The 56,351-nt window shown below is 66.4% G+C and carries 55 protein-coding genes (1 of these 55 running past the window's edge); 30 read left to right on the top strand and 25 right to left on the bottom strand.

Going from position 1 to position 56,351, the window contains the following annotated elements; genetic code table 11:
- Nucleotides 1–136: 136 nt before the first annotated feature.
- The 5 genes from rodA to KF783_RS11435 are packed head-to-tail and all read right to left on the bottom strand — an operon-like array spanning nt 137 to nt 5,824.
- Nucleotides 137–1,273: a rod shape-determining protein RodA gene (gene rodA / locus KF783_RS11415; RefSeq protein WP_294079422.1), complete on the bottom strand. Its 1,137-nt coding sequence runs from the start codon at nt 1,271–1,273 to the stop codon at nt 137–139.
- Nucleotides 1,270–3,381 carry a penicillin-binding protein 2 gene (mrdA, locus tag KF783_RS11420; RefSeq protein ID WP_294079424.1) on the bottom strand — a complete coding sequence of 704 codons (2,112 nt, stop codon included), beginning with the start codon at nt 3,379–3,381 and terminating at the stop codon, nt 1,270–1,272. Before mrdA ends, rodA begins: the two co-directional genes overlap by 4 nt.
- Nucleotides 3,378–3,890, bottom strand: coding sequence for a rod shape-determining protein MreD (gene mreD, locus KF783_RS11425; RefSeq protein WP_294079426.1), 513 nt, complete (start codon nt 3,888–3,890; stop codon nt 3,378–3,380). Before mreD ends, mrdA begins: the two co-directional genes overlap by 4 nt.
- Nucleotides 3,887–4,768: a rod shape-determining protein MreC gene (gene mreC / locus KF783_RS11430; protein WP_294079428.1), complete on the bottom strand. Its 882-nt coding sequence runs from the start codon at nt 4,766–4,768 to the stop codon at nt 3,887–3,889. The genes mreD and mreC overlap by 4 nt, the downstream gene beginning before the upstream one ends.
- 15 nt (nt 4,769–4,783) lie before the next feature.
- Nucleotides 4,784–5,824 (bottom strand): rod shape-determining protein, encoded by a 1,041-nt coding sequence (locus KF783_RS11435; protein ID WP_294079430.1) that lies wholly within the window; start codon nt 5,822–5,824, stop codon nt 4,784–4,786.
- Between the two features lie 148 nt (nt 5,825–5,972).
- On the opposite strand from KF783_RS11435, the gene mutL reads away from it, so the two are divergent.
- The 3 genes from mutL (at nt 5,973) to KF783_RS11450 (ending at nt 9,278) form a co-directional block, all read left to right on the top strand.
- Nucleotides 5,973–7,769: a DNA mismatch repair endonuclease MutL gene (mutL, locus tag KF783_RS11440; protein WP_294079433.1), complete on the top strand. Its 1,797-nt coding sequence runs from the start codon at nt 5,973–5,975 to the stop codon at nt 7,767–7,769.
- A gap of 123 nt (nt 7,770–7,892) precedes the next feature.
- A complete protein-coding gene (locus tag KF783_RS11445) occupies nt 7,893–8,366 on the top strand; it encodes a YcxB family protein (RefSeq protein WP_294079435.1) in 474 nt (157 codons plus the stop codon).
- A gap of 492 nt (nt 8,367–8,858) precedes the next feature.
- Nucleotides 8,859–9,278 (top strand): DUF1573 domain-containing protein, encoded by a 420-nt coding sequence (locus KF783_RS11450; RefSeq protein WP_294079437.1) that lies wholly within the window; start codon nt 8,859–8,861, stop codon nt 9,276–9,278.
- Between the two features lie 163 nt (nt 9,279–9,441).
- Here the strand turns inward: KF783_RS11450 and rplI are convergent, their stop codons facing one another.
- The 4 genes from rplI to KF783_RS11470 form a co-directional block, all read right to left on the bottom strand.
- Nucleotides 9,442–10,038 carry a 50S ribosomal protein L9 gene (gene rplI, locus KF783_RS11455; RefSeq protein WP_294079438.1) on the bottom strand — a complete coding sequence of 199 codons (597 nt, stop codon included), beginning with the start codon at nt 10,036–10,038 and terminating at the stop codon, nt 9,442–9,444.
- Nucleotides 10,039–10,050: 12 nt separating this feature from the next.
- Entirely contained in the window at nt 10,051–10,275 is a 225-nt protein-coding gene (gene rpsR / locus KF783_RS11460) for a 30S ribosomal protein S18 (RefSeq protein WP_069321915.1), read from the bottom strand.
- Between the two features lie 14 nt (nt 10,276–10,289).
- Nucleotides 10,290–10,664 (bottom strand): 30S ribosomal protein S6, encoded by a 375-nt coding sequence (gene rpsF, locus KF783_RS11465; RefSeq protein WP_294079444.1) that lies wholly within the window; start codon nt 10,662–10,664, stop codon nt 10,290–10,292.
- Nucleotides 10,665–10,872: 208 nt separating this feature from the next.
- A complete protein-coding gene (locus tag KF783_RS11470) occupies nt 10,873–11,241 on the bottom strand; it encodes an RcnB family protein (RefSeq protein WP_294079446.1) in 369 nt (122 codons plus the stop codon).
- A 158-nt stretch (nt 11,242–11,399) separates the two neighbouring features.
- Between KF783_RS11470 and KF783_RS11475 the strand changes: the two genes are divergently transcribed.
- The 7 genes from KF783_RS11475 (at nt 11,400) to KF783_RS11505 (ending at nt 17,586) form a co-directional block, all read left to right on the top strand.
- Nucleotides 11,400–12,350 (top strand): 2OG-Fe(II) oxygenase, encoded by a 951-nt coding sequence (locus tag KF783_RS11475; RefSeq protein WP_294079448.1) that lies wholly within the window; start codon nt 11,400–11,402, stop codon nt 12,348–12,350.
- A 52-nt stretch (nt 12,351–12,402) separates the two neighbouring features.
- A complete protein-coding gene (gene fabD, locus KF783_RS11480) occupies nt 12,403–13,338 on the top strand; it encodes an ACP S-malonyltransferase (RefSeq protein WP_294079450.1) in 936 nt (311 codons plus the stop codon).
- An 11-nt stretch (nt 13,339–13,349) separates the two neighbouring features.
- A complete protein-coding gene (fabG, locus tag KF783_RS11485; RefSeq protein ID WP_294079452.1) occupies nt 13,350–14,087 on the top strand; it encodes a 3-oxoacyl-[acyl-carrier-protein] reductase in 738 nt (245 codons plus the stop codon).
- A 98-nt stretch (nt 14,088–14,185) separates the two neighbouring features.
- Nucleotides 14,186–14,422 carry an acyl carrier protein gene (locus tag KF783_RS11490; protein WP_066662604.1) on the top strand — a complete coding sequence of 79 codons (237 nt, stop codon included), beginning with the start codon at nt 14,186–14,188 and terminating at the stop codon, nt 14,420–14,422.
- Between the two features lie 110 nt (nt 14,423–14,532).
- Complete coding sequence (fabF, locus tag KF783_RS11495) at nt 14,533–15,792, top strand: beta-ketoacyl-ACP synthase II (protein WP_294079453.1); 1,260 nt, start codon at nt 14,533–14,535, stop codon at nt 15,790–15,792.
- Nucleotides 15,793–15,811: 19 nt separating this feature from the next.
- On the top strand, nt 15,812–16,780 hold the full coding sequence (gene mltG, locus KF783_RS11500) for an endolytic transglycosylase MltG (protein WP_294079745.1): 969 nt from the start codon (nt 15,812–15,814) through the stop codon (nt 16,778–16,780).
- A complete protein-coding gene (locus KF783_RS11505; RefSeq protein ID WP_294079455.1) occupies nt 16,777–17,586 on the top strand; it encodes a hypothetical protein in 810 nt (269 codons plus the stop codon). The genes mltG and KF783_RS11505 overlap by 4 nt, the downstream gene beginning before the upstream one ends.
- Before the next feature lie 7 nt (nt 17,587–17,593).
- Here KF783_RS11505 and KF783_RS11510 read toward each other — a convergent pair whose 3' ends face one another.
- From KF783_RS11510 to KF783_RS11550, 9 genes are all read right to left on the bottom strand, one after another.
- On the bottom strand, nt 17,594–18,640 hold the full coding sequence (locus tag KF783_RS11510) for a DUF5694 domain-containing protein (RefSeq protein WP_294079457.1): 1,047 nt from the start codon (nt 18,638–18,640) through the stop codon (nt 17,594–17,596).
- A 41-nt stretch (nt 18,641–18,681) separates the two neighbouring features.
- Nucleotides 18,682–19,269, bottom strand: coding sequence for a bifunctional 4-hydroxy-2-oxoglutarate aldolase/2-dehydro-3-deoxy-phosphogluconate aldolase (gene eda / locus KF783_RS11515; RefSeq protein ID WP_294079747.1), 588 nt, complete (start codon nt 19,267–19,269; stop codon nt 18,682–18,684).
- Nucleotides 19,270–19,283: 14 nt separating this feature from the next.
- A complete protein-coding gene (glk, locus tag KF783_RS11520) occupies nt 19,284–20,255 on the bottom strand; it encodes a glucokinase (protein ID WP_294079459.1) in 972 nt (323 codons plus the stop codon).
- 23 nt (nt 20,256–20,278) lie between these two features.
- Nucleotides 20,279–22,099: a phosphogluconate dehydratase gene (gene edd, locus KF783_RS11525; RefSeq protein ID WP_294079461.1), complete on the bottom strand. Its 1,821-nt coding sequence runs from the start codon at nt 22,097–22,099 to the stop codon at nt 20,279–20,281.
- A gap of 5 nt (nt 22,100–22,104) precedes the next feature.
- Nucleotides 22,105–22,812, bottom strand: coding sequence for a 6-phosphogluconolactonase (gene pgl, locus KF783_RS11530; protein ID WP_294079463.1), 708 nt, complete (start codon nt 22,810–22,812; stop codon nt 22,105–22,107).
- Between the two features lie 48 nt (nt 22,813–22,860).
- Nucleotides 22,861–24,318 carry a glucose-6-phosphate dehydrogenase gene (zwf, locus tag KF783_RS11535; RefSeq protein WP_294079465.1) on the bottom strand — a complete coding sequence of 486 codons (1,458 nt, stop codon included), beginning with the start codon at nt 24,316–24,318 and terminating at the stop codon, nt 22,861–22,863.
- Between the two features lie 74 nt (nt 24,319–24,392).
- Nucleotides 24,393–25,325 carry an N-acetyl-gamma-glutamyl-phosphate reductase gene (argC, locus tag KF783_RS11540; RefSeq protein WP_294079467.1) on the bottom strand — a complete coding sequence of 311 codons (933 nt, stop codon included), beginning with the start codon at nt 25,323–25,325 and terminating at the stop codon, nt 24,393–24,395.
- Entirely contained in the window at nt 25,322–25,606 is a 285-nt protein-coding gene (locus tag KF783_RS11545) for an SH3 domain-containing protein (protein WP_366511739.1), read from the bottom strand. The genes argC and KF783_RS11545 overlap by 4 nt, the downstream gene beginning before the upstream one ends.
- A 25-nt stretch (nt 25,607–25,631) precedes the next feature.
- Nucleotides 25,632–25,991, bottom strand: coding sequence for a MarR family transcriptional regulator (locus tag KF783_RS11550; protein WP_294079469.1), 360 nt, complete (start codon nt 25,989–25,991; stop codon nt 25,632–25,634).
- 190 nt (nt 25,992–26,181) lie between these two features.
- Here KF783_RS11550 and secG point away from each other — a divergent pair, with 190 nt between their 5' ends.
- Nucleotides 26,182–26,544: a preprotein translocase subunit SecG gene (gene secG, locus KF783_RS11555; protein ID WP_294079751.1), complete on the top strand. Its 363-nt coding sequence runs from the start codon at nt 26,182–26,184 to the stop codon at nt 26,542–26,544.
- A gap of 85 nt (nt 26,545–26,629) precedes the next feature.
- Nucleotides 26,630–28,264 carry a CTP synthase gene (locus KF783_RS11560; RefSeq protein WP_294079472.1) on the top strand — a complete coding sequence of 545 codons (1,635 nt, stop codon included), beginning with the start codon at nt 26,630–26,632 and terminating at the stop codon, nt 28,262–28,264.
- Nucleotides 28,265–28,398: 134 nt separating this feature from the next.
- Here the strand turns inward: KF783_RS11560 and KF783_RS11565 are convergent, their stop codons facing one another.
- Nucleotides 28,399–28,863, bottom strand: a complete 465-nt coding sequence (locus tag KF783_RS11565) for an Hsp20 family protein (protein WP_294079474.1) — start codon at nt 28,861–28,863, stop codon at nt 28,399–28,401.
- A gap of 251 nt (nt 28,864–29,114) precedes the next feature.
- Between KF783_RS11565 and KF783_RS11570 the strand changes: the two genes are divergently transcribed.
- The 10 genes from KF783_RS11570 to rutA all read left to right on the top strand — a co-directional run bounded on the left by KF783_RS11570 (nt 29,115) and on the right by rutA (nt 42,602).
- Nucleotides 29,115–31,529, top strand: a complete 2,415-nt coding sequence (locus tag KF783_RS11570; RefSeq protein WP_294079476.1) for a TonB-dependent receptor — start codon at nt 29,115–29,117, stop codon at nt 31,527–31,529.
- Nucleotides 31,530–31,937: 408 nt separating this feature from the next.
- Complete coding sequence (locus tag KF783_RS11575; protein WP_294079478.1) at nt 31,938–33,188, top strand: lipoprotein-releasing ABC transporter permease subunit; 1,251 nt, start codon at nt 31,938–31,940, stop codon at nt 33,186–33,188.
- On the top strand, nt 33,181–33,855 hold the full coding sequence (locus KF783_RS11580; protein ID WP_294079479.1) for an ABC transporter ATP-binding protein: 675 nt from the start codon (nt 33,181–33,183) through the stop codon (nt 33,853–33,855). Before KF783_RS11575 ends, KF783_RS11580 begins: the two co-directional genes overlap by 8 nt.
- Nucleotides 33,856–33,868: 13 nt before the next feature.
- Nucleotides 33,869–34,348 carry a glutathione peroxidase gene (locus KF783_RS11585; RefSeq protein ID WP_294079480.1) on the top strand — a complete coding sequence of 160 codons (480 nt, stop codon included), beginning with the start codon at nt 33,869–33,871 and terminating at the stop codon, nt 34,346–34,348.
- Between the two features lie 102 nt (nt 34,349–34,450).
- Nucleotides 34,451–37,933 (top strand): DNA polymerase III subunit alpha, encoded by a 3,483-nt coding sequence (gene dnaE / locus KF783_RS11590; protein ID WP_294079482.1) that lies wholly within the window; start codon nt 34,451–34,453, stop codon nt 37,931–37,933.
- An 81-nt stretch (nt 37,934–38,014) separates the two neighbouring features.
- Nucleotides 38,015–39,610 (top strand): long-chain fatty acid--CoA ligase, encoded by a 1,596-nt coding sequence (locus tag KF783_RS11595; RefSeq protein ID WP_294079484.1) that lies wholly within the window; start codon nt 38,015–38,017, stop codon nt 39,608–39,610.
- 30 nt (nt 39,611–39,640) lie between these two features.
- Nucleotides 39,641–40,363: a pyrimidine utilization protein B gene (gene rutB, locus KF783_RS11600; protein WP_294079486.1), complete on the top strand. Its 723-nt coding sequence runs from the start codon at nt 39,641–39,643 to the stop codon at nt 40,361–40,363.
- Nucleotides 40,364–40,367: 4 nt separating this feature from the next.
- Nucleotides 40,368–40,751, top strand: a complete 384-nt coding sequence (gene rutC, locus KF783_RS11605) for a pyrimidine utilization protein C (protein WP_294079488.1) — start codon at nt 40,368–40,370, stop codon at nt 40,749–40,751.
- Entirely contained in the window at nt 40,751–41,536 is a 786-nt protein-coding gene (rutD, locus tag KF783_RS11610) for a pyrimidine utilization protein D (protein ID WP_294079490.1), read from the top strand. The genes rutC and rutD overlap by 1 nt, the downstream gene beginning before the upstream one ends.
- 4 nt (nt 41,537–41,540) lie before the next feature.
- Nucleotides 41,541–42,602, top strand: a complete 1,062-nt coding sequence (gene rutA, locus KF783_RS11615; protein WP_294079492.1) for a pyrimidine utilization protein A — start codon at nt 41,541–41,543, stop codon at nt 42,600–42,602.
- On the opposite strand, the gene KF783_RS11620 is transcribed toward rutA, so the two are convergent.
- From KF783_RS11620 to KF783_RS11645, 6 genes are all read right to left on the bottom strand, one after another.
- Complete coding sequence (locus KF783_RS11620; protein WP_294079494.1) at nt 42,580–43,134, bottom strand: DUF4199 domain-containing protein; 555 nt, start codon at nt 43,132–43,134, stop codon at nt 42,580–42,582. The genes rutA and KF783_RS11620 overlap by 23 nt on opposite strands.
- A gap of 98 nt (nt 43,135–43,232) precedes the next feature.
- Nucleotides 43,233–43,676 carry a response regulator transcription factor gene (locus KF783_RS11625; RefSeq protein WP_294079496.1) on the bottom strand — a complete coding sequence of 148 codons (444 nt, stop codon included), beginning with the start codon at nt 43,674–43,676 and terminating at the stop codon, nt 43,233–43,235.
- 35 nt (nt 43,677–43,711) lie between these two features.
- Complete coding sequence (locus KF783_RS11630; RefSeq protein WP_294079498.1) at nt 43,712–44,782, bottom strand: PA0069 family radical SAM protein; 1,071 nt, start codon at nt 44,780–44,782, stop codon at nt 43,712–43,714.
- Nucleotides 44,783–44,829: 47 nt separating this feature from the next.
- Complete coding sequence (gene moaB, locus KF783_RS11635) at nt 44,830–45,357, bottom strand: molybdenum cofactor biosynthesis protein B (protein ID WP_294079500.1); 528 nt, start codon at nt 45,355–45,357, stop codon at nt 44,830–44,832.
- Nucleotides 45,347–47,125 carry a lytic transglycosylase domain-containing protein gene (locus tag KF783_RS11640; RefSeq protein ID WP_294079503.1) on the bottom strand — a complete coding sequence of 593 codons (1,779 nt, stop codon included), beginning with the start codon at nt 47,123–47,125 and terminating at the stop codon, nt 45,347–45,349. The genes moaB and KF783_RS11640 overlap by 11 nt, the downstream gene beginning before the upstream one ends.
- Nucleotides 47,122–47,850, bottom strand: a complete 729-nt coding sequence (locus tag KF783_RS11645) for a uracil-DNA glycosylase family protein (RefSeq protein WP_294079505.1) — start codon at nt 47,848–47,850, stop codon at nt 47,122–47,124. The genes KF783_RS11640 and KF783_RS11645 overlap by 4 nt, the downstream gene beginning before the upstream one ends.
- A 116-nt stretch (nt 47,851–47,966) precedes the next feature.
- Here KF783_RS11645 and KF783_RS11650 point away from each other — a divergent pair, with 116 nt between their 5' ends.
- From KF783_RS11650 to KF783_RS11685, 8 genes are all read left to right on the top strand, one after another.
- A complete protein-coding gene (locus KF783_RS11650) occupies nt 47,967–49,628 on the top strand; it encodes an electron transfer flavoprotein-ubiquinone oxidoreductase (RefSeq protein WP_294079507.1) in 1,662 nt (553 codons plus the stop codon).
- 52 nt (nt 49,629–49,680) lie between these two features.
- The gene (locus tag KF783_RS11655) at nt 49,681–51,225 is read left to right on the top strand and encodes a tetratricopeptide repeat protein (protein WP_294079509.1); all 1,545 of its coding nucleotides are present in this window, start codon (nt 49,681–49,683) and stop codon (nt 51,223–51,225) included.
- On the top strand, nt 51,222–52,052 hold the full coding sequence (locus KF783_RS11660) for a 4-(cytidine 5'-diphospho)-2-C-methyl-D-erythritol kinase (RefSeq protein WP_294079753.1): 831 nt from the start codon (nt 51,222–51,224) through the stop codon (nt 52,050–52,052). The genes KF783_RS11655 and KF783_RS11660 overlap by 4 nt, the downstream gene beginning before the upstream one ends.
- 175 nt (nt 52,053–52,227) lie before the next feature.
- Nucleotides 52,228–52,956: an enoyl-CoA hydratase/isomerase family protein gene (locus KF783_RS11665; RefSeq protein ID WP_294079511.1), complete on the top strand. Its 729-nt coding sequence runs from the start codon at nt 52,228–52,230 to the stop codon at nt 52,954–52,956.
- Entirely contained in the window at nt 52,953–53,681 is a 729-nt protein-coding gene (locus KF783_RS11670) for an N-formylglutamate amidohydrolase (protein WP_294079513.1), read from the top strand. Before KF783_RS11665 ends, KF783_RS11670 begins: the two co-directional genes overlap by 4 nt.
- 11 nt (nt 53,682–53,692) lie before the next feature.
- On the top strand, nt 53,693–55,414 hold the full coding sequence (gene ilvD, locus KF783_RS11675; RefSeq protein ID WP_294079515.1) for a dihydroxy-acid dehydratase: 1,722 nt from the start codon (nt 53,693–53,695) through the stop codon (nt 55,412–55,414).
- Nucleotides 55,401–55,802 (top strand): hypothetical protein, encoded by a 402-nt coding sequence (locus tag KF783_RS11680; RefSeq protein ID WP_294079517.1) that lies wholly within the window; start codon nt 55,401–55,403, stop codon nt 55,800–55,802. Before ilvD ends, KF783_RS11680 begins: the two co-directional genes overlap by 14 nt.
- Nucleotides 55,799–56,351 carry the start of an ADP/ATP-dependent (S)-NAD(P)H-hydrate dehydratase gene (locus KF783_RS11685; protein WP_294079519.1) on the top strand. The gene runs 920 nt beyond the window's last position, so the window shows 553 of its 1,473 coding nt (coding positions 1–553); the start codon lies at nt 55,799–55,801; its stop codon lies off the right edge, out of view. The genes KF783_RS11680 and KF783_RS11685 overlap by 4 nt, the downstream gene beginning before the upstream one ends.

A 56,351-nucleotide genomic window follows, 5' to 3' on the forward strand; every position in this document is an offset into this window, starting at 1 on the left:
GTCAGCTGCTCTACCAACTGAGCTATGCGTCCGTTCCGGGTGGCTGGAGGCGTCGTGTCTGACGCTTCCCGCTGTCGGGAGCGGCGCGCCTACCACCCGTCCGGGGGGATTGCAACACCCATGGCGCGGAAAAATGTTACCAGCGCACCGTCTTGCGATTCAGGCGGTTCTCGCGGTCGAGCGCCATCAGGATGCCGATGCAGATCAACGTCGTCATCTGGGCCGAGCCGCCGAAGCTGATGAGGGGGAGGGGGATGCCGACGACCGGCGCCAGGCCCATTACCATCGCCATGTTGATGAAGACGTAGAAGAACAGCGTGGTGGAAATCCCGGCCGCGGTCAGCCGTGCGAACCGGCTTTGTGACCGGATCGCGATCTGGATCCCCCAGCGGATGATGAGGCCCCAGACGAGGATGACGAACAGCCCGCCCATCAGCCCCCATTCCTCCATCATCGTCGCCAGCGCAAAGTCGGTATGCCCTTCCGGCAGATAGTCGAGATGGCTTTGCGTACCGTTGAGGAACCCCTTGCCGAACCAGCCGCCGGATCCGATCGCGATCTTTGACTGGCTGATATGATAGCCGGTCCCAAGCGGGTCGTTCTCGGGATTGAGGAAGGTGAGCACGCGGTTGCGCTGATAATCGTGCAGCACATAGTTGACGACGATCGGGATCGACACCGCCGCGGCCAGCGCGCCGCCGATGAACAGGCGAAGCGGAATGCCCGCCAGGAACATGACGGTGAAACCGCCGGCGGTGATCATCAGCGCGGTGCCAAGATCGGGCTGCATCATGACGAGCGCTGCGGGCATGCCGATCATCACCACGGCGGGCCAGATCGCGCCGAAGCGCCGGATCTCGCCGGCCGGCAGTATTTCGTAGAAGCGTGCGACCGCGAGGATGATCGTTACCTTCATCAGCTCGGACGGCTGGATGCGGATGATCCCGAGTTCAAGCCATCGCTGGCTGCCGCCCTTCACCGCGCCGAGCAGTTCGACGCCGACCAGCATGACCAGGAACAGCGCGTAGAGCGGCAGCGCCAGCATCGACCATATCTCCACCCGCACTCGTGAAAGGGCGAGGGCGAGGCCAAGAAAGGCAACGAAGCGGATCCCCTGCGGCATCGCCCAGCGCGGGGCGCCGCCGGCCGCCGAATAGAGGACCAGCAGGCCGAAGCCGCCGAGCAGGCAGATCAGCAGGATGATGCCCCAGGGAAGCTGGGCGACCGGTGCCGGTACGAAGCCGGGGGTGATCGAACTGCTCTGACGGCTCATTGCGGCGGCGCCGTCGATGTTGCGGGGGGTGAGGACGTCGAAGTGGCGGCCGGCGTCTGCGGTGTCGGCGCGGCGGCGGCACGATCGGGTGTGGCGGATGGCTTTGGTGTCGGGGTGGGCGCCGGCGTCTGGGCCGGGGAAGCGCGGGCCGGGGAGGGGGAGCTGGCAGCGGTGGGCGTCGGCGTCGGCACCGGCGAGGCGCCGGGTTTCGGCGTGGCCGCCGGAAGCCCCTGTTCCTGGCGATATGCCGCCTCGCGCGCGGCCATGCGCGTGCGGATGTCGCCGCCCCATCCCGCCTCGAGCGCGGCAAGCCGGGTCATCGCCTGTTCGCGATCGAACAACCAGGTCAGCACGTCCTTTGCAACCGGTGCTGCGGCGCGGGCGCCGCCCATGCCGTGTTCGATCACCACCGACGCGGCGTAGCGGGGATTATCGACCGGCGCGAAGCAGATGAACAGGCCGTGGTCGCGATATTTCCAGTCGCCGCCCTGTCCGCGGTGCCGGTCCATGATGCGGCGCACCTGCGCGGTACCGGTCTTGCCGCCCATGCGGATCCCGTCGAGCTGGAGCCGCGACGCACCGGCGGTGCCATGCCCGTTCACCACCTCGTCCATCCCGCTGCGGACGATCTCGAGATGCTCCTTGGGGAAGTCGAGGCGTAGCGGGGGCCGGGGCTTGTCGATGATGAGCGAAGGGAGCAGCGAACGCCCCGACGCCAGCCGCGCCGCGGCGAGCGCGAGCTGAAACGGGCTGACCAGCACATATCCCTGTCCGATCGCGGCGTTGAGCGTATCCGACTGGGTCCATTCCTGTTTGAAGCGGCGCTGTTTCCAGGCGCTGTCGGGGACCGTGCCATAGCGTTGGGAGGGGAGGGGAAGTTCGAATTCCTGCCCAAAGCCCAGCTTGCGCGCGGACGCGGCGATCGCCTCGATCCCGACTTCGCGCCCCATGGCGTAGAAATAGGTATTGCAGCTGCGCGCGATCGCGGTGTGCATCGTCATCGAGCCGTGATGGCCAAGACAGCCAAAGCGGCGATTGCCGAGCGTATAGCCGCCATTGCAGAAGACGGTTCGGTTGGGGTCGATCCCCGCGCCCAATACGGCCAGCGCCGTTGCCGGCTTGAACGTCGATCCGGGCGGATACAGGCCCTGAAGCGTCTTGTTCATCAGCGGAAGATGATCGTCGTCGGACAGCATCTTCCACTCGGTCCGGCTGATCCCGTCGGAAAAGGTGTTGGGATCATAGGCGGGCATCGACACCATCGCCAGGATGTCGCCATTGGTGACGTCGAACACGGTGACCGATCCGGATTCGGTGCCGAGCCGGCGCGCGGCATATTCCTGAAGCCCGGCATCGATCGTCAGGCGGACGGTCTCGCCCGGCGTATCGGGGCGGGTGGCGAGTTCGCGCACCAGCTTGCCCCGCGCCGTCACCTCGACACGCTTCGCGCCCGGCTTGCCGCGCAGGCGCGGCTCCAGCATCTTTTCCAGCCCGTCCTTGCCCAGCTTGAACCCGGGGGTGAGCAGCAGCGGGTCCTTGGTTTCCTTATATTGTTCGGCGGTCGCGGTGCCGACATAGCCGACCAGATGGCCCACCGCCGCGCCGGCCGGATAGTTGCGCGCAAAGCCACGGGTCGGCGCGACCCCGGGCAGTTCGGGCAGACGGACGCTGACCGCCGCGAACCGCTCCCAATCGAGATTTTCGGCCACCGCCACCGGCTGGAACCCGGCGGCGCGCTTCAGGTCGGATTCGATCTGCGCGATGTCTTCGGCGGACAGCGCCAGAATGTCGCGCAACTGCGCCAGGACGCGGCCCTTGTCCTCCAGCCGGTCGGGGATGATATCGACGCGGAAATCGGTGCGGTTGTTGGCGACCGGCGCGCCATTGCGATCCACCATCCAGCCCCGACGCGGAGGAATCATCGTCAGGTTGACGCGGTTGCTTTCGGCCAGGAGCTTGTACTTGTCGTTTTCATAGACGGCGAGCCAGGTCATGCGGCTCGCCAGCACGAGGCCCAGCGCGGCCTGCGCCCCGCCGATGAACAGCGCACGGCGCGAAAAGCTGTAGCTTTGCTGCGCCTCGGTGATCATCCGCACCGGACCGCTCATCGCGCCCTCCGCTTGCCGTCGAGCCGCGAAACGAGACGCGACAGGACCGGGAACAGCGCGATCGAGACGAGGATCTGGACCAGCAATACGGTATCGACATGCGCGCCGAGCGGCGTCGCGACCAGCCGGCCGCCGATCAGGCAAAAGCCGATCGCGCCCGCAGCCAGCAGCCAGTCCTGAAAGAAATCACGCCACACGATGCGCGTATCTAGCACATCGATGGCGATGAAGGACACGGTCCAGAACAGCATCGCGCTGCCGAGCGGCTGGCCGCTGACGAGGTCATCGACGAAGCCGAGCAGAAGCGGCGCCCAGGGCTTGAGCAACTCCGGGCGATGGAGCCGCCAGGCGAGCAGCATCATCAGGCCGATCGGGGGCAGAATGGGAAAGGTGGCCTTGAACGGCACCAGCGTGACCAGCGATCCCAGGACGATCGTCAGCGGTGCGAGCCAGGGGCCGCGGGCGGCGCGATCCGGCTTGCCCAGCCCCGCAAAGGGGGTGCCGGTCACCGCGGCGCCGCTTCCGGCGCGCGAACCGTGCTGGCCTCGGGGAAGAACACCTGCTGGACGAGCGCGAAATCGAGCGAATCGGGGCTGGCGAACGGCGTCGCCTCGGCAATGTCGCGGGACCGTGCGCGGACCTGGGCGACGGCGATGTTGGGCGGATAGAGGCCGCCGGCGCCGGAGGTCACGAACGCGTCGCCCGGTTCGAACTGGGTCTGTGCCGACCCGGCGGAGCGGATGTCGATCAGGCCGTCGCCGCGCCCGGCGGCGATCGCGGGCAGGCCGTCGCTGACCCGGCGTACCGGGACGCTGCTTTCCGGGTCGAGGATCAGCAGGACGCGCGCGGTGTTCGGGCTGGCCTCGACGATCCGGCCGATCAGGCCGTTGGGGCCGCGCACCGGCTGGCCCACGCGAACGCCCTGCCAGGTGCCGGCGTTGAGCGTGGCGAAGCGGCGCGTGCTCGACCCCGTGGCGAAGACGAGCCGCGCGGCGACGACCGGGTTTGCCACCCGGTCGCGCAGTTTCAGCAATCCGCGCAGCCGGCGGTTTTCGTGGGTGACCGTGCGCGCCCGCTCCATCAACGTCCGGTTCGCCTCAAGCTCGGCGCGCAGCTTCGCATTTTCGCCGCGCACGCCGAAATAGCCGCTGATCCCGCCCGGCACGCCGGAAACGGTGCGGCGTACCCAGTCCATCCCCGACGCGACCGGGGTGACCAGTTCGGAGAATGTGCCGCGCACGGCGGCGAAGGCGGGCGGGTTGAAGGTCGAGAGGAGAAGCAGGACGACCGCGATCACCGCGCCGCCCACGGCGACGACGTAACTGATGAATAGGCCATATTGCGCCCGTCGCGAAAACCCGGGGCGCCGTTTGAGCGGCGGCGCCATCTTCCCCCCGTTCGATCAGACCGCGAGCAGAACGCCGCGGAACACCGGATCTTCTAGCGCACGACCGGTGCCGAGCGCCACACAGGTCAACGGGTCCTCCGCGACCGTGACGGGCAGACCCGTCTCATCGCGAAGCACTTCGTCGATCCCTTCGAGCAGCGCGCCGCCGCCGGTCAGGACGATTCCCTGATCGACAATGTCCGCCGCCAGTTCCGGTGCGGTGTTTTCCAGCGCGATCCGGACACCCTCGACGATCGTGCCGACCGGTTCGCTCAGCGCCTCGGCGATCTGCCCCTGATTGATCTGGATTTCCTTGGGAACGCCGTTGACCAGATCGCGGCCCTTGATGTGGATCGTCTGGCCGATGCCATCCGCAGGCGGCTTGGCGACGCCGACTTCCTGCTTGATCCGCTCTGCCGTGGCTTCGCCGATCAGCAGATTGTGGTTGCGGCGGACATAGCTGACGATCGCTTCGTCCATCTTGTCGCCACCCACGCGCACGCTGGTCGAATAGGCAAGACCGCGCAGCGAGAGCACCGCAACCTCGGTGGTGCCGCCGCCGATATCGACCACCATGCTGCCGATCGGTTCGGTGACCGGCATGTCGGCGCCGATCGCAGCGGCCATCGGCTCCTCGATCAGCATCACCTGGCTCGCGCCCGCATTGGATGCGGCGTCGCGGATCGCGCGCCGTTCGACGCTGGTCGAGCCGCTGGGGACGCAGATCACGATCTGGGGAAAGCGAAAGAATTTACGCTGGCCGGTGACCTTGCGGATGAAATGCTTGATCATCTCTTCGGCCACGTCGATGTCGGCGATCACGCCGTCGCGCAGGGGGCGAATCGCCTCGATCGATCCGGGCGTCTTGCCCATCATCAGCTTGGCGTCGTCGCCGACCGCCTTCACCTTCTTGATTCCGTTCAGCGTCTCGACCGCCACGACCGACGGTTCGTTCAGGACGACGCCGCGACCGCGCAGATAGACGACGGTGTTGGCGGTTCCCAGATCGATCGCCAGATCATGGGACATCAGCTTGAAAAAGCGGGAAAAAATCATTCTGTCGCACCGTCCTGTCGCAGCCGGCCCGGGCCGCGGGTTCGCACATTCATCTAAATCACGACCCGCCCGAGCGGATCGACTCCGGCCGGGAAAATCAGGCGGATACGGGTCGCGGGATGGCGCCGCTTGGGCTACAGCAGCGTCCATGTCAATACGCCGTCTGCCGGAGCATCTTGTCAACCGGATTGCCGCCGGGGAAGTGGTGGAACGCCCCGCCAGCGCGCTCAAGGAACTGGTCGAGAACGCGATCGACTCGGGGGCGACGCGGATCGTTGTCCGGCTGGGCGGCGGCGGCGTCGATCTGATCGAGGTGACCGACGACGGGTGCGGCATGTCCCCCGCCGAAATGGCGCTGGCGCTGGAGCGGCATGCGACGTCGAAACTGCCCGAGGCTCTCTGGGACCGGGGGGCCATCGACGCGGTCACGACGCTGGGCTTTCGCGGCGAGGCGCTGCCGTCGATCGCGAGCGTGTCGCGCTTCACGGTGGAAAGCCGGCCGCGCGGCGCCGATGGCTGGTCGCGCACTGTGGATAATGGCGCGCTGGCCGGGGAGGGGCCGGCGGCGCTGCCCCCCGGGACGCGGGTGCGCGTGGAGGGCCTGTTCGAAAAGGTGCCGGCCCGACGCAAGTTCCTGCGCTCCGCCCGTGCCGAATATGCCGCCTGTCTCGACGCGGTGAAGCGGCTGGCGATGTCACGGCCAGAGATCGGCTTTTCGGTCGAGCATGACGGGCGCCGCGTGCTCCAGGTGCAGGAGGGGATGACCCGGCCCGAACGCGTGGCGGCGCTGACCGACCGTGCGCTCGCGGAAAACAGCGTCGCGGTGGATCTGGAACGTGAAGGACATGTGCTGGGCGGCGTGGCGGGGATTCCGACCTTCAACCGCGGGGTCGCCGATCACCAATATCTGTTCGTCAACGGACGGCCGGTAAAGGATCGCCTGCTGACCGGCGCGGTGCGCGGGGCCTATGCCGAAATGCTGGCGCGCGACCGGCATCCTGTTGTCGCGCTGTTCCTGGACGTGCCGCCGGATCAGGTGGATGTGAACGTGCATCCGGCCAAGACCGAGGTGCGGTTCCGCGACCCGCAGCTGGCGCGCGGCCTGATCGTCAGCGGCCTGCGCCGCGCGCTTGACGAAGCGGGGCATCGCAGCGTCCAGCGCGCCGACACGGGGGGAATGGAGATGTGGCAGCGCGAGCCGCTCGCGCCGGTGCCGGCGGCACAGGACGCGCTGTGGAATGTGGAGCGCGGCGCGGCGGTGAGCGCGCCCCGGCCCGATGCGGTGTACGAACGCCGGGCGAGCTTCATCGCTCCGCCCCAGGCACGCGCCGAACCGGCGGCGGCGCCGGTGCCGGGCGTTACCAGCTTTCCGCTCGGCGTCGCGCGCGGACAGGTGGCAAAGACCTATATCGTCGCAGAGGCGGAGGATGGGCTGGTGATCGTGGACCAGCATGCCGCGCACGAACGGCTGGTGCTGGAGCGGATGCGCCGGGCCATGGCCGGCGGCACGGTGGCGAGCCAGGCACTGCTGCTGCCCGAGGTGGTCGAACTGGACGAGCCGGCATGCGACCGGTTGGAGGCGCGGATCGCCGAATTGGGCGAGTTCGGGCTGGAACTCGAACGGTTCGGCCCGCGGGCGATGCTGGTGCGGGCGGTTCCGGCGATGCTGGGCGGTGGCGATGTCGCCGGGCTGGTCACCGACATCGCGGACGAACTGGCGGCCTTCGACGAGGCGCTGAGCCTGAAGGAGCGGCTGGATCATGTCGCCGCGACGATGGCGTGCCACGGATCGGTGCGCGCGGGGCGGGTTCTGTCCGTAGCGGAGATGAACGCGCTGCTCCGCGAGATGGAGGTGACCCCGCATTCGGGCCAGTGCAATCATGGCCGCCCGACATGGGTGAAGCTGGCGCATGGCGATATTGAAAAGCTGTTCGGCAGGAAATGAACGGCTTGGCGTCGTTCTCGACTGCTAGCCCGCTCGCAGAATTCAGCACAACCGCACCGCCGGCAGACGGCCCCCATCATGACGGACGGTGTCCGTTTCCGAAATTAGCGGCAACCAGTTCCGATGAGCCGAACCGTGAAATATGTCTCTCGCCGTAGCGAGGTCATGCGTTTGTACTGGTGCATGTGGCGTAAAGGGCTTTGGAAAATACATTTTCTGATATTTTCCGGCGTCGTGGTTATGGCGTCTGTTGCGTTTTTCGATGGCGCGCCCACTTCGTTTCCGGGATATCTGTCGGTCGCAGGCGTCGGACTGCTCCCGATCGCATTCCTTGCGCTGTTTCCGCTCTTCAAATTCAAACCTCAACAGCGAACCCTCACTATCGACGATGAGGGAATCCAGACCACCATTGGACAGCTCAGCAAGCATATTCCCTGGGAAGATGTCGCCAATGCTTCCACAGAGGACGAAAATCTGATCATTCAGGGCCGAAGCCTGAACGCACTGATCATCCCGCGCCGCGCCTTTGAATCTGTTGAGGCGCAGAACGAGTTTGCGAACGTCGTGATGAACCACATGGCAAAGAGCGGCGGCTAACCACCCCAAAACCGGAGGTTGCGATGCGCTCGCGGTCCGCCACGGCGCCGGCCTCCAATCCACTGTCGATCCGGACCTCACCCGTCGCGACGGGTCGAGAGGGTGTTCGGGCGAAAGTCGCGTGTCAGGCACTGACCGATGCAACCTTCGCCCGATCAACGCATTGTTCACCATGAACAGCGTGCTTCCGCGAGGTTGAGATGAACAAGGTCATGCCGGTCGTGTTGGCGATGGTGCCGCTGGTTGCGGTCCTCTCCGCGATCGTGGCGGTTCCCTGACCGCCAGAGTTTCGCCCCCAAGCGAAAAAATGGGGCCGTTCGGAGCGATCCGGGCGGCCCTTTTCGTCGCCCGACTGATGATTCTGCCAGTGGGACCGGCGCCGCTCCGCCCTAAACCACCGGGGCGGGCAGGGCATCGCCACCGCGGCGGCGCCACATCGGTATCGGCGTGCCGTTGTGGCGAGCCGAACCCTGTTCGGGAACGGAGACAGATATGACCGTGAAATCGACCGCCGTCGCTGTGGGGTTCGCCGCCGCACTGCTGGCGTCACCCGCAATAGCCGGACTCGGCTGGCCGGCCGGGACCGGGGCCAGGATCGTGTTCGAAAAAGAACTGCATGACTATGGCACCGTCAAATTCGGGGCGAATGGCACATCGACATTCGTGTTCGAGAACACGGGGGACGCGCCGCTCGTCATCGTCAGTGCAAAGGGAAGCTGTGGTTGTGTCGTGCCGTCATGGCCGAAGGCACCGGTGATGCCGGGCGCTTCCGGCACGATCCAGGTCAAATACGACACGAAACGGCCCGGACCGATCAACAAGAGCGTGACGATCACCAGCAATGCGGTGAACGCGCCGACGATCGTCATCCGGGTCAAGGGAACGGTCGAAGCGGCGCCCGGCGGCGGATGACCGGTTGACGAGGACCGTCTGCCGGGCCGATCGGCTTCGCGCGCTCCTGCCGTTCGCGAACCGCCCCGGGGGGCGACGATCCAAAGGTCGGACGCTTCAAAGGAAAGGGCCGCCGGATCGACTCCGACGGCCCTTTCTGGTCTTGCCGAAGCGGCGAAGGCGATCAGCCCTCGGCCTGCTCCTCGCCCGCGGTCTCTTCGCCGGCGATTTCGCCGACTTCGAGGTTGGGGTCGCGGTCTTCGGTGAAGCCGGCTTCGTCCTTTTCGAACATCGCGGCCATCACATCGACGCCCTGCGCCTGCATCTCGGCCTCTTCGGGCGAGCGGGCGACGTTGACCTTCACGGTCACCGCCACTTCGGCGTGCAGCGCGACCTTGACCTCATACAGGCCGATCGCCTTGATCGGCTTGTCGAGGACGACCTGCGACTTGTTGACCTTGTGGCCGTCGGCGTTGAGCGCCTCGACGATGTCGCGCACCGCGACCGAGCCATAGAGCTGGCCGGTGTTCGACGCCTGGCGGATCAGGGTGACCGAAACGCCCTCAAGGCCCTTCGATTCCTTTTCGGCCTCGGTGCGCTTCGCGGCGTTATCGGCCTCGATGCGTTCGCGATTGGCTTCGAAGACCTTGCGATTGGCGTCGTTGGCGCGGAGCGCCTTCTTGCGCGGAAGCAGGAAGTTGCGGGCGAACCCGTCCTTCACCTTCACGACGTCGCCGATATGGCCGAGCTTCTCGACCCGTTCGAGCAGAATGACTTCCATGGGTCTTGCTCCTTACTTCACGATGAAGGGCAGAAGGCCCAGATGACGGGCGCGCTTGATCGCCACGGCGAGTTCGCGCTGCTTCTTCGCGCTCACCGAAGTGATGCGCGAGGGGACGATCTTGCCGCGCTCGGACACGAAGCCCTGCAACAGACGAACGTCCTTGTAATCGATGCGCGGCGCGTCCTTCGCGGAGAAGGGGCAGCTCTTGCGGCGGCGGAAAAAGGGTCGTGCCATGTCGTTCTACTCCCTCATTCGCCGTCGAAATTGCCGTCGCGGTCGCGGCGGCCACGACGCTCGCGGTCGCCCTTGCGCATCATCACCGAGGGACCCTGCTCATGCTCGTCCACGCGGACGGTCATGTAGCGGATCACGTCTTCGTTGATCTGCGTCTGGCGCTCCAGCTCGGCGACCACGCCGGCCGGCGCGTCGATCTCGAGCATCACGTAATGCGCCTTGCGATTCTTCTGGATCTTGTAGGCCAGGCTGCGAAGACCCCAGGTCTCGGTCTTGACGACCTTGCCCTCATTGTCCTCGACGATCTTGGTGGCGGTTTCCGCCAGTGCGTCCACCTGCGCCTGTGCCAGATCCTGGCGCGCAAGGAACACATGCTCATACAGAGCCATGCGTCTTCCAATCTGTTGGCCGATCGCTGACGCCGCACCATGCGGACGCCCCTCCGGCTGTCGTTCAAATGCGAAAAGCGGTCAGCCGAGGCTGCCGCTCAACGGTGCGCCCCTTACGCGCGGCAATCGGGAAAAGCAAGCGGCGGAGCAACCTCGCTCCGCCGCCGCGACCACCCCCCGGGGTAAAAGGGTGGGTCAAGTTCCCGCCTTAGCGGATCAGGTTGGCGAAGATCGCCGCGACGATCCCGCTGGTCACGCCGACAAGAACGACATCGTGACCCGACTGAACGTAGCGATAGCCGCGCGGCGGCGCCTTCAGACCACGCACATGGCGATAGTCGATCTGGCGATAGTTGCGGGCGTAGCGATGATCGAACCGCTCACCCCGCTTCCACGTGCGGTACCGGACCGGGGTCGCCGTGCGGATCGTGGTCTTCTTCACCGTCACCTTGCCGTTGCCCTTGTGCGTGACGACGGTGCGGGTCTGCTTGGCCGGGGCGGCGGCCGCAGGGGCGGCGAGCATCACCGGGCTGGCGATCATCGAAGCGGCAACCGCCGCAAGCACGAACTTTTTCATGTCATGTCTCCTTGCGCTCTCTCAGCGATCGCCAACAGCGGCGACAGGGACAAATTGGGGGGGCGCTGTCGCGGAAGTTTCGCACGATCGCCCGAAAATGGTCGCCGAATGTCGCAGGCCGCTTGCGTTCGTTCAGCTTTCCGCGCCAAGGGGCGGGAATGACGTTCGAACAAGAGGTGCAGGCGGCTGCGCGGCAGGGAACCGACGCTGCGGTGGCGTTCGTGGCGACGCGTGCGGGCGAGGGCGATGCAGAGGCGATGCTGATGCTGGCCCAGTGGCGGTGCTGGGGCCATTTCGGGCCGCAGGATATCGACACCGCCTATGCGCTGACCGCCGCCGCTGCGGCGACCGGCAACCTTCAGGCGATGCTGACCCAGGCGGCGATGATCGCGACGGCGACCGGCACCCAGCGGGACGAAGCGGCGGCGCGTGCGCTGGTCGAGGGTGCTGCGCCGCGATCGCCGCTCGCCGCCCAGCACCTTGCGATCGCGGACACGATCCCGGCCGGCGCGCCGGCGGTCGAGGTGCTGAGCGAGACGCCCTATGTGGCGCGGGTGCGGGGCCTGATCTCGGCCGAGGCCTGCGCGTTCGTGATGGCGCGTGCGGCGCCGATGCTCCAGCCGTCCTTCGTGATCGATCCGGACACCCAGGCGCGGGTGCCGCACCCGATCCGCACTTCCGCCGGCGCGGCGTTCGCGCCCGTGGACGAGGATCTGGTGATCCACACGGTCAATCTGCGCGCGGCGGAGAGTTCCGGCACCGATATCGGCAATGGCGAGCCGCTGCATGTGCTGCGCTACACGCCGGGGCAGGAATATCGCACGCATCTCGACGCGCTGCCGGGCGTGGAAAATCAGCGGACGCATACGGTGCTGTTCTATCTGAACGGCGACTATGACGGCGGCGAGACCGTGTTTCCGCAGCTTGGCCTGTCGGTGCGGGGCGAGCCGGGCGACGCGCTGATCTTCCGCAATACCTATGACGACGGGCGCGCCGATCCGCGTGCCGAACATGCGGGCCTGCCGGTGCGGGCGGGCGAAAAGTGGCTGGCGACGCGCTGGATCCGCGCGCACCCCTTTCACCCGTGGAAGCCGGAAACCGAGCGATGATCGCGATCGCGCGCCGGCACGGGCCGCGCGACGCCAGATTTGGAGAGTAGAGATGCGAGCATTCATCTTCCCCGGCCAGGGTAGTCAGGCGGTCGGCATGGGCAAGGCGCTGGCGGACGCGAGCGCGGCGGCGCGCGAGGTGTTTCAGGAGGTGGACGAGGCGCTGGGCCAGCATCTGTTCCGCCTGATGACCGAGGGGCCTGAAACCGACCTGACGCTCACCGAAAATGCGCAGCCGGCGATCATGGCGAACGCGATCGCGACGCTGCGCGTGCTGGAGAAGGAGGGCGGGGTGTCGCTGGCGGACAAGGCCGATTTCGTCGCCGGACACTCGCTGGGCGAATATACCGCATTGTGCGCCGCCGGCGCGATCGACCTCAGCACCACGGCGCGCCTGCTCAAGCTGCGCGGGCAGGCGATGCAGGCCGCGGTGCCGGTGGGTGAGGGCGCGATGGCGGCGCTGCTGGGCGCGGACCTGGTCAAGGCGCAGGCGATCGCCGATGCCGCCGCCGATGGCGATGTGTGCGCGGTCGCGAACGACAATGACCCTTCTCAGGTGGTGATTTCCGGCGCGAAGGCGGCGATCGATCGCGCGATCGGGCTGGCCAAGGAACATGGTGCGAAGCGCGCGGTGCTGTTGCCCGTGTCTGCCCCCTTTCACTGCCCGATGATGCAGCCGGCGGCGGACGCGATGGAGGCGGCGCTGGCCGATGTCGGGATCCGTACGCCGCTGGTCCCGGTCTATGCGAACGTCACCGCGTCCCCGGTGCAGGACCCCGACACCATCCGCACGCTGCTGGTCGAACAGGTGACCGGCATGGTGCGCTGGCGCGAATCGGTCGCGGCGATGTTCGACGCCGGCGTGACCGATTTCGCCGAACTGGGCGGCAAGGTGCTGGGTGCGATGGTCAAGCGGATCGCGCCCGACGCGGCGGTGACGAGCGTGGTGACGATGGATGATATCGAAGCGCTGGCGAAGGCGCTCTGAGGAGGATGAACATGTTCGACCTGACAGGCATGACCGCACTGGTGACCGGCGCTTCGGGCGGGATCGGTTCGGCGATCGCGCACGCGCTGGCGGGACAGGGCGCGCGGCTGGCGGTTTCCGGATCCAATGCGGAAAAGCTGGATGCGTTTCGCGCCGATCTGGGCGGGGACCATGTCGCACTGCCGTGCAACCTGTCCGACGGCGCCGCGGTCGATGGCCTGGTGCCACGGGCGGTGGAGGCGCTCGGCAAGCTCGATATCCTGGTCAACAATGCCGGGGTGACGCGCGACAACCTGGCGATGCGGATGAAGGACGAGGAGTGGGACCAGGTGATCCGCGTCAATCTGGAGGCCGCGTTTCGCCTGGCCCGCGCCGCCGCCAAGCCGATGATGAAGGCGCGGTTCGGCCGGATCATCTCGATCACCTCGGTGGTTGGCGCGACCGGCAATCCCGGCCAGGCGAATTACGCCGCGTCGAAGGCCGGGCTGGTCGGCATGTCCAAGGCGCTGGCGCAGGAACTGGCAAGTCGCGGCATCACCGTGAACTGCGTCGCGCCCGGTTTCATCCGCTCGGCGATGACCGATGTCCTGCCCGAGGCGCAGAAGACCGCGCTGCTGGGCCGCATTCCCGCCGGCGATCTGGGCCAGGGGGAGGATATCGGCGCGGCGGTCGTCTACCTCGCCAGCCGGGAGGCGGGATATGTCACCGGCCAGACGCTGCATGTGAACGGCGGCATGGCGATGTTGTGATCGCGCACCGATCGCCGCCGCCCCCCTTGCGCGGGCGCGGGCGGCGTTCTAGGTGCGTTCAGGATAGCAGATTCAACCCAATAAGAAGGAACAGGGTAATGAGCGAGACCGCCGACCGCGTGAAGAAGATCGTCGTCGAGCATCTCGGCGTCGAAGCCGACAAGGTGACCGAGGACGCCAGCTTCATCGACGATCTGGGTGCGGACAGCCTCGACATCGTCGAGCTGGTCATGGCGTTCGAGGAAGAGTTCGGTGTGGAAATCCCGGACGACGCCGCGGAAAAGATCACGACCGTGAAGGACGCGATCACCTATATCGACGAAAATCAGGGCTAAGCGGTTTCCGCATGGCCGCCCGCATGGGCAGGATTTGACGAACGGCTTCCCGTTCCCGAAAGGGGTGGGGAGCCGTTTCGCTTTGTTGAGAAGTTTGCCGGAGAGAAGTTATGCGTCGCGTCGTCGTGACTGGCCTTGGTCTCGTGACCCCGCTGGGTGCCGATGTGGAGACCGCGTGGAAGAATATCATCGCGTCGAAATCGGGCGCGGGGACGATCACGCGGTTCGATGCCACCGATTTCCAGAGCAATTATGCCTGTGAGGTGAAGCCCGCGGACCATGAATATGGGTTCGACGCGGGCAAGCGGGTGGATCACAAGATCCAGCGCCAGGTCGATCCCTTCATCGTCTATGGCATCGACGCCGCCGGCCAGGCGCTGGAGGATGCGGGCCTGACCGACATGTCGGAAGAGGAACGGCTGCGCGCCGGCTGTTCGATCGGATCGGGGATCGGCGGCCTGCCCGGCATCGAAAGCGAATCGCTGGTGCTGGCTGAAAAGGGGCCGAAGCGCGTATCGCCGCATTTCGTCCATGGCCGGCTGATCAACCTGATCTCGGGCCAGGTATCGATCAAATACGGGCTGATGGGGCCGAATCATGCGGTCGTCACCGCGTGCTCGACCGGGGCGCATTCGATCGGCGACGCCGCGCGCATGATCGCGATGGACGATGCCGATGTGATGCTGGCCGGCGGCGCGGAAAGCGCGATCTGTCCGATCGGCATCGCCGGTTTCGGCCAGGCGCGCGCGCTGTCGACCGGCTTTCGCGACGAGCCGTGGCGCGCCAGCCGGCCCTATGACGTCGCACGCGACGGATTCGTGATGGGCGAGGGCGCGGGCGTGGTGGTGCTCGAGGAATATGAGCACGCCAAGGCGCGTGGTGCGAAAATCTATGCCGAGGTGATCGGCTATGGCCTGTCGGGCGATGCCTATCATGTGACCGCCCCGCATCCCGAAGGCTCCGGCGCGTTCCGTTCGATGCAGATGGCGATGAAGAAATCCGGCCTGGCGCTGGAGGATATCGACTATATCAACGCGCACGGCACCTCGACCCCGCTCGGCGACGAACTGGAGCTGGGCGCGGTGCGCAAGCTGTTCGGGAGCGCGATCGGATCGCTGTCGATGTCGTCCACCAAATCGGCGATCGGCCATCTGCTGGGCGGCGCCGGGGCGGTGGAGAGCATCTTCTGCATCCTGGCGATGCGCGACCAGATCGCGCCGCCGACGCTGAACCTGGACAATCCCAGCGAGAATTGCGCTGGCGTCGATCTCGTCCCGCACAAGGCGAAGGAGCGGAAGGTGAAGGCGGTGCTGAACAACTCGTTCGGCTTTGGCGGCACCAATGCCTCGCTGGTGATGAAGGCGGTCTGACGCCGGGAGAGGGGGGATGATGCGCAAGCTCGGCTGTTTCGGCTTCCTCATCGCCCTCGCGCTGATCGCGGGCGCGTTCTGGGCGGTGCATTTGTGGGGCGGCGCCGGCCCGTTGCAGAGGAACGCCAGCGTCGTCGTGCCGGAGGGGGCGACGATGACCGCCGCGTCGAACCAGCTGGCGAAGGCGGGGGCGATCCGCTCGCCCCGGTTGTTCGTGTGGCTCGCGCGCATCTTCGGTGGCGATACCCCGATCCAGGCGGGCGAATATCGCCTGCCCGCGCATATCAGCCAGGCCGATATCCTGAAGATGATGCAGGGCGGCAAGACGCTCCAGCGCTTCGTCATGATCCCTGAGGGTATGCCCTCGATCATGGTCCATGAGCGGCTGATGGCGGCGCCGCAACTCGACGGCAAGGTCGCGGTGCCGGTCGAGGGGACGGTGCTGCCCGACAGCTATGCCTATAATCGCGGCGATACGCGGCAGGCGGTGCTGGACCGGATGCAGGCGGCAATGGTGAAATATCTCGCCGCCGCCTGGACGAAGCGCAAGCCGAACATCGCCGTCAGCACCCCGCGTGAGGCGCTGATCCTGGCCTCCATCGTCGAGAAGGAAACCGGCAAGCCCGAGGAACGGCGGATGGTGGCTGCGGTCTATTCCAACCGGCTGAAACGCGGAATGCCGCTTCAGGCCGATCCGACCGTGATCTATCCGGTGACGAAGGGCAAGCCGCTCGGCCGCCGCATCCTGCGCTCCGAACTTCAGGCGGACAATGGCTACAACACCTATGCGATGACCGGCCTGCCGCTCGGCCCGATCGCCAATCCGGGACGGGCGAGCATCGATGCGGTGCTGGACCCGGCGGAATCGCAGGCGCTGTATTTCGTCGCCGACGGCACCGGCGGACATGTGTTCGCCGACACGCTGGAACAGCATAATGCGAATGTGCAGAAATGGTATGCGATCCGCCGTTCGCGCGGGGAGATGTGAGGGCGATCGCGCCGTGGCTGGCGATGCTGGCCGCCCTGGCGATGCCGATCGCACCGGCGGCGCAGGCACGCCCGCTGGTGGCCGACGCCGCGCTCGAACAGCGGCTTGAGGATCTCTATCAGCTCGCCGCGCGCATCTATGCCTATGACCGCGCGGCGTGGGTGGCGACCGACGCGCTCTTCGCCAAGGTGGGCCGTGGCGCTGAATTGAGCGGCGTGCGGGGGTGGGTGGTGACGCCTGACGGTGCCGATCTGATCGTCACCTTTTTCCAGGGTGAGGGGGCGCAACGCACCAGCTTCTTCGTGGCCCGCACCCGGGAGGGGCGCGTGGTCGAGGCCGAACGGTCGCAGGAGGCGACCGCGTTGACGCCGACCCAGCAGCGGCTGATCGGCGCGCGCGACGCGGCGGCGGACGAGGCCCGGCGACAGGGCTACACACCCTGCACGCAGGCGCCGTTCAATCCGGTGGTGCTTCCGGACGGTGGCGACGACGCGCCGATCCGGGTGTACCTGTTGTCGGCACAGACCCAAAACGGAAGCTGGCCGTTGGGAGGGCATTATCTCGTCCGCATCAATGTCGACGGGACGGTCCGCGATCACCGCCGTTATGCCAAGGGGTGCATGGACATGCAGCGGCCGGAGGGGGCGAAGCCCGCAGCGATCGTCGTCACCCATCTGCTCGATCCGCAACCGACCGAGATTCACGTCTTTTCCGCGATGACCTCCCGCCTGCCGATCTTTGTCGCGACGACCGATCGCAAGCTGTGGCGGGTCGATTCCACAGGTATCGCGCCGATCGGAGACTAGCCGCCGCCTATTTCAGGATCGTTTCCGCATCGACGATCCGGATGTCGTGCATCTGGCGCAGATAGGCCTCGAAATAGGGTTTGTGCGACGCGCCCACGATCGTCAGCAGGCGCGAGCCGGGGGCGGCCGCCAGCGTTTCGCGGATATTGGCGACCATGCGCAGATTCCGGACCTCCCACGCGCCGGTATATTGCCGGCCAAACCGCTGGGGCGAGGGATCGCGCAACGCGGCGCCGAAATCGCTGCGATAGATGAGCGGGAAGGTCGCCGGATCGTTGAAGCCACGATAGAGCGCGAGCAGGCCACCCGGCGCCGTGATGCCCGCCATCAACCGGTCGCCATCCTTTCGACGCGCCGTCGATGCGGGGTTGTCCCATTGCTTTTGAACGGCGGCGAAAAAGGCGGAGGGATCCGAAATGGCAAGGTCAGAGGTGTGATCGTCGGTCGCGAACACCCGCTCCAGGCCCAGTCGCGCGGCGAGCGGCGCGGCGATCGCGTAATTTTCGTTATGCCGTGTCCGCAGCTTTTCGAGCGCGGCGACGAGGGTATCGTCCAGCCCGTCGCCGGCGCGGCGCTCCGCCTCTGGCAGGCGAAGCCACTGGACGAGCGCGGAGGCCGGTTCACCCCCGGCGAGGAACAGCGCGGCGAGCCGCCGTCGCGTCGATGCGGGCGGCGCGGTGCCAAGCGTGGCGAGCAGCGTGTCGGCCTCCGCCGTCGCGGCGGGGACGTCCAGGCCGGTCGCGGCGCGGGCGGGGGCGACGTCCCAACAATAATCCGCCACCGTCTCTTTCCAGCGCGCGGGGAAGCTGCGCAGATATGCGCACTGCATCCCCGACAGCGCCTCGATCGTGACGATCTGTGGGCGATAGGCGGCGAGCTTGGCCAGGAGCGGTTCGAAGCTGGCCGGATAGCGGTCCTTTGGAATACCCGACAGATGCGGCGTGCCGAGCACCAGCACCTGGTTGGCGGGCGTCACCGGGGGCTTTTGCGCGGCGAGGTCGAACGCCTGGGGCGAACCGGCAGCGAGGACGAGGGCGGAGAGGAACTTCAACATCGCCGACTGTATTGCATGTACAATACAGTCGGGTCAACGCATCAGCGAAGACCCGCCGCCTCGCGCGCCAGCGCCTCGACCTCGGCCATGTCCGCGCCCTTTGGCGTGACCCAGCTGCCGCCCACGCACAGGACGGGATCGAAGCCGAGCCAGTCGGGCGCCGTCGCCGCGCTGACCCCGCCGGTGGGGCAGAACTTCGCCTCGTAGAACGGCGCGGCGAGTGCCTTCAACGCCTTCAGTCCGCCGCTGGTCTCCGCCGGAAAGAATTTGAAATGGCGCAGGCCCAGGTCATATCCGCGCATGATGTCGCCGGCATTGGCGATCCCCGGCAGGAACGGGACGCCGCTATCGACGATCACCCGGCCGAGATGTTCGGTCAGGCCCGGGGAGACGATGAACTCCGCACCGGCGTCCATCACCTGTGCGAACTGATCGGTATTCACGACCGTCCCGGCGCCGACGATCGCGCCGTCCACCTGCTTCATTTCGCGGATCGCATCGAGCGCGGCGGGGGTTCGCATCGTCACTTCGAGCACGCGCAGCCCGCCCTTGACGAGCGCCTGAGCCAGCGGGCGGGCGGTGGCGGCGTCGTCGATCACCAGCACCGGGATGACGGCGCTGGTGCGCATGATGGTTTCGATCGTCACTGAGTATGCTCCTGCGCATAGGCCGCCGCGGCGCCGTACAGGCCGGGCTCGGGATAGGTGATGAGTTTGACCGGGATCGAGGCCATCAGCTGCTGAAACCGGCCCTTTGCGACGAAACGCTGGGCAAAGCCGGAGCCGAGCAGATGGTCCCTCAGCCGCAGGCCAAGGCCGCCGGCGATCACCACCCCGGTCGGGCCGTGCGCGAGGGCGAGGTCGCCCGCGACGGCGCCGAGGCTGAGGCAGAAGCGGTCGAGCGCGGCGACCGCCAGGCTGTCCTTCCCCTCCAGCGCGAGCGTCCAGATTTCCCGGTCGCTGCGGCTGCCCACCGGCTTGCCTTCGAGCGCGGCGAGGGTTTCATAGATCGGAACGATGCCCGGACCGGCGACGATCCGCTCGGCCGAAACGCGGGTATAGGTCGTGCGCAGCCGCTTGACGATCGCATCCTCGATCCCGTCGAGCGGGGCGAAGTCCATATGGCCGCCCTCGGTCGAGATGACGTGATATGCGCCCTTTGGCGCGCGGAATACCTGTGCGACGCCAAGCCCGGTCCCGGGGCCGCAGATGGTGATCGCCCCCTTTTCGGGAAGCGGCTTTTCGGGGCCGCACAGATGGACGAACTCGCTGTCGGGAAGCTGCGCGACGGCATGGCCGACCGCGCCGAAGTCGTTGATGAGCGAGTAGCTGTCCACCTCGAGCCGCTCGTGAATCAGCGGCGGCCGGATGATCCACGGATTGTTGGTCAGCTTGATCAGCTCGTCGTTGATCGGTGAGGCGATGGCGATCGCCGCGGCGCGCGGCATCGGCCGGTCGAACGCGCGGGCCGATGCCTGCCAGGCCAGCTGGAAGCTGCCATGTTCGGCGGTCTTTTGCGTGACCGGCTCGCCGATGCTGACGACACGGCCCCCCTCCACCTCGGCAATGGCGAAGCGCGCATGGGTTCCGCCGATATCGACTGCGACGACTTCCATTTTCTCTCCAGCCTTCCCTGTTCTCAGAATCCGGCGGCGGCAAGCATCGCCGAACCGCCGGCCTCGGCCTCGCTCGCGCCGGCGCGCATCATGGCGAAAAGTTCGCGGCCGACACCCATTTCGGGCGGCGGTGGCGCCGCCTGTTCACGCGCGTCCCATTCGGCGGCATCGACCCGTGCCGACAGTTCGCCGCGTTCGGCGCAGACGCGCACGACATCGCCGTCGCGCAGCTTGCCGATCGGCCCGCCGCCCAGCGCTTCGGGCGAGAGGTGGATGGCCGCCGGCACCTTGCCGCTCGCCCCCGACATGCGGCCGTCGGTGACGAGCGCGACGCGAAACCCGCGATTCTGGAGCACGCCGAGCGGCGGCGTCAGCTTGTGGAGTTCGGGCATGCCGTTGGCGCGTGGCCCCTGAAACCGCACGACGACGACGACGTCGCGATCCAGTTCGCCGGCCTTGAACGCATCCTGCACCGATTGCTGGTCGTTGAAGACGCGGCATGGCGCTTCGATCGTCCATCGGTCGCGCTCGACTGCCGACACCTTGATGCAGGCGCGGCCGAGATTGCCGGAGAGGATGCGAAAGCCGCCCTCAGGCGAGAAGGGGGCATCGATCGTGCGCAGGATCGTATCGTCGCCGCTGGACGCATCATGGTCCTGCCAGACCAGCATGTCGTCGGCGATGACGGGACGGCGCGTATAGGCGTCGAGGCTGTCGCCGACCACGGTGACCGTGTCGCGATGCAGGATCCCGCCCTTCAGCAGTTCGCGGATCACGAAGGTGGGACCGCCCGCATCCTCGAACCCGTTCACGTCGGCCGAACCGTTGGGATAGACGCGGGCGAGCAGCGGGACGGCGCGCGAAAGGCGGTCGAAATCGTCCCAGTCGATCCGGATACCGGCGCAGCGCGCGATGGCGGGCAGGTGGATCAGGTGGTTGGTCGATCCGCCGGTGGCCAGAAGCACGATCGCCGCATTGACGATCGCGCGTTCGTCGATGACCTCACCGATCGGCCGGTAATCGTCGCCCTTCCAGCCGATCTGCGGCAGCCGCTGGACGGCGGCGCGGGTGAGTTCCTGGCGCAGTTTCGTGCCGGGATTGGCAAAGGCGGCGCCCGGCATATGCAGGCCCATCGCCTCGACCATCATCTGGTTCGAATTGGCGGTGCCGTAAAAGGTGCAGGTCCCCTTGCCGTGATAGGCTGCGATTTCGGAATCAAGCAGTTCCTCGCGGCTCGCCTTGCCTTCGGCATAGAGTTCGCGGACACGCGCCTTTTCCTTGTTGGGGATGCCGGTGCGCATCGGGCCGCCGGGGATCAGCACCATCGGCAGATGCCCGAAGCGCAGCGCCCCCATCAACAGGCCCGGCACGATCTTGTCGCAGATGCCGAGCAGGGCCGCGCCCTCGAAGGTGTTGTGACTGAGCGCGACGGCGGTCGAGAGCGCGATCGTGTCGCGGCTGAACAGGGACAGCTCCATGCCCGCATAGCCCTGGGTCACGCCATCGCACATCGCGGGGACGCCGCCGGCCACCTGTGCCGTGGCACCGGCCTCCAGCGCCCAGACCTTCATCTGTTCGGGATAGCGGTAATAGGGCGCGTGCGCCGAGAGCATGTCGTTATAGGCGGTGACGATGCCGATGTTCATGGCGGTCGCCGGTTTCAACGCGTCGCGCTGTTCATCGGTGCCGGCATAGGCATGGGCGAGGTTCGCACAGCCCAGGCGCGGCCGGCCGATGCCGGTTTCGCGCTGTCGCCGCATCAGATCGAGATAGGCGGCACGCGATTCGCGTGAGCGTTCGATGACGCGATCGGTGACCGCGGCGATTTCGGGGTGGATCGACATCGCGACTATGCCAGCCAGTGGATATCGACCGGCAGCTCGGTGTCGGCGAGCACCCGGCCGATCGGATAGGGGGACGAAGGCCCCTGGGCGATCGCCTGTTCAAGGACCTTGCGCTTTTCCGCGCCGCTGATCGCGATCATCAGCGCCTTTGCCGAGGCGATGGCCCCGCCGGACAGCGTCACGCGCGCGACGGGCGCCTCCGGCGGCAGCGGGTCGGGCATCACGCCCAGCGCGCGGCGCTCCTTCGGCCCATTCAGCGCCTCATCAAGATCGGGTCCGGGAAAGATCGAGGCGGTGTGGCCATCGCTGCCCATGCCGAGCAGGACGAGGTCGAGCGGCCAGTGAAAGTCGGTAAGGCGGGCATCGGCGGCGCGGCCGACCGCCTTGTAATCCTCGGCCTTCTCGCTGACGAGCGGGATGACGCGCGCGCCCTTTGGAATGAAGGTTTTGCCCAGGCCGGTGACATTCGACATCGGATCGCCCAGCGGCACGATGCGATCGTCGGTCGGGACGATCGTGACGCGTTTCCAGTCGATCTTTGCGGCGGCAAGCTGCGCATAGACCGGGGCGGGGGTCTTGCCACCGGCCAGCGCGATCACCGCGCCGCCGCGCGCATCGATCGCGCTGTCGATGATGAAGGCGATGTCGCCGGCCAGCGCATCGCACCATTCTTCCGACTCTTCATATTCCCACCATTCGATTTCTTCGGCCATGTCTCTCTCCAGTGGGAAATCAGTGATCGTGGCGGCACATCGTTCCGCTCACTCGTTCCAGGTGACGCCATCCCGCTCCGTCAGGGCGATGGCGGCCGAGGGTCCCCATGTACCCGAGGCATAGGGTTTGGGCTTCACGTCCGCCGCCTGCCAGCCATCGCGGATGGCGTCGATCCAGGCCCATTGCGCCTCCACCTCGTCGCGGCGCACGAACAAGGTGGGATCGCCCTCCAGCAGATCAAGCAGCAGCCGCTCATAGGCGATGCGCCGCCGCGTGCCGGCGAATTCGGTGTCGAGGCTCAGGTTCAATGGCACCTCGCGCAGCCGCACGCCCTCCCGGTCCAGCCCCGGTTCCTTCGCCATCACCAGCAGGCGGACATATTCCTCTGGCTGGATGCGGATGATGAGCGTGTTCGACTGAAGCACGCCGCCGCGTTCGGCGAAAATCGAATGGGGAACCGGCTTGAACTGGACGACGATCTCGCTGCGCCGCTCGGTCATCCGCTTGCCGGTGCGCAGGTAGAAGGGAACACCCTGCCAGCGCCAGTTGTCGACATGCGCCTTGATCGCGACGAAGGTTTCGGTGCGCGATTCCTTTTCCAGCTCCTCGGCATAGCCGGCGACGATCTTGCCGTTCGACGCGCCGCCCGCATATTGGCCGGTCACGGTCAGGCCGGCGGCCTCCGCACCGGCGATCGGGCGGAGCGAGCGCAGCACCTTCACCTTCTCGTCCCGGATGGCGGTGCCGTCGAACCGCGCGGGCGGCTCCATCGCGATCAGGGCGAGCAGCTGGAGGATATGGTTTTGAACCATATCGCGCAGCGCGCCGACATCGTCATAATAGCCCGCGCGCCCCTCCAGCCCCACGGTTTCGGAAACCGTGATCTGGACATGGTCGATGCCCGCCGCGTTCCACACCGGTTCGAACAGCGAATTGCCGAAGCGCAGCGCGAGGATGTTCTGCACCGTCTCCTTGCCGAGATAGTGGTCGATGCGGAAGGTGCGCTCCTCGGGAAAGACCGAGGCGACGGCGTCGTTGATCTCCCGGCTGGAGGGGAGGTCGAAGCCGAGCGGCTTTTCCAGCCCGATGCGCACATTCGCTCCCGCCAGCCCCGCAGAGGCGAGGCCACGGATCGTCGGCTCGAACAGTTTGGGCGCGGTGGACAGAAAGATCGCAAGGCCGCCGGAAATGTCGCCGATCTTGGCCGCGAGCTCGTCAAACCCTTCGAGCGTCGAGGCGTCGAGCGCCTGATATTGCAGCCGGCCGAGAAAACCGGCGATGGTATCGCTGTCCTTGCGATCGGCCGGCAGGAAGGTTTCGAGCGCGGTGGCGGCAAAATCGCGGAAGCCGTCATCTGACAGCGTTGACCGCGCGGTGCCGGTGATCGTCAGCCCGTCGGGCAGGAGTCCGTCCGCGTGCAGCCCGTAGAGCGACGGCAGCAGCATGCGCTGCGCCAGGTCGCCGGTCGCGCCGAACAGCAGCAATTTGCCGAAAGGCTGTCGCATGGATCCTCCCTTTGCCTTGCGCGTCGCCCTAGCAGCCGTTCGACGGCTTGCGAAGCGCGCATACCTATAAGCGGCTAAAGAACGAGACCTGCGGTCGGGTCCAGCCCGGCCATGATGTTGAGGTTCTGCACCGCCGCGCCGGCCGCGCCCTTGCCCAGATTGTCGAGCGTGGCGATCAGCCGGACCTGGCCGTGATCGGCATTGCCGAACACGCGGATCGACAGCCGGTCGGTGGCCGCATCCTCTTCCAGTCGCACCAGGCCGGTCCCTTCGGTCGGCAGCACCCGGACGATCGGCGAATCGCGATAGGCGTCGGCGAGCGCCTGCTCGATCTGCGTGGGCGACGGCTTGCGGGGCAGCGCGTGAAGCGGCAGCGGAACCTCGATCAGCATTCCGCGATACGCGTTGGCGACCGCAGGCTGAAAGATCGGCGGATGTTCGATGCGCGCGTGCTTCTGCATCTCTGGCAGGTGCTTGTGATCGAGCGTCAGGCCATAGGCGCGAAAGCCGGTCTTTTCCGCTCCGTCCTCGAACTCGGCGATCATCGACTTGCCGCCGCCGGAATAGCCCGACGCGCCGCTCGCCGTCAGCGGCCAGTTCGCGGGGATCAGTCCGGCGCGGACCAGCGGGCGGACCAGCGCGAGGAATCCGGTCGGCCAGCAGCCGGGATTGGCGACGCGCGGCGCCTCCGCGATCAGGCCCGCTTGCGCGGGTTCGAGTTCGGGAAAACCATAGGTCCATCCTTCGGCCACGCGATGCGCGGTCGATGCGTCGATGATCCGGGTCATCGAATTGGTGACCAGCCCCACCGCCTCACGCGCGGCGTCGTCGGGCAGGCAAAGGATGACGAATTGCGCCGAATTGAGCGCCTGTGCGCGCTTCTTCGCGCTCTTACGGTCCGAATCGGCGAGCGTGATGAGGTCGATTTCCGGGCGCCCCGCAAGCCGCTCGCGGATTTCCAGTCCGGTGGTGCCGGCCGCGCCATCGATGAATACCGATACGCTCATTGCGCGGCCTTCAGGCAATTGGCGTCCACATAGCCGACAAGACCTGCCGCCGGCGCGCGGCCCCAGGCGTAACCGGCCGAGAGTTCAAGCACCTCGAACAGGTCGCCCGATCCCAGGCTGGTCAGGATTTCGGCATTGTCGGCGCGCGATTCGACCAGCGGGGTCGCGGTCGTCACGATCCAGGTCAGCGGGGCTGCATAATGCGGTGCGAACACGCGATCGGCCAGGCGCACATCGGCCAGGTCACGGCGCGCGGCGTCAGTTCGCGGATCGATATGCACCGAGCGCCCGGTGAGCGCGAATCGGCTACGCGTGCTCCCTGACGGGTTGTCCGGCGTGGCCGTCGCCGGTGACGAATTGCCCGAATTCTGCAAGAAAGTCCGCCCCTTCCGGTGTTCGTGCGACGAAGATGTTTCGCTTGTCGGTTTCGTCGCGCTGGCGGCGCAGATAGCCGAGTGCGCCCAGCCTGTTCAAGGCGCGCGTGACCACGGGCTTGGAGACGTTGAGCGCGCGGGCCAGACCGCGCACCGTATGTGGCCCGACGTCCAGATAGACGAGCAACATCAGCGCCATCTGTCGGTTGGTCAGATCGGGTTCGCCCGATCGGACATAGTCGATCAGGGTGTTTTTCCACTGGAATAGCGATTTTTCGCTCATCGCGTTCATCGCGCCACACTCGCTGCTTCTGTTACACACCCGCAAGAAGCCGGGCTTTCAGCCGCATTAACGCCCCGATAGCCAACGGGTTTCAGCGCGGGCGCGAAATGTTCCGTTTCTGTGACGATCGCAAATCCCATCGGCGGTTGATCGCGGGCGCTCCGGTGACTATGTGGCCGCTTTCCCGCGAAAGACCGACATGCTGTTCACCTTCCTCCTCGTCGTCCATGCCATCATCGCCGCGCTGCTGGTGACGGTGATCCTCATGCAGCGTTCGGAAGGGGGCGGACTGACCAGCGGCGGCAGCCCGTCCGGCCTGATGTCGGCGCGCGGCGCGGCGAATTTCCTGACCCGCGCGACCGCGGTTCTGGCGACCCTGTTCGTGGCGATGAGCATCGCGCTCGCGGTGCTGGCGGCGACGCGGGGCAGCGACGCGATCGATACCAGCCGCGCGGCCGCCCCGGCGCAGACCGCACCGGCGACCGGCCCGGCTCCCGCCGCACAGCCGACCGGTGTGCCGGCGGCACCGGCGGACAACAGCGCCGTCCCGCTCGCCAAGTAAGCGGGTTTCAAACGCAACTTTTTTGGCGGCGCCCGGAGTCGGGCGCTTGCCCCCATTCGTGCTTAGGGGCTAGCGGGTGATTCCCATGACGCGGTACATTTTCATCACCGGCGGCGTGGTTTCCTCGCTCGGAAAAGGCCTGATGGCGGCAAGCCTCGCGGCGCTGTTGCAGGCGCGGGGCTATACGGTCCGCATCCGCAAGTTCGACCCCTATCTGAACGTCGATCCCGGAACCATGTCGCCCTATCAGCATGGCGAGGTCTATGTGACCGACGACGGTGCGGAGACCGATCTGGACCTGGGCCATTACGAGCGGTTCACCGGCGTCGCGTCGCGCCAGTCGGACAATGTCACGTCGGGCCGGATCTACAAGACGATCATCGAGCGCGAGCGGCGCGGCGACTATCTGGGCGCCACCGTCCAGGTCATTCCGCACGTCACCGACGCGATCAAGGATTTCGCACAGGCGGAGACCGAGGACCTGGATTTCGTGCTGTGCGAGATCGGCGGGACCGTCGGCGATATCGAATCGCTGCCGTTCATCGAGGCGATCCGACAGCTCAAGAACGAACTGGGTCGCGGTCGCTCGATCAGCGTTCATGTGACGCTGGTGCCGTATATCTCTGCGGCGGGCGAACTGAAGACCAAGCCGACGCAGCACAGCGTGCGGGAACTGGCGTCGCTGGGGGTCCAGCCCGACGTTCTGGTATGCCGTGCCGAAAAGCCGCTGCCGGCGGGCGAGCGGGCGAAGATCGCGCAGTTCTGCAACGTGCCGGCCAGCGCGGTCATCCCCGCGCTCGATGCGAAAAGCATCTATGCGGTGCCGCTGCAATATCATGCCGAAGGGCTCGACAGCGAAGTGCTCCGTGCGTTCGGCATCGAACCGGGACCCAACCCCGACCTGTCGCGCTGGACCGAGATCACCGACCGGCTGTTCAACCCCGAGGGTGAGGTGACCGTGGGCGTGGTCGGCAAATATGTCGGCCTGCCGGACGCGTACAAGTCGCTCAACGAGGCGCTGGTCCATGGCGGCATCGCCAACAAGGTGAAGGTGAATATCCGCTGGATCGACGCCGAATTGTTCGAAGGCGATGAGGCGGAGATCGCGGCGAAGCTGGAGCCGTGCCACGCGATCCTGGTCCCCGGCGCGTTCGGATCGCGCGGGGCGGAAGGGAAGATCGCCAGCGTGCGCTTCGCGCGTGAACGCAACGTCCCCTATTTCGGCATCTGCTTCGGCATGCAGATGGCGTGTATCGAGGGCGCCCGGAACCAGGCGGGAATTGCCGGCGCTTCATCGACCGAGTTCGGGCCGACCGATGAGCCGGTGGTGGGCATCATCACCGAATGGATGAGCGAGGCAGGGATCGAAAAGCGCGAAGAGGGCGGCGATCTGGGCGGCACGATGCGGCTGGGCGCCTATCCCGCGACACTGGCCGGCAATTCGGTCGTCGCGTCGATCTATGGCGCGGACGAGATCAGCGAACGCCACCGGCACCGTTATGAGGTGAATACGGGTTATCGTACCGCGCTCGAATCGAATGGCCTGGTGTTTTCCGGCATGTCGCCCGACGGGATGCTGCCCGAAATCGTCGAACGGCCCGACCATCCGTGGTTCGTGGCGGTGCAGTTCCACCCCGAGCTGAAGTCGAAGCCGTTCGACCCGCATCCGCTGTTCGCGAGCTTCATCGAAGCGGCGGTGCGCCAGTCGCGACTGGTCTGAACATCATCCGAAGCGGGTCCCGGTCGATGGCGGGGCCTGAAAAAACAAATGGGCGCCCGGACTGATCGTCCGGACGCCCCGATCTGGCGGCGCGCAAGGGGGTAGGGGCGCGCCGCTGTGTCCGCCGTGTCGTGTCAGGCGACCGAGCGGTGCTCGATCGCTTCGCTTTCGCCACCGGTGCCGATCGCGATCTTCTTCGGCTTCATCGCCTCGGGAACCTCGCGCACGAGTTCGATGACCAGCAGGCCATCGGTCAGGTTCGCGCCATCGACGCGGACGAAATCGGCCAGTTCGAACCGGCGTTCGAACCCGCGATTGGCGATGCCGAGATGCAACATCTGCGCGACTTCATTGTCCTGCGCCTCGGCCTTCTTGCCGGCGACCAGCAACAGATTCTGCTGCGCGGTGATCTCGATCTCGTCGGACTTGAAACCGGCGACGGCGATCGTGATCCGATAGCGATCGTCGGAAATCCGCTCGAGGTTGAAGGGGGGGTAATTCTCGCCGCTCGACTGGCGCGCGGTCGCTTCGAGCATGTCGAAGAGCCGGTCGAAACCGATAGTGGAACGGCGGAAAGGGGTAAGATCGATCTGACGCATGTGGATATCCTCCAATGAGCAATTTCAACGTCCTGTCGGCATCCGGATGGCCCGCAATGCCGGTTCTGCATGGCCCCGAAGGCGCCGTGCATCGTTGATTTGGGAAGCAATGCGGCAGTTTCAAGAGCGACGATCGACGCGGCGTTTGAACATAAAGCATACCAAAGCAATGGGAATAGAAATGCTTTGTCGGTAAATCCTACTCAATTGGTGGAAATAAGGCGGCAGAATCACCTCGGGGGGACTTACGCATGACACCGCATCTGATCGCACTTCTGGTCGCCAGTGCCGGGGGCAATGCCGATCCGGCTCAGGAAACGCCGCCCGTCGCCACCGCCGAACATCCACGCTCCGTCCCGGGGGACAGCGCACGCACCGTGGATGACGTTCAGCGCGCCACGGCGGCATCCGACATCGTCGTGACCGCGCGCCGGCGCGACGAACAGGCACAGGACGTGCCGATCGCCATCTCCGTGGTCGGTGTGAAGGAACTGGACGGCAGCGGCAGTTTCAACGTCGCGCGGCTGACCCAGCTGCAACCGACGCTGCAATTCTTTTCGACCAATCCGCGCAATTCGTCGGTCAATATCCGTGGCCTGGGCGCGCCGCTGGGCCTGACCAATGACGGGATCGAACAGGGCGTCGGCATCTATATCGATCAGGTCTATATGAGCCGGGTCGCCATCGCGACGCTCGACTTCCTCGATGTCCAGCAGATCGAAACGCTGCGCGGGCCGCAGGGAACGCTCTATGGCAAGAACACGGTCGCCGGCGCGATCGGCATCACCAGCAAGCCGCCGAGCTTCGCCTTTCAGGGCCGTGCCGAGGCGAGTTTCGGCAATCTCGATTTCGCCCAGTTCAAGGGGTCGTTGACCGGACCGCTGAGCGATAACGTCGCCGCGCGACTGGGCGTGGCGGTGACCAGCCGGCGCGGCACGATCCATGATGTGGCGACGGGCGACGACGTGAATTCGCAGGACAATCTGGGGCTTCGCGGTGCGATTCTGTGGCGCGCGGGCGATAGGATCGACCTGACGCTGGCTGCGGATTACAGCCGGCAGGATCCGAAGTGCTGCGCACAGACATTCGTGCGCGTCGGCGCGACGCAACGTCCGCTCAACCGCCAGTTCGATGCGCTTGCCGCGGCACAGGGCTATGAACCGCCCAGCCGCGACCCCTTTGATCGGGTGACCGACCTGGATGCCGAATTGCGCGCCCGCAACGTGCTCGGCGGCACGTCCCTGCGGGCCGAGGCGGAGTTGGGGGGCGGCAAGCTGACCTCGGTCACCGCCTGGCGGTTCTGGGACTGGCTGCCGGCGAACGATCGCGACTTCACCGGCCTGCCGATCACGACGCTGTCGCAAAACCCCACCCGGCAGGATCAGTTCACCCAGGAGGTCCGCTATGCCGGGCAGGCCAGCGGGTTTGACTATGTCGCCGGCATCTTTGGCTTTTACCAGAACATCCACACCACCGGCACGCAGCGTCAGGGACCGGCGGCCAGCAAATGGCTGTTGGCGCCGAGCGACCCCTTGTCGAACGATCCCGGCGTGCTCGACGGGCTGACCGCTGTGAACGACATCCGCCTGCGCAATTTCAGCGGCGCCCTGTTCGGCAAGTTCAACTGGAATGTGAGCGATCGCGTGACGCTTTCGCCCGGACTGCGGCTTAATTACGACGACAAGGTCGGCGATTATTCGAGCGTGGTGCGCGACGGCCAGGGCGTGCTGGTGCCGACCACCGGCGGCACCGACCGACAGGCGGCGCAGCGCGGCGTGCTGCGCCCGCAATCCTTCTCCGGCGAGGCGTATCGTGCGTGGAACCTGTCCTATGACGTCACCGCGTCGGTCAGGGCGGCACGTGATGTACTGCTCTACGCCACCTATGCCCACAGCTTCAAATCGGGCGGGTTGAACCTCAACGGCCTGCCGGCGGCGAACGGCGTGCTGCAATCGCAACTGGCGCAGGTCGCCCCGGAAAAGGTGGACCATTATGAGCTCGGCGCGAAAACCCAGTTCTGGGACCGCAGGGTGACGCTGAACCTCGCCGCCTTCTGGACCGAAATCCATGACTATCAGGCGGTGGTCAACAACAGCTCCACCTCGACGCTGCGCGGCTATCTGGCGAATGCGCCACGGGTCCGCGTGCGCGGGATCGAGGGAGATTTTTCGATCCGGCCCAGCGCGCGGTTGAACCTCTATGCCAATGGCGCATGGACCGACGGCCGATATATCGACTTCCCCAACGCGCCATGTCCTCCCGAATTGTCGGGCGGATCCGCCAGCCCGGCAAGCTGTGACATTTCGGGGCAGTGGTTGCCCGGAATCTCACGCGTCGCCATCTCTTATGGCGGCGAGGCGAATGCGCCGGTTCGCCTGGCCGGACATGCGGGAGAAGCCTATCTGGGGATCGACGCGAGTACGCGGAGCAGGTTTTCGTCCAGCGCCTCGCGGTCGATCTACACCGATGTCGCCGGGTACACGCTGCTGAACCTGCGGGCCGGGTTTCGCACCGATGCCGGGTTCAACCTCTTCGCCTGGCTGCGCAACGCGCTCGACGCGCGCTATTTCGACGTGCTGGCGACCACGCCGGGCAATACCGGCCTGATCGCCGGCAATGTCGGCGATCCGCGCACCTATGGCGTGACGCTCGGCTTCGGTTTCTGAACGGGGCGCCGCGTGGAGACACGCGGTGGGGGGAGGGGGCCGTCATCGCTCCCGCGGTTTCCTCCCCCGGCACATGCTCGCCCGGGCAGGCGGTAGGGGACGAATAACGGGCGCGGCATGGCCCGAAACGGCAAACGCCCGGGCCGTTGCCGACCCGGGCGCCTGCGTGACGATGCCTCGTCAGCCCCCTTGTGGCCACTTCGCCCGCGCGCCCTCTGTCAAGAGCGGGGCAGAAGAGCCTCCCCGAACCACGGCCATTGCCATTGCTTCGTGGGGATGTTGCTAGGCGGTGGGTCGCGGCTTGTCACGGGTGGATGGCGCGATAGTCGCACTTTGCATTCATCCTGTGTTTATTCGGCAACAGGGCGGATTGCGCCGTGCGCCCCGCCGCCCTAACAGGCGTGACATATGTTGCTTTCCCGATATGAGCGGATGATCGCGCGCCGTTACCTGCTTCCGGGCAGGGGAGAGGCGTTCATCTTTCTGGTCGCGTCGATCAGCCTGATCGCGGTGATGCTGGGCGTCGCCGCGCTGGTGATCGTGATGAGCGTGATGAACGGATTTCGCGCCGAGCTGTTCGACAAGATCACCGGACTGAACGGTCACGCCGTGATTCAGGGCTATAACGGGCAGCTTCGCAACTGGCGCGAAATCGCGGCGGAAGCGCGAAAGACCACCGGCGTCACCAGCGCGACGCCGCTGATCGAACAGCCGCTGATGGCGAGTTTCGACGGGCGGGTCGAGGGCGTGCTGGTGCGCGGCATGACGGTCGCCGACATTCGCGCCAATCCGACACTCAACAAGAATGTCGTGATCGGCGACATGAAGCAGCTGACCGCCGGGTGCGAATGCATCGCGATCGGATCGCGCCTGGCGACCGCGCTGGGCGCGACGCTGGGCAGCAACGTCTCGTTGATCAGTCCCCAGGGGCTGACCAGTCCGTTCGGCACGGTTCCGCGCATCGTGTCATATCGCGTCGCCGCGGTGTTCGAGATCGGCGTCTATGATTACGACAAGGCGTTCGTGCTGATGCCGATGGAGGATGCGCAGACGCTGTTGCTGATGGGCGATTCGGTGGGAATGATCGAACTGGACACCGTCAATCCGGACAAGGTGGGCGAGATTCTCGCCCCGCTGGCCGACAAGGTGGCGGCGAGTGGCCAGTTGACCGACTGGCGCACGCTCAACGCGACCCTGTTCGAGGCGCTGGCGGTGGATCGGCTGGTCACCTTCACCGTGCTGTCGATCCTGATCCTTGTCGCGGTGTTCAACATCCTGTCCTCGCTCATCATGCTGGTGCGGGCGAAGACGCGCGACATCGCGATTTTGCGCACGATGGGGGCGACACGGGCGGGACTCATCAGGATTTTCGTGACCGTCGGCACGGTGATCGGGTCGCTGGGGATCGTCGCGGGGCTGATCCTGGGCTTCGTCCTGCTCTATTTCCGACAGGGGGTGCTGAGCGGCATCGGCTTCCTGACCGGGCAGCAGATCTGGGATCCGTCGATGCGTTACCTCACCGAATTGCCGGCGAAGACCGATCCGCTGGAAGTCGCCGGTATCGCCCTGATGGCGCTGGTGTTCAGTTTCCTCGCGACGCTGTATCCCGCCTTCAAGGCGGCGAGCACCGATCCGGTGCAGGTGCTGCGCTATGAGTGAGCCGGTCCTCGAAACGCGCGGGCTGGAGCGCGCATTCACTCAGGGCGAGGCGACGATTCACGTTCTGCGCGGCGTCGATCTGACCGTGGAGCAGGGGGAAATCGTCGCGCTGCTCGGCCCGTCGGGATCGGGAAAATCGACGCTGCTCCAGGCGGTCGGCCTGTTGGAGGGCGGGTTCGGCGGATCGATCCGGATCGCCGGGACCGAGGTGGGCAAGCTGGAAAGCCATGAACGCACGCTCACCCGTCGCGACCGGCTGGGCTTCGTGTACCAGTTTCACCACCTCCTCCCCGATTTCGATGCGGTCGAGAATGTCGAGCTGCCACAGCTGATCCAGGGGGCGACCTATGCCGATGCGCGCGAACGTTCGCGCGCGCTGCTCACCGCGCTTGGCCTGGCCGAACGGCTGACCCACCGGCCGAGCCAGCTGTCGGGCGGCGAGCAGCAGAGGGTGGCGGTCGCGCGCGCGCTGGCCAACCGGCCGGCGCTGGTGCTGGCCGACGAACCCACCGGCAATCTGGACGAAGCGACGTCAGAGGTCGTGCTGGCGGAATTTCTGCGGCTGGTGCGTGGCGAGGGCGCGGCGGCACTGATCGCCACGCATAACGAGCGGCTGGCGGCGAAGATGGATCGCATCGTGCGGCTGCATGAAGGCGTGCTGAGCTGAAAAGGACATGGGTATGCGCGCGATCACCGAAATCCCCGTCACCACCGCGCAAGGCGTGCAGACCGACCTGTCGGACCAGGCGGGCAAAGTGCTGCTGATCGTCAATGTCGCGTCCAAATGCGGCTTCACCCCGCAATATGAGGGGCTGGAGGCGCTCCATCGTACCTATGCCGATCGCGGGTTCGAAGTGCTCGGCTTTCCCTGCAACCAGTTTGGCGGGCAGGAGCCGGGCAATGCGGAGGAGATCGCGAATTTCTGTTCGCTGACCTATGACGTCACCTTTCCGGTCTATGGAAAGATCGACGTGAACGGGGCGGACGCCGCGCCGCTCTACGGTTATCTCAAGAGCGCGGCCCCGGGCCTGTTCGGGACCGAGGGGATCAAGTGGAACTTCACCAAGTTCCTGATCGACCGTGACGGCAATGTCGTCGAACGCTACGCCCCCCAGACCAAGCCCGAGGATCTGAAGGCGGATATCGAAAAGCTGCTATAGACCTTCGCCACCGCGCGGCGGTCCGCCCCGCGCGACGATTAGCTGTGGAAAACCCGACCAGCCGCTTTGACCCCCGCCGGATCGCGAACCTATAGTCGGCGGATGCCCCATTCCGGCTTCGTCCCGCTGCGCGTCTTTTCCGCCTACACGATGCTGGAGGGCGCGATCGAGCCGAAGGCGATCGCCGCGCGTGCGCGCGAGCTGGGCTTTCCCGCCGCTGGCCTGTGCGATCGCAACGGCCTGTATGCCGCCATGTCCTATTCGGACGCGGCGAAGAAGGCGGGGGTTCAGCCGGTCATCGGCGCGTTGCTGTGCGTCGAACGCCCCGACATGCCCGACGGGGTCGAGCCGCCGCTCGACTGGCTCGCGCTCTTTGCGCAGGACGAGACCGGCTACAACAATCTGTGCGACCTCGTCTCGATGGCGCATCTCGACCGGCCGATCGAGAAGGATGCGCACGTCCCCTTCGCCGCGCTGGACGGGCGGACCGACGGGCTGATCGCGCTGACCGCCGGTGCGGAGGGCGCGCTGGCGCGGTTGTTCGCCGAAGAGCAGGGGGCGGCGGCGCTGGCCTATGCCGATCGGCTTCAGGCACTGTTCGGCGACCGGCTCTATGTCGAGATCGTCCGCCGGCTGAACCCGGTGGAGGGCGCGGCAGAGGCCAAGCTGCTCGACCTGGCCTATGATCGCGGGCTTCCGCTCGTCGCGACCAATCCGGCCTGCTATGCCGAACCCGATTTCCATGAAGCGCATGACGCGATGCTGTGCATCGCCGGATCCTGCTACGTCGCGAGCGACGAACGTGCGCGATCCTCGCCGGACGCGTGGATGAAATCGGCGACCGAGATGAAGCGGCTGTTCGACGATTTGCCCGAGGCGATCGCCAACACGCTTGTCGTCGCCCAGCGCTGCGCCTTTGCCGCACCCAAGCGCAAGCCGATCCTGCCCAGCCTGGCCGGCGATCGTGAGGGCGAGGCGACCGCACTGCGCGACGACGCGCGCGCGGGGCTGGAGGTGCGGCTGGAAAAGGCGGGAATCACGGACCCGGATCGCCGACAGGCCTATTTCGACCGCCTGGCCTTCGAAACCGACATCATCATCCAGATGGGGTTCCCCGGCTATTTCCTGATCGTCGCGGATTTCATCAAATGGGCGAAGGCGAACGGGATCCCGGTGGGGCCGGGGCGTGGTTCGGGCGCGGGCAGCGTCGTCGCCTGGGCGCTGACGATCACCGATCTCGATCCGCTGGAGCTGGGCCTGCTGTTCGAACGCTTCCTCAATCCCGAGCGCGTTTCGATGCCGGATTTCGACATCGACTTTTGCGAAACCCGGCGCGGCGAGGTGATCCGATACGTCCAGCAGAAATATGGGCGCAACCAGGTTGCCCAGATCATCACCTTTGGAACGATGAAGGCGCGCGCGGTGCTGAAGGACACCGGCCGCGTGTTGCAGATGAGCTATGGCCAGGTCGATCGGCTGGCCAAGCTGGTGCCGAACCACCCGACCGATCCGTGGACGCTGCCGCGCTCGCTCAACGGGGTCAGCGAGTTCAAGGCGGAATATGATGGCGACGAGGGTGTCCGCTACCTGATCGACCTGGCGATGAAGCTGGAAGGGCTGCCGCGCCACAGCTCGACGCACGCCGCCGGCGTGGTGATCGGCGACCGGCCGCTCGCCGAACTGGTGCCGCTCTATCGCGATCCGCGTTCGGACATGCCGGTCACCCAGTTCGACATGAAATATGTCGAGGGCGCGGGGCTGGTGAAGTTCGACTTTCTGGGCCTCAAGACGCTGTCTGTCCTGCAAAAGGCGGTCGAACTGCTGGCCGCGCGCAACATCGACATCGATCTGGCGGCGCTCGGCTGGGACGATCCGGCGGTTTACGAACTGCTCCAGCGCGGCGACACGGTCGGCGTGTTCCAGCTGGAATCGGAAGGGATGCGGCGGACGCTCACCGCCGTGCGACCCACCAATTTCGGCGACATCATCGCGCTCGTCTCGCTGTATCGCCCCGGCCCGATGGACAATATCCCGATGTTCGGGCGGCGCAAGCAGGGGCTGGAGCCGATCGAATATCCCCACCCGCTGCTGGAGGACATCCTCAAGGAAACCTACGGAATCTTCGTCTATCAGGAACAGGTGATGCAGGCCGCACAGATCCTGGCCGGCTATTCGCTGGGCGGCGCCGACCTGCTCAGGCGCGCGATGGGCAAGAAGATCAAGGCGGAGATGGATGCCCAGCGCGCGCTGTTCGTCGAAGGCTGTGCCAGGGTGAACGCGATCCCGGAGGCAAAGGCGAACGAGCTGTTCGATTTGATCGACAAATTCGCGGGCTATGGCTTCAACAAGTCGCACGCCGCCGCCTATGCGCTGCTCGCCTATCATACCGCGTGGCTGAAGGCGCATTATCCGCATGAATTCTACGCCGGATCGATGTGCTTCGAACTTGGCCAGACCGAGAAGCTGGCGGTGTTCGTCGAGGATATGAAGCGGTTGGGGGTCGCGTGCCTTCCGCCCGATATCAACGCGTCCGAGGCCGAATTCTCGGTCGAGGCGGTCGAGGACGGGTTCGCGGTGCGCTACGCGCTCGCCGGGCTGAAGGGCGTCGGTGAACGCGCGATGGAACTGCTGGTCGAGGAGCGGGCGGCGAAGGGGCGGTTCCAGAGCCTCGACGATTTCGCGCGCCGGGTTGATCCGCGCCTGCTGAACAAGCGACAAGTGGAGGCACTGGCCGGGGCAGGCGCGTTCGAAAGCGTCGCCCCGGACCGCGCCGGCGTGTTCGCCGCCGCCGAGACGATCCTGGCGGTGGCGCAGCGCACGCACGAAAACCGCACGAGCGGGCAGGGCGGATTGTTCGGTGAGGCCGAGCCGGTGGGATCGGCGATCCAGCTGCCGAAAAGCGCCAACTGGACGCTGAGCCAGCGGATCGAGGCGGAAAAGGACGCGTTCGGATTTTTCTTTTCGGCGCATCCGCTCGATCGCTACCACCACCTCGCGAAACTTCATTCGGCACGCACGATCGTCAGCCTGGGCGAGATCGAGATCGCGGAGGGCGGCCGCGCCGGCGCGACCGTCGCCGCGCTGATCGAGGATGCGCGCTGGCGCACTTCCGCCCGGGGGCGTCGCTACCTGATGGCGACGCTGTCGGACGCGAGCGGAACGGTGCCATGCACCTGTTTCGATGACCTGACCGCCAAGGAAATGGAGGACGCCGCGCGCGTCGGCGGTTGTGGCATCCTGACGGTCGAACTCGACCGGCGACCCGGCGAGGATACGCCGCGCGTGACCGTCCGAAAGGTCCAGCCGTTCGAGGGGATGGCAAAGGATGTCCGCTTGACGCTGCGAATGGCGATCCGCGATGCCGGGGTGCTGGCGCCCATCGCGAAGCTGTTGGAAGATGCGCGCGGCGGGCGATGCGAGGTCGTGATGGACGCGCCGCTGCCGGGTGGCGGCGAGGCCGAACTGGTGCTTGGCCGCGATTTCCGGCTGGACGGCGAGCTGGTCGCGCGGATCGATGCGTTGCCGGGCGTCGCGCGCGCGGACCTGGAGCCGACGCGCCAGGCGCGGCTGGCGCTCGCGAGCTGATCGCTCGCCTCTTGCTCTCGCGGCTTGGAACCCGCAGGATGGACCCAATCGGCGCGATGGCGCCTGGTTGAGGAGAGGATGATGCTGGGCGCGATGCAGGATTTTGAACTTCGGGTACCCCGCCTCATCGAACATGCCGAACGCGAATATGCGACGCGGGAAATCGTGAGCCGTTGGGCCGATGGTTCGGAAACCCGCACCGACTGGGCCGGGATCGCCCGCGATTCGCGGCGGCTGGCACAGGCACTGGAGCGGCTGGGCATCCGGCCGGGCGATCGCGTCGCGACGATGGCGATGAATCATGCGCGGCATCTGGTGGCCTGGCACGGCACCATCGGCATGGGTGGGATCATCCATACGATCAACCCGCGCCTGTTCGACGATCAGCTCGCCTTTATCGGCAATCATGCCGAGGACCGCGTCCTGATCTATGACCGCGCGTTTCAGCCGATCATCGACCGGCTGAAACCGGAATGGAAGACGATCGAGCATTATATCGTGTTCGATGGCGACGGTCCCGACAGTTTCGAGGCGGTGATCGGTGCCGAGGATGGCGCGTATCGCTGGGTCGAGGGTGACGAGCGCGATCCGTGCATGCTCTGTTACACCAGCGGTACGACCGGCAATCCGAAGGGGGTCTTGTACACCCATCGTTCGTCGGTGATCCACGCCATGGCCGAGCTTCAGCCCGCCGTGTTCGACATCTCGACCCAGTCGGTGGTGCTGCCGGTGGTGCCGATGTTCCACGCGGTCGGGTGGGGCCTGCCGTTCGCGGCGCCGATGTCTGGCGTGAAGCTGGTGATGTCCGCGGTCAACGATGGGGCGGTGCTGTGCGACCTGATGAACCGCGAGAAAGTGACACACACCGCCGGCGTGCCGACGGTATGGTTCGCGATGTTCCAGCATATGGACGCGACCGGCGAAGCGCCGAAATATCTTCAGGTGGTGACGATCGGCGGATCGGCGGCGCCGCGCGCGATGATCGAACGGATCATGAAAATGGGCGCGCGCGTCAATCACGCATGGGGGATGACCGAAACCTCCCCGATCGGGACGATGGGCGCCCCGACCTTTGACTGGGACGAGCTGAGTTTCGAGGAGAAGGTCGACAAGACGGTCTATCAGGGGCGCGCGCCGTTCGGCGTCGAGCTGCGCACGGTGGACGAGGACGGCAGGGTGCTGCCCCGCGATGGCGAGACATCGGGCCGGTTGCAGGTACGTGGGCCGTGGATCATCAAACAGTATTTCAAGGACGAGAGCGGACCCTGCCTGACCGAGGATGGCTGGTTCGACACCGGCGACGTCGCGACCATCCATCCCGATGGCATCATGCAGATCACCGATCGCGCGAAGGATGTCATCAAATCGGGTGGCGAATGGATCAGTTCGGTCGAGCTGGAAAATGCGGCGGTCGGGTGCGACGGGGTCGCCGAAGCGGCGGCGATCGGCATTTTTCACCCCAAATGGGATGAGCGGCCGCTGCTGCTGGTGGTCCGGAAGGCGGGAAGCGACGTCTCCGCCGATCAGGTGCAGGCGCATCTTGCCAAGCATGTCGCCAAATGGTGGCTTCCGGACGAGATCCACTTCGTCGATGAATTGCCCCATACCGCGACCGGCAAGCTGCTCAAGACCGCGCTGCGCGAAAAATATCGCGACTTCGAGTTCGCGGCGGCTTGATCTTTCCGCTGCACGCGCGAACATCGTGCGATGAGTGACGCGCATGCCGATGTGAAGGTGGGAAATGGCGGAGTCACGCTGGCTGCGCGCCCGGAGGCGTTGCGCCTCGATCCGGCGGAGACCGCCGTCGTGGTGATCGACATGCAGAACGCCTATGCCTCGCCCGGCGGCTATGTCGATCAGGCCGGGTTTGATATCTCCGGGGCGGCGGGAACGATCGGCAGGATCGGCCAGGTTCTGGAAACCGCGCGCCGTGCGGGGGTTCAGGTCGTCTATCTCCAGAATGGCTGGGATCCCGATTATGTCGAGGCGGGCGGCCCGGGGTCGCCGAACTGGCACAAATCCAATGCGCTCAAGACGATGCGGCGGCGGCCGGAATTGCAGGGCAAGCTGCTGGCGCGCGGCGGATGGGACTATGCGCTGGTCGAGGCGCTGAAACCGCAGCCGGGCGATATCAGCCTGCACAAGACGCGCTATTCCGCCTTCTTCAACTCGCAACTGGACAGCGTGTTGCGCGCACGCGGCATCCGCACCATCGTGTTTGTCGGGATCGCCACCAACGTCTGTGTCGAGAGCACGCTGCGCGACGGGTTTCACCTCGAATATTTCGGCGTGATGCTGGAGGACGCGACCCACCATCTCGGCCCGCCGGTGATGCAGCAGGCGAGCGTCTACAATGTCGAGAAATTCTTTGGCTGGGTCAGCACCGTCGCGGATTTCTGCGGCGCGTTCGGCCAGCTTCCCCAGGAGTAGCCCCATGCCGTTCGAACCGATCAATCCGCCGCAATTTCCCACGCCCATCGCGCCCTATTCGGCGGGGACGAAGGCGGGGAACACCGTCTATGTCTCCGGCGTGCTGGCGCTGGGCGAGGGCGGAACGGTGCTGCACGTCGGCGACGCGGCGGCGCAGACGCGGCATGTGCTGGACGTCATCAGGACGACGCTGGAGGCGGCCGGCGCGCGCCTGGAGGACGTGGCGATGAACCACATCTTCCTAAAGGATTTCGCCGATTACGCGGCGTTCAACGCGGTCTATGCCGAGTATTTCCCGGGCGCGAAGCCCGCGCGCTATTGCATCAAGGCGGAGCTGGTGAAGCCGGACTGCCTGGTCGAGATCGCCTCGGTCGCGCATATCGGCTGATGGCGGAGGCGGGGGGCCTCTATTACGAACTGCACGGACCGCAGGACGGGCCGCCGCTGATCCTGTCGTCGGGGCTGGGCGGCTCGGCCAGCTATTGGGCGCCGAACCTGGCGGCGCTGGCCGAGCGGCACCGGGTGCTGGTGTACGACCACCGTGGCACCGGGCGCAGCGACCGGGCGCTGCCCGATGTTGTGACCGTCGACGACTTCGCCGACGACATGCTCATGCTGATGGATGCGCTCGGCTGGGCGCGAGCGAGCGTCGTCGGCCATGCGGCGGGCGGCGTCGCGGGACTGGCGCTGGGGATGAAGGCGACCGAGCGGCTCGAAAAGCTGGTCGTGGTCAACGGCTGGGCGAGCCCCGATCCCCATTTTCTGCGCTGCTTCGAAGCGCGGCTGAACCTGCTGCGGCATTCGGGGGTCGAGGCATTCCTGCGTGCGCAGCCGATCTTCCTGTATCCCGCCGCGTGGATCAGCGCCAACACGGCGGCGCTCGACGCCGAGCTGCCGCATCAGATCGCCGGCTTTCCCGGTGTCGAGAATATGGAGAAGCGGATAGCCGCGCTGGCTGCCTTCGACGTGCGGGGCGAACTCTACGACAAATTCGTGCCTACGCTCGTGCTGATCGCGGAGGACGACATGCTTGTCCCGTCATCCGCCGGCAGCCGCCTTTATCGCGAGCTGAATGGCTATTGGCTCGAGACCATGCAGAAAGGCGGACACGCGTGCAACGTGACGCGCCCGGACTTCTTCAATGAAATCGTCCTCAAATTCCTCGGGAGCTAAAGCCATGCAAGTCGGCGTCTTCGTACCCATCAACAACAATGGCTGGCTGATCAGCGAGAACGCGCCGCAGTACATGCCGTCGTTCGACCTCAACAAACAGATCGCGCAGAGCGCCGAAAAGCACGGGCTCGATTTCCTGCTGTCGATGATCAAGCTGCGCGGGTTCGGGGGGAAGACGCAGTTCTGGGAATATGGGCTGGAGAGCTTCACGCTGATGGCTGGGCTCGCCGCGGTGACCGAGAAGATCAAGATCTATGCGACCTGCCCGACGCTGATCATCCCGCCTGCCTTTGCCGCGCGGATGTGCAACACGATCGACAGCATCAGCCATGGGCGGTTCGGCCTGAACCTCATCACCGGGTGGCAGCCGCCCGAATATACCCAGATGGGGATGTGGCCGGGCGACGAGCATTTCCGCAATCGATACAAGATGCTGGACGAATATGCCCATATCCTGCGCGAACTGTGGGAAACCGGGCGCAGCGACTTCAAGGGCGATTATTACACGATGGACGATTGCCTGGTGCGGCCGCAGCCGTCGGGCGACATGAAGATCATCTGTGCCGGGTCGTCGGACGACGGCCTCGCCTTTTCGGCAAAGTGGGCGGACTATGCCTTCTGCCTGGGCAAGGGCGTGAACACGCCGACCGCCTTTGCCTTCAACAACGAGCGGCTGGCGGCCGCGACCGCCAAGACCGGGCGCGCGGTATCGGTGTTCGTGCTGGTGATGGTGATCGCCGCCGAGACCGACGAGGAAGCGTTCGCCAAGTGGAAGAGCTATAATGACGGCGTCGATATCGACGCGATCGCCTGGCTCGCCGAACAGGGCGCGAAGGACAAGGTGAACAAGGACACCAATGTCCGCCAACTCGCCGCGCCCGAGGGGGCGGTGAACATCAACATGGGGACGCTGGTAGGCAGCTACGAAAGCGTAGCGCGGATGCTGGACGAGATGGCGGAGGTGCCGAACACCGGCGGCGTGCTGTTGACCTTCGACGATTTCGTCGAGGGGGTCGAGGCGTTCGGCACCCGGATTCAGCCGCTCATGAAGTCGCGTCGGAGCTAGTCGGCGCGGGCAGGAAGCGCGGATTGCGCAGCAGCACCGCAGCGATCAGCGCGACGAGCAGCCCGATCGGGAGAATCTCGCTGAGCGTGATGAGGACTCGCATGACCGGGTTCGCGTACATCGCCTGCATGTCGGCCATCTGCGCCCGCAATGCGGCGAGTTCGGCGGCGCTGGCGCCCGCCGCTTCCCGCTCCGCGATCATGTGCGCGGCGAATTTGGCGATATAGTCGCCGCCATGCACCGCCATCGCCGCTTCCCAGGCGACGACGTAAAAGGCGCTGCCGATCAGCGCGATCGCCACGCCCATGCCAAAGGCGGGAAGGAAGCGGATCGCGCCGCCGCGATCATGGTCGCGATATCGCTTGATCCCCGCGAAGATCGTCGTGAAGGCGATCAGCATGATGAGATAGCCGATCGCCATGCCCATCGCGCCGCTCGGCGCATATTCGGCAAGGACGGTGCCGATCAGAAAGAGCGGGATGCCGACGACGATGCCGGCGATGATGCCATAGGTAAGGATGGTGCGGAACATGATGTTTCCCCCTGAGTTCGCAAGCGCCCGGTTCAGCGCGTTTCGCGGCCCCGCACAATCGCCCGAACGGGTGATTGCGGGGCGATAACCGGTTTTTCCTAGCGCAGCAGACCGAGTGCGCGTGCGCGCGCGATGGCATCCGTGCGGCGGCGGGCGTCCAGCTTTTGAAACAGGCGCGCGACATGCGTCTTGACGGTATTGGGTGAAACCGAAAGGCGTCGCGCGATCTCCTTGTTCGAATAGCCTGCGGCGAGTTCAGCGAGGACCGCCATCTCGCGCGCGCTGATCCCCAGCGATTCCTGCGCGGCCGGATTGCCGGGGGGACGCGGGCGCAGCGGCGCGCCGAACATTCGTGCGCCGGCGAACAGCCCGATCGCCAGAAACGCGACCGCGACGATCAGCAGATACAGGTCGATCGAGTGGGTGCGCGCAATCCAGCGATAATCGAGCCACTCAAGCAGCCCAGCGCCGGCGGCGAGCGCCACGCCGCAGAGAAATACCTGCCGCCACCACCGGATATCGGGCCAGCCCCGCCGTGCCATCCGGCGACCATCGCGCAGCGGGTGCGCGCGCGCAACTAGAACAACTCGCCCTGCGCGCCGGCCGGGGGACGAAACAGGTCCCGGCGCAGCGGGATATAGTCATTGTCCAGACCGTAACGGCGTGCGGCGATCCGAAACCGCGTGCGCAGCAGTTCGGCCCAGGGTCCCTGACCCTTCATCCGCGTGTGGAAATCGGGATCGTTGTCGCGGCCGCCGCGGATCGACCGGATCGTCGCCATCACCTTGCCCGCCCGGTCGGGGAAATGCGCGTCGAGCCAGGCGCGGAACAGGGGAGCGACCTCATGCGGCAGGCGCACCGGCAGGAAGAAACAGCCGCGCGCCCCGGCCCGGGCCGCGCGCTCCATAATGTGTTCGATCTCATGGTCGGTGATCGCGGGAATGACCGGGGACAGCGAGACATAGACCGGGACGCCCGCATCGCGCAGCCGGGCGACGGCGACGAGGCGGCGTTCGGGATGGGGCGCGCGGGGTTCGAGGGTCGCGGCGACCTTCGGGTCGAGCGAGGTGACCGAAATCATCACCGCCGCAAGTCCCTGTTCCGCCATCGGTGCCAGCAGGTCGATGTCGCGGGTGACGCGATCCGATTTGGTGGTGATGGTGAGCGGATGGCGACATTGCGCGAGCACCTCGATACAGCCGCGCGTGATCCGCCATTCGCGCTCGATCGGCTGATAGGGATCGGTATTGGTGCCGAACGCGATCGGCTGGCACGCATAGCCGCGTTTGCCGAGTGCCGCGCGGAGCAGGGCAGGCGCATCCGGCTTCGCAAAGAGGCGCGTCTCGAAATCGAGGCCCGGCGACAGATCGTGATAGGCATGGCTGGGCCGCGCGAAACAGTAGATGCAGCCATGCTCACAGCCACGATACGGGTTCACCGAGCGGTCGAAGGCGATGTCGGGTGACTGGTTGCGGGTAAGGATCGTTCTGGGCGTTTCGACGGTAACCGTCGTGCGGACCGGCGCCTCCGCGCCGTCGATCCCCGTGCGGTCGTCCAGCCAGTCCCCATCCGCTTCACGCGTGTTGAGATTGAAGCGCGTCGATTCCCGGTTGAGGGTCGCGCCCCGAATGGGCCGGGTTTTCGCCATGCCCCATCATGCGCGCACGATTGGGAACATTACAAGAACAAAATCCCTCAGCGCTCGTGAAGGCGGGGCATCAGCTCGACGAAATTGCAGGGCCGGTGGCGGATGTCGAGCTGGGTCGAGAGGATGTCGTCCCAGCCATCCTTCACCGCGCCCGTGGAACCGGGCAGCGCGAAGATGTAGGTGCCGCGCGCGACGCAGGCGGTGGCGCGGCTCTGGATCGTCGAGGTGCCGATCTTCGCATAGCTGAGCCAGCGGAACAGTTCGCCAAATCCGGGGATCATCTTGTCCGCGACGCGTTCCAGCGCCTCGGGCGTGACGTCGCGGCCGGTGACGCCGGTGCCGCCGGTGGTGATGACGCAATCGATCCGGGGATCATCGATCCACGCATGCAGTTTGCCGACGATCAGATCGGGGTCGTCCGGCACCATCGCGCGATCGGCGAGTTCGTGGCCCGCCGCCGTCAGTCGATCGACCAGCGTATCGCCGGAGCGATCGTCGGCATGGGTGCGCGTGTCGGAAACGGTCAGGACGGCGATCCGCACCGGGCGGAACGCGGCATCCGCGTCAATTGGCACTGCGGACGAGGCCGGGGCCGCCACTGGCCGAGGCGGTCATGCGCACCGCGTCCGCGCCGGCGGTGCCGGGGACCTTTGGCCACAGGCCCTGGCTGAGCGCCGCACGGCTGCTGCTGTCGCGGCCGGCATTCTTTTCGTACATCCAGTAATTGCGCAGCACCGTCATCACATAGCCCCGGGTTTCCCAATAGGGCAGCGATTCGATGTAGAGGAGCGGGTCGCCATTATCGCGCACCTGCACGTTCCAGTTCGAAACCGGGGTGGGACCGGCATTATAGGCCGCGATCACCTTTGGCAGCAGGCCGCCGGTGAACGGCTGGTCGCGCAGCTGTTCGATATAGGACTGGCCGACCTCCATATTGGTCGAGGGGCGCGACAGATCCTTGCGATCGATGGTGATGCCGCGCTTGCGCCCGATATCGGTGGCGGCGGCGGGCATCACCTGCATCAGCCCGTAGGCGCCCGCCGGGCTGGTGATGCGCGGATCGAATTTCGATTCCTGAAGCGCGTGGGCATAGACGAGCGCCTTGTCCACGCGCCATCCGCCATCGGGCGTCCAGTCCGGCGCGGGATAGCGTGCTTCGTTCAGCGGGCTTGCCCCCTGCGGGCAATTATGGGTCATCCACAGCTGCACGGCGGGCAGGCCAAGCCGGCCGGCGAGCCGGGTGAGCGAGGCATGTTCGCGGGCGTCGCCGATCTTCGCCTGCTGCTTGATGACGTCGGAGGCCAGTCCCTCCTCGCCGATCTCGACCAGCGCAGCGGCGACGCGGACATTGGGGCGCCGCTCCAGCATCTTCCAGTCGGCGGCGACGAATTTCTCGCTGCGGCTCGGGGTTTCCTGCATGCCCAGCGCCTGACGGGCGAGCAGACCATAAAAGGTCTCGCCATGCTGCGCGGCCGACTTCAGCCGCCCGCTCACCAGGTCGGGGCGGCCACAGGCCAGGTCCGCGCGCGCCGCCCAGTACAGGCCGGCGGTCCGCTTTTCGGTATCGGTCGCGCGCTGGGCGACCGCGGTGAAGGCGGTCTGTGCCGCCGCGCAATCCTTCTGTCGCCAGGCGGCGAGGCCCTGAACCCAGTCGGCAAGGGGGGCGAAGTCGCCCGACCCGGTCTGTGCGATGGCGGCAACGCGGCGCGCATCGGCATCGCGCCCGACCGTGTAATACATCCACGCGACGCGCTGGCGCCATTCGGTTGCGGTATCGGGATCCAGCTGGGGTGTGGCGGCTTCGACCAGCGCTTCGGCGCCGGTGGCATCGTCGGCCTTGATCAGCGGGGCCATCGCGCTTGCCAGCTGTGCGGCGGCGGCGTCCGAAGCGGCGGAACGATAGCGTTTGCGGATCGGCGCGCCATCATACCAGATCATGCGCTGGGCGGCCGGGAGGGACGGCAGTTCGGTCGCGCCGCGCAGTTTCGCGAGCCGGGCCAGCTGATCCGCCTGTGGCAGCTCCGGCGCCTCGCCCAGCAGCGCGAGCAATTGCGGCAATTCGACCCGGGGCGACCCCTTGGCCAGATAAAGCTCGGCCCTGGCGGTCGGATGCAGCAGGCCCGGACGCATCGAATCGAGGCCGATCTGGGCGTCGGCCCACCGCCCCTCGCGGATCGCGGCGAAGATCGCGCGATAGGCGTCGCGCTCGCTGCGGTCGAGCTGTGCGGGAATGCCGTCGTTCGCCTCGCGCTGGGCGAAGCGGTCGGTGCTCCGGTCGTCGCTTGCATGGGCGAGCGCGGGAAGCGCCAGAGCGATTGCGGCCAACAGGATACGCGGTTTCACGAGCTTTGCCCCCCGATCAGCAACTGCAAGTCTTTCCAGACGTCGGCCTTTTGCGCCGGCCTCCCCAGAAGGAGGCGTGGCGGATAGGTCGCGACCGTCGCCGATTTTCCGCCTTGATAGTTAATCGACTCTAAACGGCCACGCCATGCCGGGGAGTCGGTCCCGAGAAAGGCACGGCTCACCGACTGACCCAGAATGAGAAGGCGTTCCGGACCGGTGAGCGCGACGTGGTGGCGGGCCAGTTCCGCCAGCCGCGCATGCGCCTCACGCGGACTTTGTCCCGTGATCGGGCGCGCCGCGCAAAAGGGCGCGAGGTAGATCGAGTCGCGATCATGACCGATCGCGGCGAGGATCCGGTCGAACAGTCGGCCCGCCGCGCCGGTCAGCAGCGTGTCGCGATCGTCCGCCTCCGGCAGTTCGATGAGGACCATCAGCGATGCGGCCGGGTCGCCCTGGGGCGTGAATATCGGCTCTCCCCATACCGCTTCGGGCGCGGCGGTGCCGAACCGCCAGTCGATGAACGCCTCAAGCGTCGCGGGAAGCGGCACATCTTCCGGCTCGGCGAGCGGGGCGGGCGTTTCGGTCCGTGCCGCGCCGGACGGGATTTCGCGCGCGGTCCAGTCACGCGGCAGGTCGTCGATCAGCATATCGACACCGGCGTCGCGCCACCATTCAAGTGCGCTCGCCGCTTCCGCCCGCCAGTCGATAACCCCCGCCATACCCATGATTGGCATAGAGTCATGCCTTGACGCCACCGTCAATCTGCCTTCATCGGGGGAGGGACAGGACGCGCTGCGCATGCGGTGACATGCGCGACAGGTGTCCCGAGGGGAGACAGAGAGTGAGCGAACGCGAGTCGATGCCCTATGACGTCGTGATCGTCGGCGCGGGGCCTGCCGGCCTGTCCGCGGCGATCCGGCTGAAGCAACTGGCTGCCGAAGCCGGGAGCGAGGTCGGCGTCTGTATCCTGGAAAAGGGGTCGGAAGTGGGCGCCCACATCCTGTCGGGCGCGGTGATCGATCCCAGGGCGCTGGACGAACTGCTGCCCGACTGGCGCGACCAGGGTTGCCCGCTCGCGCAGGTGCCGGTGACCGACAACCAGCACTGGATGCTGTCGAAGACCGGCAAGTGGAGCGTGCCGCATCTCCTCACGCCGGGCTTCATGCACAACAAGGGAACCTATACCGGCAGCCTGGGCAGCCTGTGCCGCTGGCTGGCCGAGCAGGCCGAGGCGCTGGGCGTCGAGATTTTCCCGGGCTTTGCCGCGGCGGAAATCCTCTACCATGACGACGGGTCGGTGAAAGGCGTCGCGACGGGCGACATGGGCGTGGCGCGCGATGGCGAGCACAAGCCCGATTATCAGCCCGGGTTGGAGCTTCACGCCCGCTACACGCTGTTCGGGGAGGGGTGCCGCGGGCATCTGTCGAAGCAGATCCAGCGCGAGTTCAACCTGCGCGACGGGGTTGAGCCGCAAATCTATGGCATCGGCGTGAAGGAATTGTGGGACATCGATCCGGACCTGCACGAGCCGGGCCGGGTGATCCACACCCAGGGTTGGCCGCTCAACGAGACCGAGGGATCGAATGGCGGCGGCTTCCTGTATCACCAGGCCAATGGGCAGGTGGCGCTCGGCTTTGTCACCTGGCTCAACTATTCCAACCCCTATCTCTCGCCGTTTCAGGAGATGCAGCGGTGGAAGACGCATCCCGCGATCGCCGAAATCCTGAAGGGCGGCAAGCGCGTCTCTTATGGTGCGCGTGCGATCAGCGACGGGGGATTGCAGTCGATCCCCAAGCTGGTGTTCCCCGGCGGCGCCCTGATCGGCGACAGCGCGGGATTTTTGAACGTGCCGCGGATCAAGGGAACGCACACGTCGATGAAAAGCGGCATGCTCGCCGCCGAAGCGGCGTTCGCGGCCGTCGCGGCGGATCGCAGCGGCGATGAACTGACCGCCTATCCCGAGGCGTTCGAGGCGAGCTGGATGCACCGGGAGTTGAGCGTCGTGCGCAACGTGGTGCCGCTGGTGAAGAAATTCGGCGACCTGATCGGCTCCGGCCTCGCCAATGTCACCATGTTCCTGGAAAGCTGGGGCGTGAAAATGCCCTTCACCATGGGGCATAAGCCCGACCATGAGAGCCTGTGGCGCAAGGATCTGGTGCAGCCGATCGCATATCCAAAGCCTGACGGGGTGCTGATGTTCGATCGCCTCTCCTCGGTGTTCCTGTCGAATACCAATCATGAGGAGGATCAGCCGATCCACCTGACGCTCAGGGACCCCGATATCCCGGTCGATTATGATCTGCCAATGTATGACGAGCCGGCGCAGCGTTATTGTCCGGCGGGCGTTTACGAGATCGTCGGCGAGGATGAGGGCGCACCCCGCTTCGTCATCAACGCGCAGAATTGCGTCCATTGCAAGACGTGCGACATCAAGGATCCGACCCAGAACATCAACTGGGTCGTGCCCGAAGGCGGTGGAGGGCCGAACTATCCCAATATGTAGGCCGTTTCTGATCCCGCTCGCACTGGCGGCGGCATTTGCGCCATGCGCGGCGATGGCCGATGCCCGCGATTATGTACGCGCGCGCGCTGCGGCTGCGAACGGTGAGGTGGCGGCGGCGGCGGTCGGCTATGGCGCGGTGCTGGCGCAGGCGCCTGACGACGCGGTGGTCGCGATCCGCGCCTATCGCAACGCCCTGGCGGCGGGCGACATGGCGCTGGCGCGGCAGGCGGCGGCGATATTGGTGCGTGCCGATGCGGCGCCGGCGGACGTCGCGCTTCTCCAACTCGCCGATGCGGTCCGGACGAAGGATCGTGCCGGGGCGGACGACGCGCTCGGCCGGATCGGCCCTGGTCCGCTCGACTTTCTGGCGCCGGTGCTGCGCGCCTGGGTCACGCTGGATCGCGGCGGCGATCCGCTGCCGCTGCTCGACAGCGCGGCGCCGAACCCGTTGGGCCGCCATTATGTCGCCGAGCATCGCGCGCTGCTGCTGATCGCGATGGGGCGGATCGATGAGGGGGTGGCGGCGCTTCGGCTGGCGGTGGCGGCCGAGCCGGGTAGCATCGACCTGCGCTGGAACGCGGCGAACCTGCTCGCTGGAAAAGGGAAGAAGGGGATCGCGCTGGCCGTGCTGGCGGGCGACGATCCGGTGATGACGGGGCTGCGCGCGCGGCTGGGGCGGGGCGTGAAGCCGGGGGCCGCGTTCGGGATCGGCCGCGCCTTCACCCGCCTGGCGTCGGACCTGTCGGGCGAGCGGACCTATCCGCTGTCGATATTGCTGACCCGTGCGGCGCTCTCGCTCGATCCCCGGGACGATCGCGCCCGGCTGCTGCTTGCCGAGGCGCTGGTCGGCGATGAGGCGTTCGCACAGGCGCGCGAGACGCTGGATGCGGTGCCGAAGGGCAGCCCCTTCTACGACGCGGCGCTGGGCGAGCGGGTCGAGTTGCGGCGCACGCGCGGCGATGTCGAAGGCGCGATCGCGCTGGCCGCGTCGCTGGCCGACGCGCGCGATGCACGTGACATCGACGTTCAGCGATACGCCGACCTGCTCGCGAACGAGGGGCGCGAGGCGGAGGCGGCGCGCGTCTATGCGCGCCTGGTCGAGCGTGCGGACGGGAAAGCGGGGTGGTCGCTGCTGCTGCAACTGGGCGGCGCGCTCGAACGGTCGGGCAGGTGGGACGCGGCGCTACCCCATCTGCGCCGGGCGGTCGAACTGGCGCCAGAGCAGCCGCTCGCTCTCAACTATCTGGGATATGCGCTGGTCGAACGGGGCGAAAGCCTGGATGAGGCCACCGCGCTCCTCGAACGCGCGCGCAGCCTGCGGCCCGACAGCGCGGCGATCACCGATTCGCTGGGCTGGGCCTATTTCATGCAGCGCGACTATGCGAAGGCACTCCCGCTGCTGGAAAAGGCCGCCGAAGCGGAACCCGCAAGCGCCAATATCAACGAGCATCTGGGCGACGTCTATTGGGCGATGGGCCGCCGGTACGAGGCCCGCTACGCCTGGCGCGCGGCGGCCATCTATGCCGATGGCGGGCAAAAGGCGCGGATCACGGCCAAGATGCTCGATGGCCCGGTACAGAGGACGGCGGCAAACTGACCTTCAGCGAACCGGCACCGGCGAAACTGAACCTGGCGCTGCACGTGCGGCGGCGGCGGGCGGACGGCTATCACGAACTGGAGACGCTGTTCGCCTTCGTTACCGAAGGGGACGTGGTCACGCTCGATCCGTCGGGAGCGGGGTTCGCCGTAACCGGTCCGTTCGCCCCGGGCCTCTCGCACGAACCCGACAATCTGGTCACCCGCGCGCGAACGCGGTTCGACGCGGCGTTCGAAGTGGCGACGCGGGGCGGGATCGTCCTCGACAAGCGACTGCCCGTTGCCTCGGGCCTGGGGGGTGGGTCCGCCGATGCGGCCGCGACGCTGCGCCTGCTCGCGCGGATCAACGGGATCGGGCCGGATGCGCCGCGCCTGTTTGAGATTGCCGAGTCGCTGGGGTCCGATGTGCCGGCCTGTCTGCTTGGCCGCACCGCGCGCGGAAGCGGGCGCGGAGAGGTGCTCGTACCCGTCCAGGGTGGCGCGGGGATGCCCGTCCTGCTGGTCAATCCGGGCGTCGGCGTATCGACGGCCGCGGTATTTGCGCGATGGGACGGGATCGATCGGGGACCGTTGATGGCGGGGGATCCGGTCGGGGCCGCGCTGGCCGGGCGCAACGACCTCGAACCGGCGGCACGGGCGATCGCGCCGGTGATTTCGGAGGTGCTGGCGATGCTGGGCGCGATGCCGGGCGTGCGGCTCGCGCGGATGTCCGGATCGGGCGCGACCTGCTTTGCCCTGTTCGACGCGACCGATGCCCGGACGCGTGCGGCGCGGCAGGTGAAGGAGGCGCATCCGGGCTGGTGGTGTCTCGAAACGGTGCTGTCGTGACAGCCGGGTGTGCCATGCCGGGACGGAGTGCCGCGTGTGCAGCCCCGTCCGGGAGGGGCGGGCGAACTGGCCCCGTTCTTGCTGCCCTGTCGCTGCGGGCCGGGCGCCGGGAGCGTGACGTCCGTGGATGGCCCCCGCCTTCGGGCGGGCGCCATCCTCGATTCAAGGCCAGCCGATGATCGCCGTCGAAGAGCGCGATTCGATCGCGATCCTGACCCTCGACCGTGGCGGCGCGCGCAATGCGATCCCGGTTTCCGGGTGGGACGCACTGGCGGATCGGGTGGCGGCGATCGCGCAGAGCGACGTGTCCGCCGTGCTGCTCCGCTCGGCAATGCCGGGCGTATTTTCCGCCGGAGCGGATCTGACCGAATTTCCGTCGCTGATCGCCGAGCCTGTCGCCCGTGCGCGCTTTCGTACCGCGATGCACCGCGCGATCGAGGGGTTGGCCGGATTGCCGATGCCGGTGGTCGCGGCGGTGGATGGCGGCTGCTTCGGCGCTGCGGTCGCGCTGACGCTGGCATGCGATATTGTCGTCGCCGGCGGCGAGGCGGTGTTCGCGACGACGCCGGCGAAGCTCGGCATCGGCTATCCCGCCAGCGATGTGGCGCGGCTGCGCGCGCGGGTCGGTGCGGGGCAGGCCGCGACCATGTTGTTCACCGGCGGGCGGATCGACGCGACCGAGGCGGCGCGAATCGGGCTGGCGCATCACCTGGCGCCGCATGCGGAGGGCGCGGCGCACGACCTGACCCGCGCGATCGCCGCGAATGCGCCGGAGGCGGTGCGGCTGCTCAAGCGGATTTTGCGACACCCCGACGATGCGGACCACGACCGCGCGTTCGACGCCATGTTCGGCGAGGAGGCGTTCGCGGCGCGGCTCAATGCCTTTTTGAGCGGTGCGCGATGAGCCTGCGCCGAATCGATGGCGGGGGTGACGTGCTGATCCTGTGCGATCACGCGTCGAACAGGGTCCCTGACGATATCGATCTGGGGATCGAAACGGCGTTGCTCGACCGGCATATCGCGGTCGATCTGGGCGCTGCGGACGTGACTGCGGCGCTGGCCGGACTTCTGGACGCGCCCGCGATCCTCGCCGGCGTTTCGCGTCTGGTGATCGACCTCAACCGTGAACCGGACCATCCCGGGCTGATCCCGATCGCGAGCGACGGCCACGCGGTTCCCGGGAATGCCGGCGCATCGCGTGGCGACCGCATCGCCCGCTTCTATGCCCCCTACCACCATGCGATCGCGGCGCAGATCCGGGCGCGGCGGCCGGGCCTGGTGATCGCGGTCCACAGTTTCACGCCGCAGCTTGAGCAGGGACAGGCGACGGCGCGCCCGTGGCAGGTGGGGCTGCTCTACAATCGCGACGGGCGCGCCGCGCGGATCGCGATCGATGCGCTGCGCGATGCCGGCATCCGGACGGGGGACAATGAACCCTATTCCGGGCGGCAGCTGAACGTGACGATGAACCGGCATGCGGAAGCCAACGGCATCCCCTATCTCGCGTTCGAGATTCGCAACGACCTGATCGGCGAGCCGCTCGGAGTGGCGCATTGGGCGCAGCTATTGGCGCGAATAGCAAATGATGTGCGCAACAGACTTGCGCAGACACGGGCGGTGGCGACATAGGCGGTCGCGCCATGACAAATCGTTTCGACAAGTCCCGCCTGCCGTCGCGCCACGTGTCCGTCGGTCCCGAACGCGCCCCCCATCGCAGCTATTATTATGCGATGGGAATAGCGGAAGCGGATATCGCCAAGCCATTCGTCGCGCTTGCCAGCGCCGGCAATGACAGCGCGCCGTGCAATACGACGCTGGATATGCAGGCGGATGCCGCGCGCCGGGGGGTGATCGAAAATGGCGGCATGCCCCGCCGGTTCAACACGATCACCGTGACCGATGGCATCGCCATGGGGCATCAGGGCATGAAGTCCTCGCTGGTCAGCCGGGAGGTGATCGCCGATTCGGTCGAACTGTCGGTGCGTGGCCATTGTTACGATGCGCTGGTCGGCTTTGCCGGATGCGACAAGTCGCTCCCCGGCATGATGATGGCGATGCTGCGCCTCAATATCCCGTCGATCTTCGTCTATGGCGGGTCGATCCTGCCCGGTCGCTATGACGATCGCGACGTCACTGTCGTCGATGTGTTCGAAGTGGTGGGCAAGTTTGCCGCCGGAGCCTGCCCGATCAGCGAGGTGCATGCGCTGGAAAAGGTCGCCTGTCCCGGTCATGGCGCATGCGGCGGCCAGTTCACCGCCAACACCATGGCCTGTGTCGGCGAGGCGATCGGCCTGTCGCTGCCCAACAGCAATATGGTGCCGGCGCCCTATACCAGCCGCGAGCAGATCGCCGTTGCCGCGGGCTATCAGGTCATGGATCTGGTCGAGAGGAACATCCGCCCGCGCGACATCTGTACGCGGGAAGCGTTCATCAACGCCGCCCGGATCGTCGCGGCGACCGGGGGATCGACCAACGGCGCGCTGCACCTGCCCGCCATGGCGAATGAGGCGGGGATCGATTTCGATCTCTTCGATGTTGCAGAGATATTCAAATCAACGCCTTATATCGCAGACCTGAAGCCGGGTGGCAGATATGTCGCGAAGGATATGTACGAGGCCGGGGGCGTCTACATGCTGATGAAGACGATGCTGGCGAACGATCTGTTGCATGGCGATTGCATGACGGTGACCGGCAGGACGCTGGGCGAGAATATCGACCAGGTGACATGGAACCCGGACCAGAAGGTCATCTATGACGTGAAGACGCCGATCACCCCCACCGGCGGCGTCGTCGGATTGCGCGGATCGCTGGCGCCCGATGGCGCGATCGTGAAGGTGGCGGGCATGCACCGCTTGCAGTTCGAGGGGCCGGCGCGCTGTTTCGATTGCGAGGAGGATGCGTTTGCGGCGGTGGAGGCGCGGACGATCCGGGACGGCGAGGTGATCATCATCCGCTATGAGGGGCCAAAGGGTGGCCCCGGCATGCGCGAGATGCTGTCGACCACCGCCGCGCTCTATGGCCTGGGGCTGGGCGAAAAGGTTGCGCTGATCACCGATGGGCGGTTTTCCGGGGGGACGCGCGGTTTCTGCATCGGACATGTCGGCCCGGAGGCTGCCGAGGGTGGGCCGATCGCGCTGGTCGAGGATGGAGACACGATCCGCATCGATGCAGAGGCGGGAGCGATCGATCTGGACGTGGCGCCGGACGTGCTGGCTGCGCGCCGCGCCGCCTGGCAGGCGCGCGCCAATGATTATCAGTCCGGCGCGCTGTGGCGCTATGCGCAAAATGTGGGACCTGCGTATAAGGGGGCGGTAACGCATCCCGGGGCAAAGTCCGAAACCCATGTCTATGCGGATATCTGAAACCATTCTGGCCGGCATCGCGCTGCTGGCGCTTGCCGGCTGCGATCAGCGTCAGGTGAAGACCAAGGCCGAACAGGTCCAGATCAAGCGCGGTGAGGAGGCGCGCGCCGCGGCGGAGGGCCGGATCCCCTGTGCGGTTGGGGGGAAGGGCGCGTTCGATCTCGTCTGTACGATCGATCGCGCGCATACCCAGGACGGGCTGATCCTGACGATCCGGTATCCCGATGGCGGATTTCACCGTCTGCGCGTGACCACGGACGGACGCGGTGTGGTCGCCGCCGACGGTGCGCGCGAGGCGGTGGTCTCGGTCATCGACAAGGACGCGATCGAGGTCGCGATCGAGGACGCGCGCTATCGCCTGCCCGCGACGATCAAGGGCGGAAAATGAACGAGCGGCCCCCCGGGGCGCCGATCATCGACTGGACGGTCCGGCGCGACTGGACGGCGGCGGCGCGGGCGGATGGCACCTATTCCGACCTGATCGGGCAATTCGCCGTGACGATCGCGCGAGAGGCGATGCGATTCGCCCAGGATCCGGATATTCTCATCCTGATTTCGCCCTCAATGGGGGGCGACAGCGCGCTGGCGGCGGCCAGGCTGATGCGCGCGGCCGGCTATTCGCCCCGCATCGCGACCGATCGACGGTTCGTGCATCCCACGCCCGACGGACCCGAACTGGACGAATATCGGCGCGATCGTGTCCGCGCCTTCACGACGATGCTGGAAGCGTGCGGCGAGCGGATCGACATCCTGGAGGAAAGCGCGCCCGCGCCATTGTTGATCGATGCCTCGTTCACGCCGCTGGTCCCGTTCGGCACGCCATGGCGCCATGAGCACGCGTGGGGCGCACAGTGGCGGACATTTTACCGGGCGGCTTCGGTGCGGATCGCGATCGACAATCTCGCATTCGCGTCGCCCAATGGCGAGAGCATGTATC

Origin of the sequence: Sphingomonas sp. (genome assembly GCF_019635455.1) — a bacterium.
Classification (GTDB): domain Bacteria; phylum Pseudomonadota; class Alphaproteobacteria; order Sphingomonadales; family Sphingomonadaceae; genus Sphingomonas.

What these genes read in the sequence shown, in the direction of transcription:
- rodA (WP_294079422.1), bottom strand. Translation starts at nt 1,273, where the DNA reads ATGAGCCGTCAGAGCAGTTCGATCACCCCCGGCTTCGTACCGGCACCG.
- mrdA (WP_294079424.1), bottom strand. Translation starts at nt 3,381, where the DNA reads ATGAGCGGTCCGGTGCGGATGATCACCGAGGCGCAGCAAAGCTACAGC.
- mreC (WP_294079428.1), bottom strand. Translation starts at nt 4,768, where the DNA reads ATGGCGCCGCCGCTCAAACGGCGCCCCGGGTTTTCGCGACGGGCGCAA.
- KF783_RS11435 (WP_294079430.1), bottom strand. Translation starts at nt 5,824, where the DNA reads ATGATTTTTTCCCGCTTTTTCAAGCTGATGTCCCATGATCTGGCGATC.
- mutL (WP_294079433.1), top strand. Translation starts at nt 5,973, where the DNA reads ATGTCAATACGCCGTCTGCCGGAGCATCTTGTCAACCGGATTGCCGCC.
- KF783_RS11445 (WP_294079435.1), top strand. Translation starts at nt 7,893, where the DNA reads ATGAGCCGAACCGTGAAATATGTCTCTCGCCGTAGCGAGGTCATGCGT.
- KF783_RS11450 (WP_294079437.1), top strand. Translation starts at nt 8,859, where the DNA reads ATGACCGTGAAATCGACCGCCGTCGCTGTGGGGTTCGCCGCCGCACTG.
- rplI (WP_294079438.1), bottom strand. Translation starts at nt 10,038, where the DNA reads ATGGAAGTCATTCTGCTCGAACGGGTCGAGAAGCTCGGCCATATCGGC.
- rpsR (WP_069321915.1), bottom strand. Translation starts at nt 10,275, where the DNA reads ATGGCACGACCCTTTTTCCGCCGCCGCAAGAGCTGCCCCTTCTCCGCG.
- rpsF (WP_294079444.1), bottom strand. Translation starts at nt 10,664, where the DNA reads ATGGCTCTGTATGAGCATGTGTTCCTTGCGCGCCAGGATCTGGCACAG.
- KF783_RS11470 (WP_294079446.1), bottom strand. Translation starts at nt 11,241, where the DNA reads ATGAAAAAGTTCGTGCTTGCGGCGGTTGCCGCTTCGATGATCGCCAGC.
- KF783_RS11475 (WP_294079448.1), top strand. Translation starts at nt 11,400, where the DNA reads ATGACGTTCGAACAAGAGGTGCAGGCGGCTGCGCGGCAGGGAACCGAC.
- fabD (WP_294079450.1), top strand. Translation starts at nt 12,403, where the DNA reads ATGCGAGCATTCATCTTCCCCGGCCAGGGTAGTCAGGCGGTCGGCATG.
- fabG (WP_294079452.1), top strand. Translation starts at nt 13,350, where the DNA reads ATGTTCGACCTGACAGGCATGACCGCACTGGTGACCGGCGCTTCGGGC.
- KF783_RS11490 (WP_066662604.1), top strand. Translation starts at nt 14,186, where the DNA reads ATGAGCGAGACCGCCGACCGCGTGAAGAAGATCGTCGTCGAGCATCTC.
- fabF (WP_294079453.1), top strand. Translation starts at nt 14,533, where the DNA reads ATGCGTCGCGTCGTCGTGACTGGCCTTGGTCTCGTGACCCCGCTGGGT.
- mltG (WP_294079745.1), top strand. Translation starts at nt 15,812, where the DNA reads ATGCGCAAGCTCGGCTGTTTCGGCTTCCTCATCGCCCTCGCGCTGATC.
- KF783_RS11510 (WP_294079457.1), bottom strand. Translation starts at nt 18,640, where the DNA reads ATGTTGAAGTTCCTCTCCGCCCTCGTCCTCGCTGCCGGTTCGCCCCAG.
- eda (WP_294079747.1), bottom strand. Translation starts at nt 19,269, where the DNA reads ATGCGCACCAGCGCCGTCATCCCGGTGCTGGTGATCGACGACGCCGCC.
- glk (WP_294079459.1), bottom strand. Translation starts at nt 20,255, where the DNA reads ATGGAAGTCGTCGCAGTCGATATCGGCGGAACCCATGCGCGCTTCGCC.
- edd (WP_294079461.1), bottom strand. Translation starts at nt 22,099, where the DNA reads ATGTCGATCCACCCCGAAATCGCCGCGGTCACCGATCGCGTCATCGAA.
- pgl (WP_294079463.1), bottom strand. Translation starts at nt 22,812, where the DNA reads ATGGCCGAAGAAATCGAATGGTGGGAATATGAAGAGTCGGAAGAATGG.
- zwf (WP_294079465.1), bottom strand. Translation starts at nt 24,318, where the DNA reads ATGCGACAGCCTTTCGGCAAATTGCTGCTGTTCGGCGCGACCGGCGAC.
- argC (WP_294079467.1), bottom strand. Translation starts at nt 25,325, where the DNA reads ATGAGCGTATCGGTATTCATCGATGGCGCGGCCGGCACCACCGGACTG.
- KF783_RS11550 (WP_294079469.1), bottom strand. Translation starts at nt 25,991, where the DNA reads ATGAACGCGATGAGCGAAAAATCGCTATTCCAGTGGAAAAACACCCTG.
- secG (WP_294079751.1), top strand. Translation starts at nt 26,182, where the DNA reads ATGCTGTTCACCTTCCTCCTCGTCGTCCATGCCATCATCGCCGCGCTG.
- KF783_RS11560 (WP_294079472.1), top strand. Translation starts at nt 26,630, where the DNA reads ATGACGCGGTACATTTTCATCACCGGCGGCGTGGTTTCCTCGCTCGGA.
- KF783_RS11565 (WP_294079474.1), bottom strand. Translation starts at nt 28,863, where the DNA reads ATGCGTCAGATCGATCTTACCCCTTTCCGCCGTTCCACTATCGGTTTC.
- KF783_RS11570 (WP_294079476.1), top strand. Translation starts at nt 29,115, where the DNA reads ATGACACCGCATCTGATCGCACTTCTGGTCGCCAGTGCCGGGGGCAAT.
- KF783_RS11575 (WP_294079478.1), top strand. Translation starts at nt 31,938, where the DNA reads ATGTTGCTTTCCCGATATGAGCGGATGATCGCGCGCCGTTACCTGCTT.
- KF783_RS11580 (WP_294079479.1), top strand. Translation starts at nt 33,181, where the DNA reads ATGAGTGAGCCGGTCCTCGAAACGCGCGGGCTGGAGCGCGCATTCACT.
- KF783_RS11585 (WP_294079480.1), top strand. Translation starts at nt 33,869, where the DNA reads ATGCGCGCGATCACCGAAATCCCCGTCACCACCGCGCAAGGCGTGCAG.
- dnaE (WP_294079482.1), top strand. Translation starts at nt 34,451, where the DNA reads ATGCCCCATTCCGGCTTCGTCCCGCTGCGCGTCTTTTCCGCCTACACG.
- KF783_RS11595 (WP_294079484.1), top strand. Translation starts at nt 38,015, where the DNA reads ATGCTGGGCGCGATGCAGGATTTTGAACTTCGGGTACCCCGCCTCATC.
- rutB (WP_294079486.1), top strand. Translation starts at nt 39,641, where the DNA reads ATGAGTGACGCGCATGCCGATGTGAAGGTGGGAAATGGCGGAGTCACG.
- rutC (WP_294079488.1), top strand. Translation starts at nt 40,368, where the DNA reads ATGCCGTTCGAACCGATCAATCCGCCGCAATTTCCCACGCCCATCGCG.
- rutD (WP_294079490.1), top strand. Translation starts at nt 40,751, where the DNA reads ATGGCGGAGGCGGGGGGCCTCTATTACGAACTGCACGGACCGCAGGAC.
- rutA (WP_294079492.1), top strand. Translation starts at nt 41,541, where the DNA reads ATGCAAGTCGGCGTCTTCGTACCCATCAACAACAATGGCTGGCTGATC.
- KF783_RS11620 (WP_294079494.1), bottom strand. Translation starts at nt 43,134, where the DNA reads ATGTTCCGCACCATCCTTACCTATGGCATCATCGCCGGCATCGTCGTC.
- KF783_RS11625 (WP_294079496.1), bottom strand. Translation starts at nt 43,676, where the DNA reads ATGGCACGGCGGGGCTGGCCCGATATCCGGTGGTGGCGGCAGGTATTT.
- KF783_RS11630 (WP_294079498.1), bottom strand. Translation starts at nt 44,782, where the DNA reads ATGGCGAAAACCCGGCCCATTCGGGGCGCGACCCTCAACCGGGAATCG.
- KF783_RS11645 (WP_294079505.1), bottom strand. Translation starts at nt 47,850, where the DNA reads ATGGGTATGGCGGGGGTTATCGACTGGCGGGCGGAAGCGGCGAGCGCA.
- KF783_RS11655 (WP_294079509.1), top strand. Translation starts at nt 49,681, where the DNA reads ATGGCCGATGCCCGCGATTATGTACGCGCGCGCGCTGCGGCTGCGAAC.
- KF783_RS11665 (WP_294079511.1), top strand. Translation starts at nt 52,228, where the DNA reads ATGATCGCCGTCGAAGAGCGCGATTCGATCGCGATCCTGACCCTCGAC.
- KF783_RS11670 (WP_294079513.1), top strand. Translation starts at nt 52,953, where the DNA reads ATGAGCCTGCGCCGAATCGATGGCGGGGGTGACGTGCTGATCCTGTGC.
- ilvD (WP_294079515.1), top strand. Translation starts at nt 53,693, where the DNA reads ATGACAAATCGTTTCGACAAGTCCCGCCTGCCGTCGCGCCACGTGTCC.
- KF783_RS11680 (WP_294079517.1), top strand. Translation starts at nt 55,401, where the DNA reads ATGCGGATATCTGAAACCATTCTGGCCGGCATCGCGCTGCTGGCGCTT.